The 56,267-nt window shown below is 66.5% G+C and carries 52 protein-coding genes, 2 tRNA genes and 1 pseudogene (2 of these 55 only partly in view); 17 read left to right on the top strand and 38 right to left on the bottom strand.

Annotated elements, in window-relative coordinates:
- Positions 1–388: the final stretch of an MFS transporter gene (locus tag ACVXZ4_RS03340; protein WP_461796821.1), read on the top strand. 887 nt of this gene lie to the left of the window's left edge; 388 of the gene's 1,275 nt are visible here — the last part of the coding sequence; its start codon lies beyond the left edge, outside the window; it ends in the stop codon at positions 386–388.
- A 149-nt stretch (positions 389–537) separates the two neighbouring features.
- A complete protein-coding gene (locus ACVXZ4_RS03335) occupies positions 538–1,926 on the top strand; it encodes an MFS transporter (RefSeq protein ID WP_461796820.1) in 1,389 nt (462 codons plus the stop codon).
- A gap of 101 nt (positions 1,927–2,027) precedes the next feature.
- On the opposite strand, the gene ACVXZ4_RS03330 is transcribed toward ACVXZ4_RS03335, so the two are convergent.
- The 3 genes from ACVXZ4_RS03330 to ACVXZ4_RS03320 are packed head-to-tail and all read right to left on the bottom strand — an operon-like array spanning position 2,028 to position 4,635.
- A complete protein-coding gene (locus ACVXZ4_RS03330; protein ID WP_461796819.1) occupies positions 2,028–2,867 on the bottom strand; it encodes an ABC transporter permease in 840 nt (279 codons plus the stop codon).
- Positions 2,864–3,712 (bottom strand): ABC transporter permease, encoded by an 849-nt coding sequence (locus tag ACVXZ4_RS03325; protein WP_461796818.1) that lies wholly within the window; start codon positions 3,710–3,712, stop codon positions 2,864–2,866. The genes ACVXZ4_RS03330 and ACVXZ4_RS03325 overlap by 4 nt, the downstream gene beginning before the upstream one ends.
- Positions 3,709–4,635 (bottom strand): ABC transporter ATP-binding protein, encoded by a 927-nt coding sequence (locus tag ACVXZ4_RS03320; protein WP_461796817.1) that lies wholly within the window; start codon positions 4,633–4,635, stop codon positions 3,709–3,711. Before ACVXZ4_RS03320 ends, ACVXZ4_RS03325 begins: the two co-directional genes overlap by 4 nt.
- A 126-nt stretch (positions 4,636–4,761) precedes the next feature.
- Here ACVXZ4_RS03320 and ACVXZ4_RS03315 point away from each other — a divergent pair, with 126 nt between their 5' ends.
- Together ACVXZ4_RS03315 and ACVXZ4_RS03310 are read left to right on the top strand one after the other, a co-directional pair.
- Positions 4,762–6,627, top strand: coding sequence for an ABC transporter ATP-binding protein (locus ACVXZ4_RS03315; RefSeq protein ID WP_461796816.1), 1,866 nt, complete (start codon positions 4,762–4,764; stop codon positions 6,625–6,627).
- A gap of 461 nt (positions 6,628–7,088) precedes the next feature.
- Positions 7,089–7,478: a DUF6855 family protein gene (locus ACVXZ4_RS03310; protein ID WP_461796815.1), complete on the top strand. Its 390-nt coding sequence runs from the start codon at positions 7,089–7,091 to the stop codon at positions 7,476–7,478.
- A 4-nt stretch (positions 7,479–7,482) separates the two neighbouring features.
- On the opposite strand, the gene ACVXZ4_RS03305 is transcribed toward ACVXZ4_RS03310, so the two are convergent.
- The 7 genes from ACVXZ4_RS03305 to ACVXZ4_RS03275 form a co-directional block, all read right to left on the bottom strand.
- Entirely contained in the window at positions 7,483–8,271 is a 789-nt protein-coding gene (locus ACVXZ4_RS03305) for a TrmH family RNA methyltransferase (RefSeq protein ID WP_461796814.1), read from the bottom strand.
- Positions 8,268–9,740 (bottom strand): NAD-dependent succinate-semialdehyde dehydrogenase, encoded by a 1,473-nt coding sequence (locus ACVXZ4_RS03300; RefSeq protein WP_461796813.1) that lies wholly within the window; start codon positions 9,738–9,740, stop codon positions 8,268–8,270. The genes ACVXZ4_RS03305 and ACVXZ4_RS03300 overlap by 4 nt, the downstream gene beginning before the upstream one ends.
- Positions 9,741–9,750: 10 nt before the next feature.
- Positions 9,751–10,353, bottom strand: a complete 603-nt coding sequence (locus ACVXZ4_RS03295) for an isochorismatase family protein (RefSeq protein ID WP_461796812.1) — start codon at positions 10,351–10,353, stop codon at positions 9,751–9,753.
- A gap of 4 nt (positions 10,354–10,357) precedes the next feature.
- Positions 10,358–12,139 (bottom strand): D-alanyl-D-alanine carboxypeptidase/D-alanyl-D-alanine endopeptidase, encoded by a 1,782-nt coding sequence (gene dacB, locus ACVXZ4_RS03290; protein ID WP_461796811.1) that lies wholly within the window; start codon positions 12,137–12,139, stop codon positions 10,358–10,360.
- Positions 12,140–12,158: 19 nt separating this feature from the next.
- Complete coding sequence (locus tag ACVXZ4_RS03285) at positions 12,159–13,166, bottom strand: Gfo/Idh/MocA family protein (RefSeq protein WP_461796810.1); 1,008 nt, start codon at positions 13,164–13,166, stop codon at positions 12,159–12,161.
- 22 nt (positions 13,167–13,188) lie between these two features.
- A complete protein-coding gene (locus ACVXZ4_RS03280; protein ID WP_461796809.1) occupies positions 13,189–14,106 on the bottom strand; it encodes a hypothetical protein in 918 nt (305 codons plus the stop codon).
- A gap of 380 nt (positions 14,107–14,486) precedes the next feature.
- Entirely contained in the window at positions 14,487–14,885 is a 399-nt protein-coding gene (locus tag ACVXZ4_RS03275; RefSeq protein WP_461796808.1) for a PPOX class F420-dependent oxidoreductase, read from the bottom strand.
- Between the two features lie 107 nt (positions 14,886–14,992).
- Between ACVXZ4_RS03275 and ACVXZ4_RS03270 the strand changes: the two genes are divergently transcribed.
- The gene (locus tag ACVXZ4_RS03270; protein ID WP_461796807.1) at positions 14,993–16,765 is read left to right on the top strand and encodes an MFS transporter; all 1,773 of its coding nucleotides are present in this window, start codon (positions 14,993–14,995) and stop codon (positions 16,763–16,765) included.
- Between the two features lie 83 nt (positions 16,766–16,848).
- Positions 16,849–17,229, top strand: a complete 381-nt coding sequence (locus ACVXZ4_RS03265; protein WP_461796806.1) for a MarR family winged helix-turn-helix transcriptional regulator — start codon at positions 16,849–16,851, stop codon at positions 17,227–17,229.
- A gap of 138 nt (positions 17,230–17,367) precedes the next feature.
- On the opposite strand, the gene ACVXZ4_RS03260 is transcribed toward ACVXZ4_RS03265, so the two are convergent.
- On the bottom strand, positions 17,368–17,853 hold the full coding sequence (locus ACVXZ4_RS03260; protein ID WP_461796805.1) for a pyridoxamine 5'-phosphate oxidase family protein: 486 nt from the start codon (positions 17,851–17,853) through the stop codon (positions 17,368–17,370).
- 119 nt (positions 17,854–17,972) lie between these two features.
- Positions 17,973–18,626, bottom strand: a complete 654-nt coding sequence (locus tag ACVXZ4_RS03255) for an HAD family hydrolase (RefSeq protein ID WP_461796804.1) — start codon at positions 18,624–18,626, stop codon at positions 17,973–17,975.
- 177 nt (positions 18,627–18,803) lie between these two features.
- Here ACVXZ4_RS03255 and ACVXZ4_RS03250 point away from each other — a divergent pair, with 177 nt between their 5' ends.
- From ACVXZ4_RS03250 to ACVXZ4_RS03230, 5 genes are all read left to right on the top strand, one after another.
- Entirely contained in the window at positions 18,804–19,979 is a 1,176-nt protein-coding gene (locus ACVXZ4_RS03250; protein WP_461796803.1) for a zinc-dependent alcohol dehydrogenase, read from the top strand.
- A 25-nt stretch (positions 19,980–20,004) separates the two neighbouring features.
- Positions 20,005–21,090 carry an acyl-CoA dehydrogenase gene (locus ACVXZ4_RS03245; protein WP_461796802.1) on the top strand — a complete coding sequence of 362 codons (1,086 nt, stop codon included), beginning with the start codon at positions 20,005–20,007 and terminating at the stop codon, positions 21,088–21,090.
- Positions 21,087–22,433: a PIG-L family deacetylase gene (locus ACVXZ4_RS03240; RefSeq protein WP_461796801.1), complete on the top strand. Its 1,347-nt coding sequence runs from the start codon at positions 21,087–21,089 to the stop codon at positions 22,431–22,433. The genes ACVXZ4_RS03245 and ACVXZ4_RS03240 overlap by 4 nt, the downstream gene beginning before the upstream one ends.
- The gene (locus tag ACVXZ4_RS03235) at positions 22,430–23,158 is read left to right on the top strand and encodes a glycosyltransferase family 2 protein (RefSeq protein ID WP_461796800.1); all 729 of its coding nucleotides are present in this window, start codon (positions 22,430–22,432) and stop codon (positions 23,156–23,158) included. Before ACVXZ4_RS03240 ends, ACVXZ4_RS03235 begins: the two co-directional genes overlap by 4 nt.
- 91 nt (positions 23,159–23,249) lie before the next feature.
- Positions 23,250–23,678, top strand: a complete 429-nt coding sequence (locus tag ACVXZ4_RS03230) for an Hsp20/alpha crystallin family protein (RefSeq protein WP_461796799.1) — start codon at positions 23,250–23,252, stop codon at positions 23,676–23,678.
- A gap of 400 nt (positions 23,679–24,078) precedes the next feature.
- On the opposite strand, the gene ku is transcribed toward ACVXZ4_RS03230, so the two are convergent.
- Entirely contained in the window at positions 24,079–24,939 is an 861-nt protein-coding gene (ku, locus tag ACVXZ4_RS03225) for a non-homologous end joining protein Ku (RefSeq protein WP_461796798.1), read from the bottom strand.
- 118 nt (positions 24,940–25,057) lie between these two features.
- Between ku and ACVXZ4_RS03220 the strand changes: the two genes are divergently transcribed.
- Positions 25,058–27,493: an ATP-dependent DNA ligase gene (locus ACVXZ4_RS03220; RefSeq protein WP_461796797.1), complete on the top strand. Its 2,436-nt coding sequence runs from the start codon at positions 25,058–25,060 to the stop codon at positions 27,491–27,493.
- A gap of 57 nt (positions 27,494–27,550) precedes the next feature.
- Here the strand turns inward: ACVXZ4_RS03220 and ACVXZ4_RS03215 are convergent, their stop codons facing one another.
- From ACVXZ4_RS03215 to ACVXZ4_RS03200, 4 genes are all read right to left on the bottom strand, one after another.
- On the bottom strand, positions 27,551–28,147 hold the full coding sequence (locus ACVXZ4_RS03215; protein ID WP_461796796.1) for a CGNR zinc finger domain-containing protein: 597 nt from the start codon (positions 28,145–28,147) through the stop codon (positions 27,551–27,553).
- Positions 28,148–28,231: 84 nt separating this feature from the next.
- Positions 28,232–28,999, bottom strand: a complete 768-nt coding sequence (locus ACVXZ4_RS03210; RefSeq protein ID WP_461797916.1) for an alpha/beta fold hydrolase — start codon at positions 28,997–28,999, stop codon at positions 28,232–28,234.
- A gap of 142 nt (positions 29,000–29,141) precedes the next feature.
- Positions 29,142–30,422 (bottom strand): RNA polymerase sigma factor, encoded by a 1,281-nt coding sequence (locus ACVXZ4_RS03205; protein ID WP_461796795.1) that lies wholly within the window; start codon positions 30,420–30,422, stop codon positions 29,142–29,144.
- Entirely contained in the window at positions 30,386–30,730 is a 345-nt protein-coding gene (locus ACVXZ4_RS03200; protein WP_461796794.1) for a YciI family protein, read from the bottom strand. Before ACVXZ4_RS03200 ends, ACVXZ4_RS03205 begins: the two co-directional genes overlap by 37 nt.
- Before the next feature lie 162 nt (positions 30,731–30,892).
- On the opposite strand from ACVXZ4_RS03200, the gene ACVXZ4_RS03195 reads away from it, so the two are divergent.
- Complete coding sequence (locus tag ACVXZ4_RS03195) at positions 30,893–31,555, top strand: dihydrofolate reductase family protein (protein WP_461796793.1); 663 nt, start codon at positions 30,893–30,895, stop codon at positions 31,553–31,555.
- Between the two features lie 4 nt (positions 31,556–31,559).
- On the opposite strand, the gene ACVXZ4_RS03190 is transcribed toward ACVXZ4_RS03195, so the two are convergent.
- The 12 genes from ACVXZ4_RS03190 to ACVXZ4_RS03135 form a co-directional block, all read right to left on the bottom strand.
- Positions 31,560–31,632 (bottom strand) — tRNA-Thr (locus tag ACVXZ4_RS03190).
- Positions 31,633–31,675: 43 nt separating this feature from the next.
- Positions 31,676–32,317, bottom strand: coding sequence for a TetR/AcrR family transcriptional regulator (locus ACVXZ4_RS03185; protein WP_461796792.1), 642 nt, complete (start codon positions 32,315–32,317; stop codon positions 31,676–31,678).
- Between the two features lie 49 nt (positions 32,318–32,366).
- A complete protein-coding gene (locus ACVXZ4_RS03180) occupies positions 32,367–33,899 on the bottom strand; it encodes an alpha/beta hydrolase (protein WP_461796791.1) in 1,533 nt (510 codons plus the stop codon).
- Entirely contained in the window at positions 33,893–35,437 is a 1,545-nt protein-coding gene (locus ACVXZ4_RS03175; RefSeq protein WP_461796790.1) for an alpha/beta hydrolase, read from the bottom strand. The genes ACVXZ4_RS03180 and ACVXZ4_RS03175 overlap by 7 nt, the downstream gene beginning before the upstream one ends.
- Positions 35,438–35,440: 3 nt before the next feature.
- Positions 35,441–36,616, bottom strand: coding sequence for a DNA polymerase III subunit delta' (locus ACVXZ4_RS03170; RefSeq protein WP_461796789.1), 1,176 nt, complete (start codon positions 36,614–36,616; stop codon positions 35,441–35,443).
- Between the two features lie 39 nt (positions 36,617–36,655).
- The gene (tmk, locus tag ACVXZ4_RS03165) at positions 36,656–37,282 is read right to left on the bottom strand and encodes a dTMP kinase (protein ID WP_461796788.1); all 627 of its coding nucleotides are present in this window, start codon (positions 37,280–37,282) and stop codon (positions 36,656–36,658) included.
- A 6-nt stretch (positions 37,283–37,288) separates the two neighbouring features.
- Positions 37,289–40,132 carry a type I DNA topoisomerase gene (topA, locus tag ACVXZ4_RS03160; RefSeq protein WP_461796787.1) on the bottom strand — a complete coding sequence of 948 codons (2,844 nt, stop codon included), beginning with the start codon at positions 40,130–40,132 and terminating at the stop codon, positions 37,289–37,291.
- Between the two features lie 164 nt (positions 40,133–40,296).
- Positions 40,297–40,683: an Rv3654c family TadE-like protein gene (locus tag ACVXZ4_RS03155; RefSeq protein ID WP_461796786.1), complete on the bottom strand. Its 387-nt coding sequence runs from the start codon at positions 40,681–40,683 to the stop codon at positions 40,297–40,299.
- On the bottom strand, positions 40,683–40,985 hold the full coding sequence (locus tag ACVXZ4_RS03150) for a TadE family type IV pilus minor pilin (RefSeq protein ID WP_461796785.1): 303 nt from the start codon (positions 40,983–40,985) through the stop codon (positions 40,683–40,685). Before ACVXZ4_RS03150 ends, ACVXZ4_RS03155 begins: the two co-directional genes overlap by 1 nt.
- Positions 40,986–41,022: 37 nt before the next feature.
- Complete coding sequence (locus ACVXZ4_RS03145; protein WP_461796784.1) at positions 41,023–41,199, bottom strand: DUF4244 domain-containing protein; 177 nt, start codon at positions 41,197–41,199, stop codon at positions 41,023–41,025.
- Positions 41,200–41,305: 106 nt separating this feature from the next.
- A complete protein-coding gene (locus ACVXZ4_RS03140) occupies positions 41,306–42,256 on the bottom strand; it encodes a type II secretion system F family protein (protein ID WP_461796783.1) in 951 nt (316 codons plus the stop codon).
- Positions 42,246–43,298, bottom strand: coding sequence for a TadA family conjugal transfer-associated ATPase (locus ACVXZ4_RS03135; protein ID WP_461796782.1), 1,053 nt, complete (start codon positions 43,296–43,298; stop codon positions 42,246–42,248). Before ACVXZ4_RS03135 ends, ACVXZ4_RS03140 begins: the two co-directional genes overlap by 11 nt.
- A gap of 389 nt (positions 43,299–43,687) precedes the next feature.
- Here ACVXZ4_RS03135 and acs point away from each other — a divergent pair, with 389 nt between their 5' ends.
- On the top strand, positions 43,688–45,646 hold the full coding sequence (gene acs, locus ACVXZ4_RS03130) for an acetate--CoA ligase (protein WP_461796781.1): 1,959 nt from the start codon (positions 43,688–43,690) through the stop codon (positions 45,644–45,646).
- 235 nt (positions 45,647–45,881) lie between these two features.
- On the opposite strand, the gene ACVXZ4_RS03125 is transcribed toward acs, so the two are convergent.
- Together ACVXZ4_RS03125 and ACVXZ4_RS03120 are read right to left on the bottom strand one after the other, a co-directional pair.
- Positions 45,882–46,343: a RidA family protein gene (locus ACVXZ4_RS03125; protein ID WP_461796780.1), complete on the bottom strand. Its 462-nt coding sequence runs from the start codon at positions 46,341–46,343 to the stop codon at positions 45,882–45,884.
- 17 nt (positions 46,344–46,360) lie between these two features.
- Positions 46,361–46,504, bottom strand: a pseudogene (locus ACVXZ4_RS03120) (DUF4177 domain-containing protein); the annotation flags it as partial.
- A gap of 50 nt (positions 46,505–46,554) precedes the next feature.
- Between ACVXZ4_RS03120 and ACVXZ4_RS03115 the strand changes: the two are divergent.
- The 3 genes from ACVXZ4_RS03115 to ACVXZ4_RS03105 all read left to right on the top strand — a co-directional run bounded on the left by ACVXZ4_RS03115 (position 46,555) and on the right by ACVXZ4_RS03105 (position 50,256).
- Positions 46,555–49,185, top strand: a complete 2,631-nt coding sequence (locus ACVXZ4_RS03115) for a transglycosylase domain-containing protein (RefSeq protein WP_461796779.1) — start codon at positions 46,555–46,557, stop codon at positions 49,183–49,185.
- Complete coding sequence (locus ACVXZ4_RS03110) at positions 49,182–50,144, top strand: metallophosphoesterase (protein WP_461796778.1); 963 nt, start codon at positions 49,182–49,184, stop codon at positions 50,142–50,144. Before ACVXZ4_RS03115 ends, ACVXZ4_RS03110 begins: the two co-directional genes overlap by 4 nt.
- 38 nt (positions 50,145–50,182) lie before the next feature.
- Positions 50,183–50,256, top strand: a tRNA-Pro gene (locus tag ACVXZ4_RS03105).
- Positions 50,257–50,392: 136 nt separating this feature from the next.
- Here ACVXZ4_RS03105 and ACVXZ4_RS03100 read toward each other — a convergent pair.
- From ACVXZ4_RS03100 to ACVXZ4_RS03070, 7 genes are all read right to left on the bottom strand, one after another.
- Positions 50,393–51,547, bottom strand: coding sequence for an aminotransferase class V-fold PLP-dependent enzyme (locus tag ACVXZ4_RS03100; RefSeq protein WP_461796777.1), 1,155 nt, complete (start codon positions 51,545–51,547; stop codon positions 50,393–50,395).
- A gap of 417 nt (positions 51,548–51,964) precedes the next feature.
- Positions 51,965–52,117 (bottom strand): hypothetical protein, encoded by a 153-nt coding sequence (locus tag ACVXZ4_RS03095; protein WP_461796776.1) that lies wholly within the window; start codon positions 52,115–52,117, stop codon positions 51,965–51,967.
- Positions 52,118–52,149: 32 nt separating this feature from the next.
- Positions 52,150–52,830, bottom strand: coding sequence for a thymidine kinase (locus ACVXZ4_RS03090; protein ID WP_461796775.1), 681 nt, complete (start codon positions 52,828–52,830; stop codon positions 52,150–52,152).
- Positions 52,830–53,504, bottom strand: coding sequence for a DNA-binding response regulator (locus ACVXZ4_RS03085; protein WP_461796774.1), 675 nt, complete (start codon positions 53,502–53,504; stop codon positions 52,830–52,832). The genes ACVXZ4_RS03090 and ACVXZ4_RS03085 overlap by 1 nt, the downstream gene beginning before the upstream one ends.
- Complete coding sequence (locus ACVXZ4_RS03080; RefSeq protein ID WP_461796773.1) at positions 53,491–54,654, bottom strand: hypothetical protein; 1,164 nt, start codon at positions 54,652–54,654, stop codon at positions 53,491–53,493. The genes ACVXZ4_RS03085 and ACVXZ4_RS03080 overlap by 14 nt, the downstream gene beginning before the upstream one ends.
- Complete coding sequence (locus ACVXZ4_RS03075; RefSeq protein WP_461796772.1) at positions 54,651–55,868, bottom strand: sensor histidine kinase; 1,218 nt, start codon at positions 55,866–55,868, stop codon at positions 54,651–54,653. Before ACVXZ4_RS03075 ends, ACVXZ4_RS03080 begins: the two co-directional genes overlap by 4 nt.
- A 149-nt stretch (positions 55,869–56,017) precedes the next feature.
- A protein-coding gene (locus tag ACVXZ4_RS03070) for an Rv2578c family radical SAM protein (RefSeq protein ID WP_461796771.1) crosses the window boundary here: on the bottom strand, positions 56,018–56,267 show its end. The gene runs 842 nt beyond the window's last position; 250 of the gene's 1,092 nt are visible here — the last part of the coding sequence; the start codon falls outside the window, past its right edge; it ends in the stop codon at positions 56,018–56,020.

The following is a 56,267-nucleotide window of genomic DNA, read 5'->3' as shown; positions in this document are numbered from 1 at the left end:
CGGCTTCGGCAAGCTCAGCGACCGCATCGGTCAGCGCAAGGTGTTCGTCTACGCCGCCGCCTACCTGCAGGCCCTCGCCGCACTGCTCCTGGCGTTCGTGCCCGCCCTTCCCGTCGCCATGGCCGCTGCCGGCCTCCTCGGACTGGGCTACGGATGCTTCATGGCCGTCGACCAGGCGCTCGCGACCCAGGTGCTGCCCGACTCGCACAGCCGGGGCAAGGACCTGGGGATCATGAACATCGCCACGGCGGTGCCGCAGGCATTCGCCCCTCTTCTCGGAGCCTTCGTCGTCGCTGCGATGGGCGGCTTCACGGCGCTCTTCATCTGCTCGGCGATCGCCGCGGTGCTCGGCGGGCTCGCGATCCTGCCGATCAAGGGCGTGCGCTAGCCTCCCCAGCATCCCCCTCCCGTTTTTGCGACCACCTCCGCGCTCGCACACCGTGGTGGTCGCAAAAACGGGAGATGGTCGGCGGGGTGGCCCCCGAGCGAGGGGTAGGGTCGGAGGCGGTCATCCTCGTCTCTAGGGAGCAATCGCTCATGTCATCAGCCTCCGCCGTCGCCGCCCCCGCGAATCCGCGCTCGCGCGTGATCCTCGCGAGCCTCATCGGCACCTCGATCGAGTTCTACGACTTCTACGTCTACGCCACGGCGGCGGTGCTCGTCTTCCCCGCACTGTTCTTCCCCACCCAGGACCGACCGACGGCGCTGCTCAGTTCCTTTGCGGTCTTCGGGGCCGCCTTCATCGGCCGGCCCCTCGGGTCCATCCTGTTCGGGCACTTCGGGGATCGGATCGGCCGCAAGGGCACCCTCATCGCGTCGCTCCTCACCATGGGCATCGCCACCTTCCTGATCGGATGCCTCCCCTCGGCCTCCACCCCCGGCTGGGCCGTGTTCGCCCCGCTTCTGCTCGTGGTGTTCCGGTTCGCCCAGGGCATCGGCCTCGGCGGAGAGTGGAGCGGAGCCGCGCTGCTCGCCACCGAGAACGCCCCCGCGGGCAAGCGCGCGATCTACGGCACCTTCCCGCAGCTCGGGGCGCCGATCGGGTTCATCGTGGCCAATGCGCTTTTCCTCGTGCTCAACCTCACGATGAGCCCGGAGGCCTTCGCGGCCTGGGGCTGGCGCATCCCGTTCCTCGCCAGTGCCCTGCTCGTCATCGTGGGCCTCTACGTGAGGTTCCGGCTCGTCGAGGCTCCGGCGTTCACGCAAGTCATCGAGAAGGGTGCAGTCGCCCGCGTACCGCTCGCACTCGTATTCCGCACCAGCTGGCGCCAGCTCATCCTCGGCACCTTCATCATGTTGGCCACTTACGTGCTCTTCTACCTGATGACCACCTTCACCCTCGCTTTCGGCACCGCGGCGAAGACGGTGGATGTGGCGGCGGCGGGCGCGAAGGCGGCCGGCAAGCCGTTCGACCCCTCCGCCTTCGTGCCCGGACTCGGCTACACCCGCAACGAATTCCTCATCATGCTCATCATCGGGGTGGTGTTCTTCGGCATCTTCACCCTCGTCTCCGGCCCGCTCGCCGAGCGATTCGGGCGACGCCGGATGCTCAGCGTCGTCACGATCGGGATCATCGTCTTCGGGCTGCTCTTCGTTCCCCTCTCGGGCGGCGGCATCGTCGGCGTGATGGCCTGGTTGATCCTCGGCTTCTCGCTCATGGGGCTCACGTTCGGGCCGATGGGGGCCCAGTTGCCGGAGCTGTTCGCGACCAACGTGCGCTACACCGGCTCGGGAATCAGCTACAACTTCTCGAGCATCCTCGGGGCGGCGGTCGCGCCGTATATCGCGCTCGCGCTCTGGGGGCTGGCCGGCGGCAGCACGATCCTCGTGGGTGTCTACCTCTCGCTGGCCGCCGTGATCACCCTCGTGGCTCTCCGCCTGAGCCGCGAGACCCGCGACAGCGACTTCGCCACGATCGTGGAGTGACTCTCCCGGGCATCCACCTCCCGTTTTTACGACCACCTCCGTGCTCGCACACCGTGGCGGTCGTAAAAACGGGAGATGGATGTTCGGAGAGCGAGAGGGCCTCAGTCGAGGAACAGCGCGCGCAGGCGACGGGTCGTGAAGACGAGTCCGACCACGATCATGACCACGAAGTACAGCACGTGGCCGAGCATCCCGAGGCTGAGCGCTCCGGTCGTGAGCCCCCGGATGAGCTCGACCCCGTGCCAGAGCGGCAGGGCCTGGATCACCCACTGGATGACCTGCGGGTAGACGCTCAGCGGGTAGAAGGTCGCCGAGAAGAGGAACATCGGCAGGAGGGCGAAGTTGATCCAGTCCATCTGCTGGAAGCTCTTCATGTAGCTGGTGATCGCCATGCCGAGGCTCGCAAAACCGAAGGCCACCAGCACCACGGCCGGGAGGGCAAGGATCGCGGTCCAGGCCAGGTTGAGTCCGAGCACCTGCATCACCAGCAGGAAGCCGGCCGCATAGACGACGCCGCGCAGCAGGGCGAGGAAGATCTCGCCCAGCGCGACATCCAGCGGCCCGAGGGAGGTCGCCAGCATTCCCTCGTACAGCCGAGCGAACTGCATCTTGAAGAAGACGTTCCAGGTGGAGTCGAAGATCGCCCCGTTCATCGCCGAGACGGCGAGCAGCGCGGGAGCGATGAACGCGGCGTACGGCACCTGCTGGCCCGTCGACGTGGTGACCGCCCCGACGAGCGCGCCGAGGCCGATGCCCAGCGAGAGCAGGTAGAAGATCGGCTCGAAGAACCCGCTGACCACGATGAGCCAGTTCGTGCTTCGGGTGGCCAGCAGTCCACGCTCGATCACCGAGCGTGAATTGCCGGCATACAGCGCGCGGATGCCGTTCCGCCGAGGCCGTGGCTCCGGACGCACCGGGACGAAGGTCGGTGTCGCGGTCATTTGTCCAGCCTCCTCGTGACCACCCGCTGGGTGCGCAACCAGCCGTAGACGCAGAGGGCGAGGGGGAACAGGATGTGCACGGCCACGAGCCAGCCCGGCTCCACGTTGCCGTAGCTCACGTCGCGCCCGAGCTGCGTTCCATGCCAGAGCGGCGAGATCCAGCCGATCCACTGCAGGTAGATGGGCATCTGGGTGAGCGGGAAGAAGGTGCCGGAGAACAGCAGGAGCGGGGCGATGATGAACCGGCGGATGAACGCGGGCTGGCCGGCATCCGTCTCGACGGTCGCCATGTAGCTGGCGATCACGAGCCCGAATGCCATCCCGGTGAGCAGCGAGATCGGCACGGTGAGGAAGCCCCAGAAGTCGGGCACTGCCCCGAAGGCCAGCATGATCAGGTAGTAGATGATGCCGGTGGGGAGCACCCGGGCGATCACGGAGATGAAGATGCCGTTCACGATCTGGTTGCCGGAGATCGGCGCCGCGTTCATGCCGAAGAAGATGGGGTTCCATTTGAACCCCATCAGGATGGGGTAAGTGCACTCCTCCGAGGCGGCCTCGACCGCCGCGGAGGCGATCAACGCCGGTGCGACGAAGGCGAGGTAGCCCACTCCCCCGAAGGCGTTGCCCTGGTTCTTGTCGACAAGGGTCGCGAGCCCCACGCCGAGCGCGAAGAGGTAGATGACAGGGCTGCCGATCGCCGTCGCGAGCAGCGTCTTGTAGTACGAATTGATGCCGCGGATGCGGTGTTCCGCGACATACCAGGATCCCCACCGCCGCGGCTTGACCCCGCCGGCGATGGCGATGGCGCGCGCCTCGGCCGTTGATGCCGTGTTTACCGCGCTCATTCGATCAGGCTCCGCCCGGTGAGTCGCAGGAAGACGTCCTCCAGACTGGAGCGACGCACCAGGCTCGTGATCGGATGCAGTCCCCGCCGCGTGATCTCGGCGAGCACCGCGTCACCGTCTTCGCTGTAGACCAGGATGCGGTCAGGCAGCACCTCGATCCGCTCCCCGACCCCGGCGATCAGCTGCGCCACCTCCGCATTGCGCTCCGACCCGAACCGCAGCTCGGCGACCTCCCGCGTGGAGTAGTGGCGGATGAGCTCGGCCGGGGCACCCTCCGCCATGATCGTGCCCTTGTCTACCACGATCAGCCGGTCGCAGAGCTGCTCGGCCTCGTCCATGTAGTGGGTGGTGAGCACGAGGGTGGTGCCCTGTTCCTTGAGTCGGAAGAGGCGGTCCCAGAGGATATGGCGGGCCTGCGGATCCAGCCCGGTGGTCGGCTCGTCGAGCAGCAGGATGCGCGGCTCATTCATGAGCGAACGCGCGATCGTGAGCCGACGTTTCATGCCCCCCGAGAGGTCGTCCACCTTCGACTTCTTGCGGTCGGAGAGCTGGGCGAACTCGAGCAGCTCGTCGGCGCGACGACCGCACTCCGCGATGCCGATGCCGAAGTAGCGCCCGTAGACGATGAGGTTGTCGCGCACCCGCAGTTCGGTGTCGAGGTTGTCCTGCTGCGGCACGACGCCGAGCTGGGACCGGATCTCCGGACCGTTCGCATCCGGATCGAGCCCGAGGATGCTCAGGTCGCCACTCGTGCGGGTGGAGACGGCCCCGACCATCCGCATCGTCGTGGACTTGCCGGCGCCGTTGGGGCCGAGCAGGCCGAACGACTCCCCGGGCGCGACCTCGAACGAGAGGCCGTCGACGGCGGCGAAGTCCTTGTACTTCTTGGTGAGCAGGCTGGCAGCGATGACAGGAGTAGGCACGGTATTCCACCCTAACCACTCCCTCCGACATAGTGCGAGCCCCGCTCATGCTCCCTGCGGAGTACTCCCTCCGATCTGCGTCGTGCCTAAGCTTGACTGTTCGCCTCTGCCACTGGAAAAGACATCATGAGCACAAGCACGCAGTCCCCCCGGTCCCGTTCGCCGTTCGCCCGCGCCAAGAAGGATGACGGACCCCGCGCGAGTTTCCGCCAGCTGCTGCCCTACTTGCTCGAGCACAAGAAGGTGCTCGGCATCGTCATCGCGCTGAGCGTGCTCGGCGCCGGCACCTCGCTCGCCCAGCCTGTGCTGGTGAGCCAGGTGATCGCCCGCGTTCAGAAGAACGAGCCGCTCGGCGCCCTCGTCTTCCTCCTCGTGGGCCTCGTCGTCGTGTCCGCGATCCTCTCGGGCGTGCAGCACTACCTGCTGCAGCGCACCGGCACGAGCGTCGTGCTCTCGGCCCGCCGACAGCTCGTGCGCCGGATGCTCCGGCTGCCGATCAGCGAATTCGACACCCGTCGCACCGGTGACCTGGTCTCCCGCGTCGGATCGGACACCACCTTGTTGTACGCCGTACTCACCCAGGGACTCGTCGACGCGATCGGCGGAGCGCTCATCTTCCTCGGTGCCCTGATCGCGATGCTGGTGATCGATCCGGTGCTCCTCGGACTCACCGTGCTGGTGATCGCCGTCTCCGTCGTCACCGTCGTGCTGCTCTCGGGCCGGGTGCGCGTGGCCAGCCGCAAGCAGCAGGAGAAGGTGGGGGATCTCGCCGCTTCCGTGGAACGCGCGCTCGGAGCCATCCGCACCGTTCGCGCCTCCAACGCCACGGACCGCGAGACGGCAGCGATCGAGAAGGATGCGAAGGGCGCCTGGGACATGGGCATCCAGGTGGCGAAGATCTCGGCTCTCGTGGTGCCGATCGCCGGCATCGCGCTTCAGGTCTCGCTGTTGGTGGTGCTCGGCGTCGGCGGATTCCGGGTCGCGAGCGGAGCCATCACCATCGCTAACCTCGTGGCCTTCATCTTCTTCCTCTTCATGCTGATCATGCCGCTCGGGCAGGCCTTCGGCGCCATCACCTCGGTGAACCAGGCACTCGGAGCACTCGGACGCATCCAGGAGATCGTCACGCTGCCGAGCGAGTCCGAGCTCGACGGTGCGATCGAGCCGGCGGCGCCACTCCCCTCTGACGCCGCGATCAGCTTCCACGACGTGGTCTTCACCTACCCGGCACCGCCGGTTCCCCCGGCCCCGGCCACCGACTCCGGCCTTGTGGAGCATTCCGAGCTCGTGGAGGATGCCGCTCCGAAGGACCTCACGGTGCTGCACGGGGTCTCCTTCGACGCCCCCCGCGGCCAGCGCACCGCGCTCGTCGGGCCCTCGGGCGCCGGCAAGAGCACGATCCTCGCCCTGATCGAGCGCTTCTACGACCCGACGGCCGGCCTGGTGCGACTGGGCGGGGTCGACATCCGCGGGCTGGATCGCGAGGCCTTGCGCGCGCAGATCGGCTATGTGGAGCAGGATGCCCCGGTGCTGGCCGGCACTCTGCGCGACAACCTCACCCTCGGTGCGCCGAACGCCACGGACGAGGAGTGCATCCGCGTGCTTCACGACGTGAACCTCACCGAGGTGCTCGAACGCAGCGACAAGGGACTGGATGCCGCCGTCGGTGAAGAGGGCGTGATGCTCTCCGGCGGCGAGCGCCAGCGCCTCGCGATCGCGCGCACCCTGCTGTCGGCCCCGCCTATCCTGCTGCTCGACGAGTCGACCTCGTCGCTCGACGGGCTCAACGAGCAGCTGCTGCGCGAAGCCATCGATGCCGTGGCGGAGAACCGCACGCTGATCGTCATCGCCCACCGGCTCTCCACCGTCGTCGACTCCGACCAGATCGTGGTGCTCGACCACGGACGGGTCGTCGGCACCGGCACCCACTCCGAACTCGTCAAGAGCACGCCCCTCTACCGCGACCTGGCGAAGCACCAACTCCTGGTCTGAGTCCACCCGATCGCGGGTGCTCGCATCGTTCAGGCACGCTCGCATCATTCAGGACGTTCTGAGACGGAGGGGACGGATGAGGCTGCCGAGGTCGACTCCCGCAGCATCCGCCTCACCGGCCCAGGGATTCCTGAATGATGATGGGCAGGTTTGCGTGACCACCCCGTTCGAAATGCAGGACTCCATGGGACGGATGTCCACCAGTGTGGCTCAGCCGTCACTCCAGTCACACGCGGTCCTGCATTCGGTGCGAGGGTGATCCGGTCGTGCGGACCGGTGGGGCGGATGGCACCGACTCTGGCACGACGGCGGATTTCCGTTTCCGCTACCCGGAGTGACACTCGCACCCAAAAGTCTCGGCGCGGGTGTCACTCCGCGGCGCAGAGGACGCGCTCACGCGAAAGAGGGTGTGTCACTCGCGGGCGCAGCGGACTAACCTGTGCTGAGAAGAGGAGCCGACGATGGCCGCAGGCACCAAGGACGACCCGTGGCAGTTGACCACGGCACCCGGATCATCCCAGTACACGATGTTCGTCGAGGGCGAAGAGCTCGTCTGCCAGGTGGGGTCGACAACCCTGAAGTACCAGTCCCGGGCGATCGACGACCTGCGCGCCTGGCTCACCGAACAGGGCGACTGGGTCGACCTCGGTGCCGCCGACGAGTCGAAGGCTCCCGCCGAGGGAACCGTTGAGGCCTGGGGGCGCTCAGAGGCGAACCCGGTCGGCGGCTGGTACGGCCTGCGCAAGGGCTACCGCGGCCGGTTCGGGATGTACCTCCCCCCGCTGCTCGAACAGCTCGGGCGCGCCGAGCTCACCCACGACCCGCGCAACAACCGCATGCGAGCGCTCTAACCGATCAGGCGAGCGCCCACATCGCCACGGCCGCCGTGGCCGCCACGTTGAGCGAGTCGATCCCGTGCGCCATCGGGATCTGCACGACCGTGTCCGCGGCCGCGAGCGCCTCGGCAGTCAGTCCCTCTCCTTCGGCGCCGAGCACGAGCGCCAGTCGCTCCGGCGCGACGAATTCCCGCAGACTCACCGCGTCTGCACTCAGCGCCAGCGCCGCGACCTGGAAGCCGGATGCGGCGAGCAGCTGTCGCGTGGATGGCCAGTCTCCGAGACGCGTCCACGGAACCTGAAGCACCGTGCCCATCGACACCCGGATGGCGCGCCGGTAGAACGGGTCGGAGCAGCGCGGGGTCACGAACACCGCGTCCGCTCCGATGGCGGCGACCGATCGGAAGATGGCCCCGACGTTGGTGGGATCCGCCACGTTCTCGAGGATGATCACCCGGCGGGCACCCTCCAGAAGGGATGCCGCACTCGGCAGTTCCGGTCGGTTCATCGCCGCGATGAGGCCACGGTGCAGCAGGTATCCGGTGAGTTCTTCGAGCAACTCGCCCGGGCCGGAGAAGACCGGCACGTCGTCGCCCACCAGCGCGAGCGCCTCGTCCACGGTATTGCCGAGGGCGAGGACCGAGCGCGGTCGATGCCCGGCAGCGAGCGCCCGCTGCAGCACGAGCGCGGACTCGGCGAGGTAGAGACCGTGCTCGGTGCCTCGGGCCTTCTTGAGCGCGACATCCGTCTGGTGCGAGTAGTCGGCGAGCCGCGGATCAGAGAGATCGGCGATCTCGACGACGGTCACGCGACGGTGTTCGGCGCGAGCACGTACTTCGTCTCGAGGTACTCGTCGATGCCGACGGTGCCACCCTCCCGCCCGAGTCCGGACTGCTTGACTCCGCCAAACGGGGCCGCCGCGTTCGAGACGACTCCCACGTTGAGACCCATCATGCCGGTCTGGATGCTGTCGATGAGCCGGAGTCCGCGGGCGAGGTCGCGCGTGAAGGCGTAGCTCACGAGGCCGTACTGGGTGTCGTTTGCTTGGGCTACGGCGTCGGCCTCGTCGGTGAAGGTGGTGATGGACAGCACCGGCCCGAAAATCTCTTCGTGCAGGATGTCGCTGCCGGGCGTCACGCCGGTGATCACCGTCGGGGCATAGAAGGTGCCGTCGCGGTCGACGGCGGTTCCGCCTGTCAGCACCCGCGCGCCGCGGGCAACCGCGTCCTTCACCAGGTCGTCGGCTTTAGTCACCGCGGCCGCATTGATGAGCGGCCCGACCGACACTCCGGCCTCGGTGCCTCGTCCGATTGTCAGGGCATTGACACGGGCGGTCACCCGAGCGGCGAAGTCCTCCGCAACGCTCTCGTGCACGATGAAACGATTCGCCGCCGTGCAGGCCTGGCCGATGTTACGGAACTTGGCGATCATCGCGCCGTCGACCGCGGCATCGAGATCGGCATCCTCGAACACCAGGAATGGCGCATTGCCGCCCAACTCCATCGACGTGCGCAACACGTTGTCGGCGGCCTGCTTGAGGAGGCGCACACCCACCGGAGTCGATCCCGTGAAGCTGAGCTTGCGCAGGCGGGGATCGGCGATGATCGGCGCGGAGACCTCACCGGAGGTGGAGGTAGTGATGATGTTGAGCACGCCCTTCGGCAGGCCGACCTCCTCGAGCAGTTTCGCGAAATAGAGGGTCGTGAGGGGAGTGAGTTCCGCGGGCTTCACGACGGCCGTACAACCGGCGGCGATCGCCGGGGCGATCTTGCGAGTCGCCATCGCCAGCGGGAAGTTCCACGGCGTGATGAGGAATGACGGCCCCACCGGAAACCGCGTGACGAACATACGGCCGGTGCCCTCGGGGTTCGCTCCGTAGTGTCCAGCAATGCGCACGGCCTCCTCGCTGAACCAGCGAAGGAACTCGCCGCCATAGGTCACCTCCCCGCGCGCCTCGGCGAGGGGCTTACCCATCTCGAGTGTCATCAGCAGCGCGAATTCGTCGGCCCGTTCCTGCAGCAGATCGAATGCTCCGCGCAGGATCTCCCCGCGCACCCGTGGCGCCGTCGTACCCCAGGATTCCTGGGCCGCGGCCGCGGCATCCATGGCAAGGGCGCCGTCCGCGACCGAGGCGTCCGCGATGGTCTTGATCACCAGACCCGTCGACGGATCCACCACCTCGATCGCGCGGCCCGAGGTGGATTCGACCCACTCTCCCCCGATGAAAAGCCGGTCGGGCACCTGGGCAAGCAGTTCGGATTCGGAGATCGCACTCATGCGACCCAGTCTAGTTTTGCGAGGAGCTTTCGACCCACACTCCGGCGGCGGCGAGACGTTCGAGAGCGAGGATGCTCGATGCCGCCGCAACCCCGGCGACCAGGTCGTCGAGCACCCGCACCGTGCGCCCGGTCGCCACCGCGTCGAGGGCGGATGCAAGCACGCAATAGTCCGTCGCGATGCCCACGACGTCGATCTCGTCGACCCCGAGTTCGTCCAGTTTCTGCGGCAGTGGCTCGCCATCATCCGTCACGCCCTCGAAGATCGAGTAGGCCGGACGACCCTGCCCCTTCCGCACGCCGACGGTCACCGCCGTGGTATCCAACGCCGGGTGGTAGTCGGCTCCGGTCGTACCGGCCACGCAGTGCACCGGCCAGGTGGTCACGAAGTCCGGGGCATCCGCTGCGCCCGAGTGTCCCCGCGCGAAATGACCGCCGTTGTCACCCTCGGCGTCGTGCCAGTCGCGAGAGGCGAACACCTGGTCGTAGCGATGCGGATGCCGCGCAAGGTAGGCCGTGATGCCCGCGGCGACAGCGGCACCCCCGTCGACACCGAGCGCACCGCCCTCGGTGAAGTCGTTCTGTACGTCGATGATGAACAGGGCGCGGCTCATGGCATCAGTTGTTCGACAGGTTGTTGCCGCACTTGAATACGGCTGTGGTGATGGTGTCGAGCGCCGGGATCGTGCGGCTGTTGATGGCCCCGAGGGCATAGAAGGCGAACGAGAGCGTCGTGCCGTCCGAGGCGTGCACCACCCCCGCGAGGGCGTACTCGGTCTTGATCCAGCCGGTCTTCGCATTGACGGCCCCGCGCGCGACGGCGTTCGCTCCGGTGAACCGACTCGCGAGCGTGCCGGACTTGCCGGAGATCGGCAGCGCGTCGTAGATGATGTTGAGGTTCTGCTGCCCCGCGGCGACCTTCGCCATGAGCTGCGCGACGAAGGTGGCGGGAACGGCGTTGTTGTTGCTGAGGCCCGACCCGTCGCGGATGGCGACGCCGGTGGTCGTGAGCCCGTATTTGGTGAGAGCCGCCGGGATCACCTGCGCGAGCGAAGCCGATGACCCGTTGTTGCCGGCCACCTTCGAGGTCTGGCGCGCGAGGTACTCGCCGAGGGTGTTGTCCGACACCGGCAGCATGTACGACACCAGAGCACGCACCGGTTGTGACTTCACCTCTCCGAGCAGCGCAGCGCCGCTCGGTGCGGTGCCGGTGGTGATGTGCTCGGCCCCGGAGATTCCGAGGTCCGCGGCGAAGGCGGCTCCCGCATCCGCGATCGGATCGCTGCTGCGGGGGCTGTCCTGCGCCTTCGGATTGGCCCGGCCGCCGTCGACGGTGAGGGCAGTCACCTCGGGCTGGTAGCCCTCGGACTGCTCGCTTCGCTCCCAGCTGGGGTCCCAGTTGTCGTTGGGATCCCAGTAGCTCGAATCGAGCACGATGTCCGTGATGGGCACGGAGCTCTTCGCCTGCGCCTGGGCGGCGAGATCGCTGAGCTTCGGTGCGCCCCGATACACGCTCTCCTGGCCTGACGGCAGGGCGCTCAGCGTTGGGTCCCCGCCACCGACGAGCACGACAGTGCCAGGCGTCGCGCCCGCATAGACCTTCGTGGAGATCTGATAGTCGGGACCGAGCACGTTGAGCGCCGCCGCGGCGGTGAGCGTCTTCAGCACGCTCGCCGTGCGCGAGGGCGTCGCGCCGTTGCGATCGAACAGCACCTCGCCGGTAGTGGTGTTGATCACGCTGGCCTGGAAGGTGAGCAGGTTGGGATCGGACGCCGGCGCGGTGACGGAGCAGGTACGCAGGCGGGTCGCGGCGGCGATCACTGCGGGCACCGGCCGGGTCGGGGTGGGGGTGGGCGTCGCACTCGGGCCCGCCGCAGTACCCGGCGCGGACGCATCCGCCGTCGACGATCCGACGGCGACACCCGCGACGATCGATCCGGTGGCGAGCAGGGCGAAGACGACGCCGAGGGCGGAGAACAACCAGGCATTCGGATGCTTCGCGATCAAGGCGAAGATACCCCCGCGAGCCGCGGCCGACGTGCTGGCACCGGCGGCGACCGGGCTCGTCGCGAGCACCGTGGTCTCCTCCGCCGCGAGCGGGAAGAAGGGTGCCGACGGCAGCGCCACGGTGGGCTCCGAGGACGACAGCACCGTCGTGGGCTCGGAAGAGGGGAGCACCGTCGTGGGCTCCGAGGACGACAACACCGTGGTGGACTCGGCAGGCGGCGCCGCGGCCGGGACCTCCGGTATCTCCCCGGATTGCGCCCGTTCGCGCGCCTCGCGCCGGGTGAGGGGCTGGGTGGGCGGCGCCGATGGGAGCGGGCTCGGCGGCATCGCCGGAGACGGGTTCAGGGGCTCGATCGGGGGCTCTGCGGCCTGCGGATCCTGCGGGTCACTCACTCCCCCATGATAACCGCGCCTATTCGCCGGGGTACGAAAGGCCGATCTGGGCCCGAACGGCGTCGAGGGTTTCCATAATCCGAAGGCTCTCGCGAGCCGGGAGGATGGCCGGGGCGGAGTCGCCCTCCCGGATGCGGCGCTCGAACTCCCAGGACTGGAACTGCATGCCTCGGTGAGACACGGTGTTCTCGAATCGCTCGACGACCGTGTCGTTCTCGTCGAACACGGTGAAGGTGGTGGGCGAGTACCAGACGGCGTCCACCTGGATGCGTCCGGCCGTACCGAGGATCGCCGCGGTGTTCGGCCCCTTGGTGTCGAGAGCCGAATGGAGCACGGCCTGGCGGCCACCTTCGAATCCGAGCAGGATCGCGGTCTGCCGGTCGACCCCGGTTGCCGTCTTCGCGGCGATCGCCCGCACCGTCTCCGGCGTGCCGAACAGGTCGAACGCGAAGGACACCGGGTAGATGCCGAGGTCGAGAAGCGCCCCGCCGCCGAGCGCCGGGTTGTTGAGGCGATGCTCCGGGTCCTTCGGAAGGTTCTGGTTGTGGTCGGCGATAAGGGTGCGCGCGTCGCCGATCGTGCCTGCTGCGATGATCTCGCGGATGCGCAGCATGTGCGGAAGGAAGCGGGTCCACATCGCTTCCATGACGACGAGTCCGGCGGCTTCGCCGGCTTCCACCACCTCGAGAGCCTGGGCAGCGGTGAGGGTGAACGCCTTCTCGATGAGCACGTGCTTGCCCGCCCGGAGTGCGAGCAGCGCGTTCTCGGCATGGAACGGATGCGGCGTCGAGATGTAGATCGCATCCACCGCCGGATCGGCCACGAGGGCCTCGTAGCTGCCATGGGCCGTGGGGATGCCGAACTCGGCCGCGAAGGCATCCGCTGTTCGCTGGGACCGGGAACCGACCGCCGCCACCGTGAACCCGCAGGCCACGAGATCGGCGGCCTGGGTGTGGGCGATGAAGCCGGTGCCGAGGATGCCCCAGCGCACAGGGGTGGTCTGGTCAGTCGTCTCAGCGGAGCTCATGAGACGAGAATCTAGCAGGGCTTCAGCATCCGCCCCAGCGAGCCGCGGCCCGGGTGAATCCGGAACTCTCACCCGGCACCCCGCCATGGGTCATCGCGAAGTAGATGCAGACGCCGGCGGTGCTGCCGACCGAGGGGCGGTAGAGCGAGGCACGGTGGGCAAGCGAGTCCCACCACTTCTGGGCGACGGTCGCGCCGCTGTTGCCCGAACCGCCCGCGAGGTTGCCGTCGCAGCCCTTGGCCGGCACGGCATCCGAGTAGTAGACGCCGTTTGCATCGGGAGCGAGGCTCCTCACCCCGGAGTGGCCCCAGGTGTTGCCGGGGTTGGTGCTCGGGTCTTCCGCCATCCAGTACAGCCTCTGCTCCATGCAGGAGTCGTAGCGGAAGTTACCCGCGGCGATGGGCTGGAGGCAGTTGGCCGCACGGATCGCATTGAGCGTGGCCGAGAACGACTGGATGTCGCCGCTCGTCGTTCCCCCGATGCCCGACTCGCTGCCACCGGGGGCGCTTCCGCCGCCACCGCCGGCGGCGGGGCACGATACCCCGGCTGCCGCGGCCGCTGCGCGACGGGTGGCGGTGCTCACGCCGGCACCGCCCGAGCCACCGCTGCGGTGGCCGGCAGCAGAGGGCGCTGCCGCCGGTGGTGCGACGACCACGGGGATCGGAACGGGTTTCTGGCCGAGGTGTTCGGTGTCGGAGGCGAGGTAGGCGGCGGTCGCGGCCTTGGACTTCGCGAGCAGCACCTCGTTGACGATGGTGGTCGGCGCGGGGATGGATGCGACGGGAGCGACGAGGGAAGAGGCGAAGACCGGCGCAGTGGAACCGGCCGCTGACGCTGAGGTGACGCTGCCGGTGAGCGAGGGTCCGCCACCGCCGACGAAAGGAAGCACGAGTGTGAGCACGGCGGTGAGAACCGTCGTGAGAAGTGCGAACCGCTTCATTACAGATTCCCCCGAACCCCTGTGAGGCCGACATCCCGTTGCCGTACCTAACGCCAACGGTAGGCCCCGCATCGGAGCATCACAAGCGAATACGGGAGTCGTGCTCGAAATTCGCCCCCGAAGTGGGGGCGTTTCGCTCCTTACATTTCCCCGCGTCGAGGGGACAGAATGCCCGTTTCTCCCCCTGTCCGGGGGATGTCTCCGTCGTCGTGCCGGCGACGGAAACCTTTGAAAATGCTCAAAGAAATCCGGAGACCGACCAGCGGGCGTACTTTTCAGTGAGGCGCCCCGACCCTGATCCGTCGGGCTTCGCCGGGGTCCGGCATCGTGTGGTTACTGTGCCGGACCCCCCTTTTTTGTCTCGACCCGGTGATGGCGACTCAGGCCGGGGTGATTCGCAGCTGCACGCGATCCTTCGTGCCGTGCTTGCCCAGGCGCTCGATGAACATGAAGATGCGGTATTCGGCCCTGAATTTGGCCAGGAAGATGTCGTTCAGCCTCGCGGTCACGTCGTCGCCCGACTCGATCACCGCGTGTCCGGCGACCAGCGGGGCGCCCTCCTTCACCTTGCCCATGCGATCGCAGGGACGCAGCTCCACACGCGGACTGTTTCGAAGGCGCTTGACCTTTCCGCTCATCTCGGGCGTCGTCACCACCAGGTCGTCGCCGTCTCGCGCGATCCACACCGGCGTCGACACCGCTTCACCCGACTTGCGGAACGTCGTGAGCGAGACGAAGTGTTCGTCTCCGATCGCGGAGAAGGCGCTGGGGGATGTCATCCCGCCAGCGTATCGATCCGAGACCCGTGTCGACGGGCGTATAGTTAGTTTACAACAAGTAACTAAGTAGTGGAAAGCGGAGTGGCGCTCAACGACGAGGCCCGAGCATGGAGGCAATCGTGGAGCAGAAGACCGTAAAGACCCGATCCGGGATGTTCAATAAGGATCACCCGCACTACAAGTGGATCGCGCTGAGCAACACGACGCTCGGCATCCTGATGGCCACAATCAACGGGTCGATCGTGCTGATCTCGCTCCCCGCCATCTTCACCGGCATCAAGCTCAACCCGCTCGAGCCCGGCAACGTGAGTTACCTGCTCTGGATGCTCACCGGCTACATCCTCGTGACCGCCGTCCTCGTCGTGAGCTTCGGGCGCCTCGGCGATCTGTACGGCCGGGTGAAGATCTACAACCTAGGCTTCGTCATCTTCACCATCTCGGCGATCTTCCTCGTCTTCGACCCCTTCACCGGCGGGCAGGGCGCGCTCTGGCTGATCGGATGGCGCGTGGTGCAGGCCGTCGGGGGCTCGATGCTCTTCGCCAACTCCACCGCGATCCTCACCGACGCCTTCCCGATCGAACGCCGCGGCTTCGCGCTCGGCATCAACCAGGTCGCCGGCATCGCTGGCACCTTCCTCGGGCTCATCGTCGGCGGGGTGCTCGCCGAGCTGGACTGGCATGCGGTCTTCATCGTGAGCGTGCCCTTCGGCATCCTCGGCACGATCTGGTCGTACAAGTCGCTGCACGAGGTTGGTACCCGCGCCACTGGCACAGTCGACTGGCCGGGCAATATCGTCTTCGCCATCGGTCTCATCTCGCTGCTCACGGGGATCACCTACGGCATCCAGCCGTACGGCGACTCGTCCACCGGGTGGCTCAACCCGTGGGTGCTCACCGGCATCATCGGCGGCATCGCGTTCCTCGTGGGGTTCGTCTTCCTCGAGCTGCACACCAAGGACCCGATGTTCAACATGCGGCTGTTCCGCATCCGTGCCTTCGCCTGGGGCAACTTCGCCGGCCTGCTCGCCTCGATCAGCCGCGGTGGCCTTCAATTCATGCTGATCATCTGGCTGCAGGGCATCTGGCTGCCGCTCCACGGCTATTCCTACGAGAGCACGCCCCTGTGGGCAGGCATCTACCTGTTGCCGCTCACCATCGGGTTCCTCGTCTCCGGCCCGGTCTCCGGCTCACTGTCCGACCGCTTCGGTGCCCGCGCCTTCGCGACCGGTGGGCTGTTGCTCGTCGCTGCCACCTTCATCGCGCTGCTGCTGATCCCGGTGAACTTCCCGTACTGGCTGTTCGCCGTCATCACCTTCCTGAACGGCGTGGGATCCGGCCTGTTCGCCGCCCCGAATCGCACCGCGATCATGAACAGCGTGCCGGCGAACCAGCGCGGCGCGGCATCCGGTATGACCGGCACTTTCCAGAACGCCGGCAACTCGCTCTCGATCGGCATCTTCTTCTCGCTGATGATCGCCGGGCTCGCCACGACGCTCCCGAACGCCCTCCGCTCGGGCCTGACCGCCCACGGGGTCGGCGCGACCGTCGCCAACCAGGTGGCGGCGACTCCGCCGGTCGGCAGCCTCTTCGCGGCCTTCCTCGGCTACAACCCGATCGAGTCGATCCTCGGGCCGACCGGCGTGCTCAAGTCGCTGTCGTCCTCCAACGCCGCAGCGCTCACCGGCAAGACCTTCTTCCCGCAGTTGATCGCTGATCCGTTCCACGCCGGGCTCGTGATCGTCTTCATCGCCGCCGCCGCGATGTCAGTCATCGGGGCGATCGCGTCGCTCACCGCCGGGGGCAAGTACATCCACGTCGAGGAGGAGCCGGTTCGTGAAGAGCTCCCGCAGGGAGCCGCCGCTACGATGAGCAACGTCTAGCGCACTACGCGCCTGCCGGTCGCGAAAGGGAGAGTGGCACCATCGATCGACTACTCACCGACTCCGCGGGGCGACTCGCTTTCGTGATCGGCCAGCTCACGCGTCGCCTCCGGGTGGCGCGCGGCGGACTCAGTCACAGCCTGCTGTCGGCCCTGGTGACCGTGGCCAAACAAGGACCCCTGCGCCTCGCCGACCTGGCCCAGATCGAGCTCGTCTCGGCTCCGAGCATCACGCGCCTCGTGGCGGAGCTCGAGGCGAAGAAGCTCGTCTCTCGCACCACCGATCCCGCCGATGGCCGCGCCTCGCTCATCCAGGTGACGGATGCCGGACTCGAAGCCGTGCAGGGCGCGCGCCGGGTGCGCCAGGAGATCGTGGCCGAGCTGCTCGAGCCCCTCACGCCCGCCGAGGTCGCCGCCATCGAGGCAGCGCTCCCGGCTCTCGAGCGGCTGATCGAACCGCGCTGACCGAGTCTCCCCGCGACTCCGCTGCCATTCGTGCACTCCGCGGCCGATCACCCGCCCGCGCAGACGACTTTCGGGCGCAGAGTTCCCCGGCCGCACGACTTTCGGGCGCACAATGCCTGAGCCGGGCATCCACCCGCCCTACAGCTCGACCTTCGCGTTCTCGCCACCGTCATAGCTCTCTCCGGTCACTTTCGACTTGATCAGGCTGATGATGGTCGCGACCCGGCCGCCGGGGGTGTCCCAGTATTCGGCGCTGTCGCTCGTGAGCTTGATGAGCACGACGTTCGGATCGTCGGGACCCTCCGGGAACCAGGCCTCGACCCAGGGGTTCCAGAACTCCTTCACCTTCGCGGAATCATCCACCATCTCCCCCGTGCCCGCGACCGAGATCCAGGTGTCGCCGGAGGACAACGTCACTCCGGCGCTCGGGTTGACGCCGAGCTGGGCCACCGCCGTTGACTCGCGGGAGGCAAGGAACCACAGGTCGCCGTTGGCTTCGGTGCGCTGCAGGGTCATCGGCCGGGCCACCAGTTTGCCCAGATCATCGACCGTCGTGAGCATGGAAAAACGGATGCCTTCGATGAGTTCCGTCAGTTTTGATACGTCAGCGGGTGCGTCGGTCATTGTTCGTCCTTTCCGTTCATCTGTTAAGCCTGCGCGCAGCGGAGACCTGTTTCTAGGGCTTGCGGACTCCGGGGGGACGGCCTAGCGACGTGCGTCCGACGGGTGGCCGGACGGGTACATCACTCGAAGGTCTCGCTGTAGTGCGCGAGGAGCTCGGCAGGGTCGTCCCAGACGAAGAAGGCCCCGGCATTGAACAGTTCGAGTGCACCGGTGCCGCCAGATCTGAGCCCCACGCATCTCACCGCGGCTCGCGCCGCGGCCTCGACGTCCCAGCGGGAGTCACCGACGAAGACGGCCTCGCCGGCGTCCACTCCGGCCCTCTCCAGGGCGACACGCACGATGTCCGGTTCGGGTTTCGCGACCTCGACATCTTCCGATGACGTCGCCGTCGAAATGAACTCCTCGACCTGCAACACTCTGCGCAGGGTCGCCAGTTCGTCTTCCGGCGCCGAGGTGGCGAGAACCGCGATGTGTCCGCGGCGAGCGACCTCCGCGATGAGCTCCCGCGCCCCACTGAGGGGTCGGAGCTCTCGCGCCGTCTCAGCGTAGAAGGTGCTGTGCAGCTTCTGTGCGCGATCGCTCGATTCGCCGCCATCGTCCCCGAGGAACTGGGTCAATAACAGAGAGGAATCCATGCCCATCGCCGCGTGAATCCGCCAGGCATCGACCGGGTGCCCGAGTTGCGCGAACGCTCGTGACCATGCTTCGACGTGCAGGTAATTCGAGTCGACCAGGGTGCCATCGACGTCGAACAGAACAGCGCGAGTAGTCATGCGATCTCCTTCATCACACCGCACGGTAGGCCCTCCGGTTGGGGCACGCCAGCAGTAGACAGAGCAATTGCGGGGTGTAGGTCCCGAAACGCGGCCCGAGGTCAACCCCCTGTGCGAGATCGATTCACCGCGTACTTTTCGTGGCACGAGAGTGAGCGGAATCCGGGAGGACGATTCATGAAAGCGTTGACCTATCAGGGCAAGCGATCGGTGTCGGTGGAAGAAGTTCCCGACCCCGTCATCGAACACCCGACGGACGCGATAGTCCGCATCACCTCGACGGCGATCTGCGGATCCGACCTGCACCTCTACGAACTGTTCGGACCCTTTCTCGACGCGGGAGATATCCTCGGCCACGAGTCGATGGGGATCGTCGAAGAAGTGGGAAGCGGCGTTACGACGCTTGCGGTGGGTGATCGAGTGGTCGTCACATTCACGATCGCCTGCGGCCGGTGCTTCATGTGCCTGAGGGGCATGCAGTCCCAGTGCGAAACGACTCAGGTGAGAGAGCAGGGATCCGGGGCGGCCCTCTTCGGCTATACCAAGCTCTACGGGCAGGTTCCCGGCGGTCAGGCGGAATTTCTGCGAGTACCACTCGCCGACTACAACGCGGTGAAGGTCGGCCATGAACTCCCCGACGAGCGGTATCTCTTCCTCAGCGACATCCTGCCGACGGCCTGGCAGGGCGTGAAGTATGCCGACGTGCCGGACGGCGGGACCCTCGCCGTCTTCGGGCTCGGCCCGGTCGGGCAGTTCGCCACTCGTGTCGGGGCCCACCTCGGCTATGAGGTGATGGCGATCGATCCCGTCCCGGAGCGTCGCGCGATGGCCGAAAGGCACGGCATTGCGACCTTCGACCTCACCGACGATGTGCTCGCCGAGGTGAGGGAACTCACCTCTGGTCGCGGACCGGACTCTGTCGTGGATGCCGTCGGCATGGAAGCCCATGGCGCCGGAACGACCGCGTTCGCGCAGGCCGTCACCGGCATCCTTCCCGGGCCGATCGCACGGGCCGCGATGAACACCATCGGCGTCGACCGGCTCACCGCCCTTCACCCCGCCCTCGACCTCGTGCGGCGGGGAGGCACCGTTTCATTGAGCGGAGTCTACGGAGGGGAGGCGGATCCGTTGCCGATGAAATCGATGTTCGACAAGAACCTGACACTGCGCATGGGCCAGTGCAATGTGCGTAATTGGATCGATGACCTCGTGCCCCTGGTCGAAGACCCGTCCGATCCGCTCGGCGTGACCGATCTCGTCACTCACTCCGTGCCTCTCGACCGCGCGCCTGAAATGTACGAGACCTTTCAGAAGAAAGAAGACGGCTGCATCAAGGTCGTGCTCAGGCCATGACCCGGACTCCAGGGAAGACTTGCTGATGCGTTCCGACTCCGCCATCGACCCCGGTGATCGTGAGCCGATCGGCGTTCTCGAGCGCGTCTCCATTCGCCGCGTCTCGTTCGGCGCACTCCCCGGCGACGGCCTGATCGATGCTCCGGTGACGGTGGCCGCGGCCCTCGACTTCGCCCGGTCGCACGGATCCCCAGTCACTCCGGCAGGGAGCCACGGCACTCGCGAACGCTGGGAATTGCTTGCGACGCTCGCCTGCGCGGATCTCGGAGCGGCCAGAGCCGTCGAGCCCCACCTTGACGCCCTGTCGATCCTCGAGGACGCGAAGCAGAGCGGGTTCGATATCCCCTTCGAGTGCGCCGCGACCTGGGGCGTGTTCGCAGCCGAGGGGGCGCCAGACCCACTCCGATCGACTCCCACCGACTTCGGCTGGTCGGTGCAGGGCACGAAGCCCTGGTGTTCACTGGCCGACAGGCTCGACCGGGCGCTCGTCACCGCTTCGAGCCCGGACGGCTCGCGCCGGCTGTTCGCGGTCGATCTCCATCACCCGGGAGTGAGGGTGGAACCCGGAGCGTGGCATGCGCGTGGACTTTCGGAGATCCCCAGCGGACCGGTGCACTTCTCCGCGGTCGCGGCCGAACCGGTTGGGCCCGCCGGGTGGTACCTCGAGCGCGTCGGGTTCTCCTGGGGAGGCATCGGAGTCGCAGCCTGTTGGTTCGGTGGCGCCGTCGGTGTCGCACGGTCGCTGTTCGATGCCCTTGCCGGCCGCAATCCCAGTCCGCTCCAACTAGCCCACCTCGGCGCCGTGGATGAAGTGCTGCAGAGCGCTCGCCTGGCCCTGAACGACGCCGCCCTGATTGTGGATGACCCGGCCATACCGTCGCGGGAAACCGCATCCGTCGTCGCCAAACGCGTGCGCGCGACGGTTGCTCGGGCCTGCGAAGAGATCCTGACGCGATCCGGCCACGCGCTCGGTCCCGCCCCCCTCGCGCTCGACCCGGTACACGCGAAGCGGGTCGCGGACCTGCAGCTGTACGTGAGACAGCACCACGCCGAACGGGATCAGGCCTCCCTCGGCTCCGCGCTTCTCGCCGACGGCACAGCGCCGTGGTGACCTTCGACGCGGCCGTGTCCGGAACCGATGCGGCGACCTGGAGCAGCGATGAACGCCTTCGGTCGCTCGGCTTCCTCGAGCTCTCGGGCGTGCCGGCCATCGTCGTGGTCGCCGCGCACCCCGACGACGAGACTCTTGGCGTCGGCGGACTCATCGCACTGGCGGGCGAACAGCACATTCCGGTCACCGTGATCGTCGCCACCGACGGGGCCGCCTCGCATCCGGGATCGTCTCTCGAGGAATCCGCCGGCCTCCGCCAGACCCGCGCGACGGAGCTTCGGCGCGCGCTCCACATTCTCAATCCCTCGGCGACCATCGTGCTGCTCGAGCTTGCCGACGGGAAGACCCGCGAAAGCCGTGAGCGGCTTCTCGACCTTCTCCACCCTCACCTGGACAGCGCGCCCGCCGGGGCCATTGCTGTCGTGCCGTGGCGAGGGGACGGGCATCGGGATCACCGGATCGTGGGAGAGACCGCGGCGGAGATCGCCTCAGCGGTCGGCCTGGATTTCGTCGAGTATCCGATCTGGATGTGGCATTGGGGAACGCCCGAATCACAGGCCATCCCCTGGCAGTGGATGGTGGGGGTAGAACTTTCTGCCGACGCGCACTCTCGAAAGCTCCGCGCCATCGCGGAATTCCGCTCCCAGATCGAGCCGACCGCCGACCGGGATCCCGTGCTCCGCCCGGACTTCCTTCCGCATTTCCGGCGCACCACCGAGTTCTTCTTCGACTCGCGGCGGCTCTCCATCGATGCTGCGTATTTCGACGCGCTCTACGCCGGGAACGCCGACCCGTGGCGCCTCGCCTCCCGCTGGTACGAAACGCGCAAGCGGTCCATCACCGTTTCCTCTCTCCCGTCTTCCCGCTATCAGCGCGGCCTGGAGATCGGATGCTCGGTCGGCATGCTCACTCTCGAGCTGGCGCCCCGGTGTGATGCGCTTCTCGCCGTGGATCTCGCCGCCGGGGCGCTCGCCACCGCTCGCGAACGACTTCACCACAAAGCGAACGTGACCTTCGCAGAGCTCGACGTGACCACCGACTTCCCCCCGGGAGAATTCGACCTCATTGTGGTCAGCGAAGTGGGGTACTACCTGTCCCGGCGAGACCTCACCACCCTGCTCGACCGCATCGCGTCCCGTCTCGAGCCGGGAGGCACTGTGGTGCTCTGCCACTGGCGTCATCCCGTGTCGGACTATCCGCTGCTCGGCGACGAAGTGCACGAGATCATGCAGAACGGTACGACGCTGTCGCGAACGGTGCGGCACGAGGAAGCCGACTTCCTTCTCGAGATCTACAGCGACGAGTCGATCTCGGTCGCGCAGCAGGAAGGTCTCACCCCGTGACTATCGGGGCCGTCGTTGTCGTCATTCCGGCTCGGGACGAGTCTGCCCTTATCGGGCGCTGCCTTCGCTCGGTCAGCAGTGCAATCGACCACCTTCAGAGCGCCGACGGTGCGCCCTCTGTTCGCGTCGTCGTCGTGCTCGACAGATGCAGTGACGACACCGCTGAGCTCGTGTCATCCTTCACCTTCGTCGAGGCTGTCGAGATCGATGCCGGATCCGTGGGGGTGGCACGCTCTGCCGGCATAGACCATGCGCTCGCGCGAGAGCGCGTCGCCCCGACCCGAATCTGGATTGCAAATACCGACGCGGATTCCGTGGTCCCTTCAGAGTGGCTGGTCGAGCAGGTGCGCCTCGCCGACGCGGGAGCGGATGTCGTGATCGGGTCCGTATCACCGGTGATGACCGACCTCGCCGAGAACCTGGCCGAGGCGTGGAAGAAACTCCGTTCGCGCCGGAGCCCCGCCGGGAACGTCCACGGTGCGAACCTCGGTTTTCGAGCGAGCAGCTACCGGCTCGCGGGCGGCTTCGGTTCGGAACCGTTGCACGAAGACGTCGGACTCGTCGCACGATTCTCCGGGATATCGGCCACGCTGTGCAGCTCGCTCGATATCGATGTCGAGACCTCGGGACGGAAGGCGAACAGGGTGCCGGGGGGCTACGGCTCGTACCTGCACGATGGCTCTCTGCTCCATCGCGCACAGGCGGCGATTCCCAGCGAATTTTGAGCGGAATGACTATTGAACCCTCGAAATCGAGGTGGTAAAAAATTGCTATCGAGTCACACGGACTCATCGATACGAAAGGGGAATCCTCATTATGGCTATGTCTTTTGATCCTTTCAGCGAAATGGATCGACTCACGGGAATGCTGGTGGGAGGGCGAACCGGCCCCAAGTTCATGCCCGTCGACCTGTACCGGGAGGGCGATCGGTACATCCTGAGTGCGGACCTTCCGGGTATCGATCCGGGTTCGGTAGACGTGGATGTCGACGGCCAGTTGCTCACCCTCCGCGCGCAGCGCACCGCGGGATCGGCGGACGGCGCCAAGTGGCTGGCACACGAACGCCCGTCGGGGTCGTACCTACGACAGTTCAGCCTCGGTGAAGGTGTCGATCCGGAAAAGATCAGCGCCCACTACGACAACGGCGTGCTGAGCGTGATCCTGCCGGTGAGCGAGAAGGTGAAACCGCGCAAGATCCAGGTCATGTCGGGTGCGGAGGCCGCACAGAAGTCGGTCTCGGCCTAGTCGAGCGGCGCCGGGCAGGGCAGACGAGATGACGGACACCGTCGCTTCGGTGGAGGAATCAGTCGATGAGCGATTCCTCTGGATCATCCTCGCCGATCCGGAGTTAGTCGACCTCGAGTTCGAAAGACTCATTCGGGAGGTTCGGCCGCCAGTAGTGAAAACTGATGCTCCCCCGCGGGAACCGCTGCCACCGCATCCGATGCCCCAGCCGATGGCGAGTGAAACGAACATCGCGCCCTTGTGGGGCGAATGGGCCACTCCCTGGCCTTCGGAACGTTCTCCGCCTTCGGTGGCAGCTCACCTCTGAATGACCTCTCAACGACAACGACACTGCGGAGGCGGCCCGGTTCTTCCGGGCCGCCTCTGTTCGTTCAGGGCTCGCGCGTCCGAATGCGAGCAACTACGCGCTTCGCTTGCGGGTAGGCGTTCGGGACCGCTTCTTCGCGCTGGTCTTGGCTTGCGGATGCCCGGACTCGGCACGATTCTTTGCGACACTCTGCCTCAGCGCGGTCATCAGGTCGAGCACTTCCGCTCCCTCGTCCGCTGGCTCCGATTCGCCGAATGTGTCCTCGGTGCTCATCGAGTCGCCCGCCCGCAACTTCGCCTCGATCAATTGGCGCAGCTGCGCCTGGTAGTCATCGGTGAACTTCTCCGGGGAGAAATCCGCAGCGAATGAGTCCACCAGCGCGGAGGACATCTCGAGCTCCTTGGCCGACACCCGCACCGAGCCGTCCAACGCCGGAAAGCTGGCCTCTCGTACCTCGTCGTCCCACAACAGGGACTGGAGCATCAGCACATCGCCGCGGACCCGCAGGGCGCCGAGCCGCGTCTTCTGCCGAAGGGCGAAGTGCACGATCGCCGTGCGCTCGGTCGCCTCGAGGGTGCGACGCAGCAGGACGTAGGCCTTGATCGACGCACCGTCGGGCTCGAGGAAATAGCTGCGATCGAACATGATCGGATCGAGTTGATCTGAGGGCACGAACTCGACGACGGAGATCTCACGGCTCTTCTCCTCGGGCAGTTCCTGCAGGTCCGCCTCTGTGAGCACGACGGTCGTCCCGTCCTCGTCGAAGGCCTTGTCGATGTGCTCGAAGTCGACGATCTTGCCGCAGATCTCGCATCGGCGCTGGTATTTGATCCGACCTCCGTCTTTGTCGTGCACCTGGTGCAGATGCACGTCGTGGTCTTCGGTCGCGCTGTAGACCTTGACCGGCACATTCACGAGCCCGAATGCGATCGCGCCCTTCCAAATAGATCTCATACGGTCATGATCCCCGTGGTCTCGTGGCAACGTAAGCCCCGGCCCGAAGTCAAGCACTGGATGCCATCCGCTGTTCGATGCACGATGGGTAGACGAGAATCTTGCGGAAGAGGGCGCGATGCCGCAGAAGGCAGTGGTGGAAGTCGACGGCCATCGAATCACCCTCACCAATCTCGACAAGATCCTCTATCCCGAGACGCAGACGACGAAGAGTGATGTGCTCTCTTACTACGCGGCGGTCGGGCAGTTCCTGATCGCCCATGCGGCGGACCGCCCCGCCACCCGCAAGCGCTGGGTCGACGGCGTCGGCACCACCGCGCATCCCGGCGAGATGTTCTTCCAGAAGAATCTCGACGAGTCGACGCCGTCCTGGGTCAGACGGCGCACCATCGAGCACACCGGGCACGCGAACGAGTATCCCCTCGTGAACGATCTCGCGACCCTGACCTGGCTCGGCCAGATCGCCGCGCTGGAGATCCATGTGCCGCAGTGGCGATTCGGACGCACCGGGCATCCGCTGATGCCGGACCGCCTTGTGCTCGACCTCGATCCGGGCGACGGCGTCGGGCTCAGGGAGTGCGCGGAGGTCGCGCGTTTCGCCAAGGCGATCCTCGACGACATGAGCCTCCGCTCGATTCCGGTGACCAGCGGCAGCACAGGCATCCACCTCTATGCCCCGCTCGACGGCTCCCAGGATGCGGATGCGGTCAGCGCGGTTGCCAGGGAGCTCGCGCGCGCGCTGGAGGCCGACCATCCGAGCCTGGTCGTCAGCGACATGAAGAAGGCCCTGCGACGGGGCAGGGTGCTCGTGGATTGGAGTCAGAACAACGGGGCAAAGACGACGATCACCCCGTATTCGCTGCGTGGCCGAGATCGGCCGACAGTCGCAGCGCCGCGAACGTGGCGGGAACTCGAGGCGGAGGGCCTCCGACAGCTCGAATACCCGGAGGTGCTTTCGCGGCTGAAACGGCGCGGGGACCTCCTGGCGCCCCTGACGGCGGCGCACCTCGATTCGCTGGAGCCCACGCCCGAGCATCAGGCTCGATTCGCGGCATCCGAGTCCAGTCGTGATCGCTTAGCCGAGTATCGCCGCAAGCGCGACGCGGCGAAGACCCCGGAGCCGGTTCCGACCGGGCACGCGCCCGCGACGATCGGCGACAGCTTCGTCATCCAGGAGCATCATGCCCGTCGGCTGCACTGGGACTTCCGGCTCGAACACGAGGGAGTGCTCGTCAGTTGGGCTCTGCCGAAGGGCGTTCCGACGGATTCCACCCACAACCATCTCGCCGTGCAGACCGAGGACCATCCCCTCGAGTACGGCACCTTCGAGGGCAGCATTCCGGCCGGAGAATACGGTGGTGGTGAGGTGTCGATCTGGGATTCCGGCACCTTCGAGCTGGAGAAATGGCGCGAAGGCGCGGAGGTGATCGCGACTCTGCACGGCGTCAACCACGGCTCGCACCGGTATGCGCTCATCCATACCGGTGGAAGCGGGCGGGCCGAGAACAACTGGCTCATCCACCTGATGTCGGATGCATCGACAGACACCGCGAGAGAGCGACGGGCGCGCACGGTGGTCGGATCGGGTCGAACTTCGGTGGGCGCGATCCGACCGATGCTCGCAACGGCCGGTGCGGCCGGCCGGCTCACCTCCGAGGACGAGTGGGCCTTCGAGATGAAGTGGGATGGCATCCGCGCCATCGCAACGGTCGAAGACGGAGCCGTGACCCTCACCAGCCGCAATGGAGTCGACGTGACTGCGAGCTATCCCGAACTGGGAATGCTCGCGAGCGCCGTCGATGCCGACGTGGTGATCGACGGCGAGATAGTCGCGCTGTCGAGCTCGGGCCGTCCCGATTTCGGGCTGCTGCAGAGCCGGATGGGGCTCACGAAGGCAGCCGAGGTGGCCGCCGCCAGCAAGAGGGTGCCGGTGCAGTTCATGGCTTTCGACATCCTCTCCGCTGCCGGGAAGTCACTCGTCAAGAAGTCCTACGACGAACGTCGGAGGTCGCTCGAGCGACACCTGGCCCCGCAGGGACCGATCCAGGTGCCGCCCGCTTTCGAGGGAGACGAGGCCGCCGCCATCGCGAGCAGCATCGCCCTTCAGCTGGAAGGAGTCGTGGCCAAGCGACGGGACAGTGCCTACCTGCCGGGCAGGCGATCCAGAAGCTGGGTGAAGATCAAGCACCATCGGACGCAGGAGGTGGTGATCGGCGGCTGGACAGCCGGGCGGGGCAATCGGGCTGGCCGGGTTGGAGCGCTACTCCTCGGAGTGCCGAGAGTGGGAGGACTCTCCTATGTGGGCAAAGTCGGCACCGGGTTCAGTGATGCCGAGCTGGACGGCGTTCTTACACGCCTCCAGCATCTGGCGCGGAAGACCAGCCCGTTCGATGACCTCGCCGCCGGCGAATCCGTCGGCGCACGCTGGGTCACTCCTCGGCTTGTCGGCGAGGTCGAGTTCGCCGAGTGGACCGCCACCGGTCGCCTCCGGCATCCCTCCTGGCGCGGCATTCGCGCGGACAAGAAACCCGAGGAAGTGACGCTCGAGCAGTAGAGCGGATGATCGGAGGCTCCGGTCAGGACCTGCCGAGCGGCGTATCGCCGGCAACCGCTAGGCCGATGCGGCGGCCCGAGCGTGCCGAGCGACCCGTTCCCGGTTGCCGCAGCCTTCGGGGGTGCACCACTGGCGCTTGGCATTCAACGCCACGAAGAACATGCTGCAGGTGGGCGAGGCACACCGGCGGAGGCGATCCGCATCAGCCCCGGTCAGGACGGTGATCGCGGATCGTGCCGTGGCCGCCAACGAGAGTGCGCCGGGGGTCTCGGCTGTCCACCTCACGCGGGAGACCGCGGTGGCGCCGACCGTCGACAACTCCGGGTGCGCGACAGCGGAGGCCGCAAGTCCATTGACCAACTCGAGTGCGTCGTCATCGAAGGGGGTGCCGTCCACCTTCGCATCGAATAGCCGCCGGATAGCGGCGCGGAGCCGCTGGGTGGCGCGAAGGTCGGGCACGCCGGCACCCTCGGGAAGCTGACTCTGTTCGATTCCCCAGAAGTGTCCATTGCGCGCTGCATCAGGGATGAGATCGATCTGCGGCTCCACGGCAAGCTTGATGGTATCGGCGAGATCGACCGCAAGGGGCTCCCCTGCGACGACAAGGCCCGCTTCGCGAGCGGCGTCCCTGGGAACTGGTGACGGGGTACGCATATCTCTACTCTACCGCCACATAACGGATACTTTGCTTTCTACACATTAGCCCTGGAGGGAGCCGCCCTGCCGACGAGTCTCGGCTCACCCGATCGCTGCAGCCACGACCCGGGCGAGCCTCTTGCCGATGAGGTGGTCGCTGGCCTCGACGCGGTGCATGGTGACGCCGGTCATCCGCGAGACGATCTTGAGCCCGCCTTCGGAGCGGAACTGGTCGAGGCTGCCGTAGACCACTTCGATCGGGGCGCGTACGTCGGCAAGATCGCTGATGGTCGTCTGGGATTCGATCGAGTTCTCCAGTGACTTGACGAAGGGGGTCCAGCGCGACTCCCCGAGCTCGACGGCGCTCGGGATCGGCAGAAGGCGCTTCAGGACGTTCGCGTTGCGCAGTGTGAACTGTTTGTTGAGCCTGAGGTATTCGTACGCCCGGAGGTGGAAATCCATCATCCCGCGATCGATCGCGTTGGCCAGTTCCGTCGGAGCGAGGTAGATCGGTGGGCTCACGAGCACGAGCTTTGCAACCTGCCGCGGCAGTCGAGAGGCGTAGCGCGCGGCTATCAGCGCCCCCATCGAATGGCCGACGAGCGTGAACGGCTCGCGCAGACGCAGGGAGCGGATGGTGCGCTCGATGGCCGCGACATGGTCCGCGACCGTGTACTCGCAGTCTTCGGGGATCGGGGAGCCGCCGAATCCGAGCAGGTCGATCGCGATGCAACGATGTCGGCCCTCGATGAGCGGAAACACGTTCTGGAAGGTCACCGACGAGGAGGCGATTCCGTGAAGCAGCACGACGGTGGGTCCCTCCCCATGCTGCTGGGCGATATGAAGCAGCGGCTCACGCCGCGGCCACATCACCTGCATCGCTCCACCGGTGCATCCCTGCGGTCACCAGGGCGGCAGCGCTCCGAAGTTGGTCTTCGATGAGCGATGCGCATGAGGTCAAGATAGCGCCGATACCCCACCGGCCTCACAGGAAGCGGGCGCCTGCGCGAGGTCAAAGGTCGTCGGCAGGCCGCATCCGGTCACGACGACGAGCCAGGGCGGATGCCTCGGCGGGGCTGCCCGCGAGGGCGATCGCCGCGTCGTACGACGCGTGAGCCTCGTGGGTGCGTCCGAGCCTTCGCTGGAGGTCGGCGCGGGCGGCGTGGAAGGGGTGATAGCCGATCAGCGCGCTCTCGAGGCGCTCGACGACCGCCAGCGCCACTGCCGGCCCATCGACCTCGGCCACCGCGATCGCCCGGTTGAGAGCCACGACCGGCGAGGGGTCGATCTGCGCGAGCTGGTCGTAGAGGGCGACGATCTGCGACCAGTCCGTGTCGCGGATGTCGCGGGCAGAGGTGTGCACCGCGTTGATCGCTGCGAGCAATTGGTAACGCCCGGGAGCCACCCCGCTGGCCAGGCGCTCGCGCACCAGCCGCTGGCCCTCGGTGACGAGAGTCGGGCTCCAGCCCTCGCGATCCTGCTCGTCGAGGGTCACCAGTTCCCCCGTTGGCGAGATCCGGGCCGGGCGACGCGCCTCGGTGAGCAGCATCAGCGCCAGCAGCCCGGCCACCTCGCCGTCCTCGGGCAGCAGGGAATGCAGCAGTCGGGTGAGCCGGATCGCTTCGCCCGTGAGGTCGAGCCGCACGGGGTCGGTGTGCCGGCCGGTCGCCAGGTATCCCTCGTTGAACACCAGGTAGAGCACCACGAGCACGCCGGAGACCCGCGCGGGGAGGTCGGCGGCAGTCGGCACCCGATACGGGATGCCCGCCGCCGAGATTTTTGCCTTTGCCCGGGTGATCCGCTGCCCGACAGTGCTCTCGGGTACGAGGAAGGCGCGTGCGATCTCCGCGACGGTGAGCCCGCCGAGCAGGCGCAGGGTCAGGGCGACACGGGATTCGAGCGCGAGTGCCGGGTGGCAGCAGATGAAGATCAGCCGGAGCCGCTCATCGTCGATGACTCCGAGGCTCTCGGGCGGCAGGTGGTCCGACACCCGCTGTGCCTCCCGATGCTTTTCGTCGCGCTTGTTCTCCTGGCGAAGCCGGTCGATCGCCTTGTGATTGGCCGTGGTGGTGAGCCAGCCGCCAGGATTAGGCGGCACGCCGTCGGTCGGCCAGCGCTCGACCGCGATCGCGAACGCGTCGCTGGCGGCTTCCTCGGCGACGTCGAGATCACCGAACCGCCTGGCGAGGGAGGCGAACACCCGGGCCCACTCGTCTTGGTACGCCCGGGCGATCGCCTCTGCGGCGTCGCTCGGTCCTAGTGGAACGGCCGAACCTCGATCTTGCGATTGCACGCCTTCGACCCCTCGGCCGCGAGCGCGAGCGCCGCGTCCAGGTCGGGCGCCTCGATGATCCAGAACCCGGCGAGAAACTCCTTCGACTCTACGAATGGGCCGTCGGTGATCACCGGCTCTGCACCCCGGTTGTCGATGACGGTGGCCGCACTCGGGGATCCGAGCCCGCCGGCGAACACCCAGTAGCCTTCCGCCCTGAGCCGATCGTTGAACACGTCGATGGCCACTTCTTCGGATCGTGAGGCGGAGTCGGACCTGTTGGCGGCGAGAGCCTGCCCGTCATCGATCACGGAAACCAGATACTGCATCGCGAATCATCTCCTGCGGTTTGGGGCGCCCCTCGTGAGCGGCCTCTCACCTGTACGACGAACAACTCTGCCCCGATCCGACAGAGCTTGCAGAATTATTTGGAGATTCGGGCGGAGGTCGCCATAGGGTGAGTGCGAACCACGAGCACACCAGGAGAACACATGTCCCTCGTCCGCGTGCACAATCTCTCGATCTCCCTCGACGGCTTCGGTGCCGGCGAGGGCCAGAAACTCGAGGCGCCGTTCGGTCACGCCGGCTCACGGCTGGTGCAGTGGGCCATGGGTACCCGCACCTTCCGCGCGATGGGCATCCCCGGGGAGTCGGAGGGATCCTTCGGCGTCGACGAGGCGTTCGCCAGCGCCTGGGCGCCCAGGATCGGTGTAGAGATCATGGGACGCAATAAATTCGGCGCCGATCGCGGACCCTGGAAGGACGAAGAGTGGAAGGGCTGGTGGGGCGATGACCCGGTCTTCCACACTCCTGTCATCGTGCTGACACACCATCCTCGGCCGGTGCTCGAGATGGACGGGGGCACGACCTTCCATTTCGTCGACGCCGACCCCGCCGCTGCGCTCGAGCAGGCTCGCGCCCTCGCTGGCGACCTCGACGTGCGCATCGGCGGCGGCGTCAGTACCGTCCGTCAATTCCTCGAAGCAGACCTGATCGACCATCTGCATGTGGCCCTCGTGCCGATCATCCTCGGTCGAGGCGAACGCCTCTGGGATGGCCTCGAAGGACTCGAGCAGCGCTTCGATATCGAAGCGACCGATTCCCCCAGCGGAGTCGTGCACCTGGTCTTCACCCGGCGCACCGCGAGTTCCTGAACGGAGCCGCCTATCAGAATCGAACTGATGACCTTCTCATTACGAGTGAGATGCTCTACCGACTGAGCTAAGGCGGCGTGCACGCGATTTCTCGCGGGCAACGCCTGAAAGCTTAGCCGATCAGACGGCGGGCACCGGCGCGAGGATGCGACCCAGTTCGTCGAAGGAATCCTTCAGCCGGGCGCGCAGCGGAACTCCGCCCTCGTTGTCTGCCCAGCAGGCCCAGGCGTGCTTCATCGCGCCGAACGCCACGTTGGTGATGAGACGGGAGCGGCTGAGAAGCAGCTCCGGATCGTCGGCGAGGGCCGGGTCATCCGCCACCAGCCGCTGCGCCACGATCTCCCGCAGCCGATCCTCGAATTCTCGCATCGCGGTCATGCGCATCGCGAAGAGCTGGGGGTGTTCCCTCAGCAGGCTTCGCCGCTTGAGCATCAGCTCGGTGTCGCTGGTCTTGCCCTCGGCGGCGATGGCAAGGAGAGCGCCGAGGCCGTCGAACACCGTGCCGGTCGGAGCATTCACATAGGCGACGACGGCGTCACCGGACGGAGGCTCCGGCGCTTCGCCGACGAGCGCGGACTCTTTCGAGGCGAAGTAGTTGAAGAAGGTGCGCGGCGAGATATCGGCGATGCGACTGATCTCGTCCACCGTCACCCGGTCGAGTCCCTTCTCGGCCACCAGGTCGATGGCCGCCATCTCGATCGCCCGGGCCGTGGCCAGACGCTTGCGCTCGCGAAGGCCTGCCGTCGCGTGATCGAGTGTCATGTCAATATTCTTGCATTCTCTGCAATTATGCACAAACCCTCGCGCCCGCTCATCCGGTGCAGTCGGGGTCTTTCTTCGGCACGGTACCCGAGACGAAGTACCGGTCGACGGTGTTGTCGATGCACGGGATGCCGCGGTTGTAGGCCGTGTGACCCTCCCCGTGACGCGTCACGAGGTGCGCGCTCTCCAGCTGCTTGGAGAGCGCGACCCCCCACTGGTAGGGCGTCGCCGGGTCTCCGGTGGAAGAGAGGATGAGGATCGGCGCGGCCCCGGCACCCTTCACTACGGGCGGCGCCGCCCGGTTGTGGAACGGCCAGTTCTCGCAGGTCACGTCGCCGATCACCGATGGGCGGGTGAGGGTGGGGGCCGCCTTCACGAGCTGGACGTTCTGGCTCGCGATCACCGCCGGATCCGTCTCGGTCGGATAGTCGAGGCATCCGATCGCGATGAAGGCTTCGAGCGAGTTGTCCTTGTAGGTGCCGTCGGCGTTGCGGCCGTTGTAGGAGTCCGCGAGCAGGAATGCCGTGTCGGTGGTGCCCTTCCTGATCTCGGTGAACATATCGCTGAGATACGGCCACGACGACTTGTCGTAGAGGCCGGAGTTGATGGCCGTATCCAGCACATTCTGGTCGAGCACCCGCCCGTCGGGCGCATCGATCGGCGTGACCGTGAGCTTGTCGTAGAGCGCAGAGATCTTCGCGAGGCTGTCGTCGACCGAGCCGGGGAACGGGCAGTTCTTGGTAGACGGACAGTCGGCGAGGTAGGCCTTGAGGGCGTCTTCGAAGCCGGTGGACTGCGTGAGGTTGACGTCGAACAGCGAGAGCGTCGAGTCCGTGGATCCGTCGAGCACCACGTGCCCGACCTTCTTCGCGAAGCGGTCGGTGTAGTACATGCCGATGTCGCTGCCATAGGAGTACCCGAGGTAATTGAGCTTCTTGTCCCCGACGACCGCCCGAAGCATGTCGAGGTCGTGCACCGTGCTCTGCGTGTCGACGAATTCGAGCGCCGGACCGGTGTTCTTCAGGCAGGATGCGGCGAAGTCCTTCGCCTGACCGGCCACCTCGGCGACCCAGGCCGGACTGTTCACCGGATTCTTCGCCACGCCGTAGATGAATTCATCGAGCTTCTTGTCGTCGTAGCAGGTGACCGGAGTCGACCGGCCGACCCCGCGCGGGTCCCAGCCGATCACGTCGTAGCTGCGCCGCAGGGTCTTCGACGCCGCATAGTCCAGGTCGTCGTGCACCAGGTCGTAGCCGGACGCCCCTGGCCCTCCGGGGTTCACGAACAACGACCCGAGCCGGGTGCCGGTGGCGGATGCCCGGGTGAGGGCGAGCGAGATATCCGTCGCCTTGGAGGGGTGGTCCCAGTCCATCGGCGCGGTGGCCGTCGCGCACTGCTGGTTCTTTCCGCAGTCTTTCCAGGTGAGCGTCTGGTGGTAGTACGGAGCCACCGCGGGTGGAACGCTCTCACCGGTGGGCGTCGACGTGTGATCGACGCTCGGGAAAAGCGTGGTGGTGCACCCGCTGAGGAGCAGCACTCCCACGATGGCGAGCACGGACAGTCGTCTCGGCGAGGTCAGCACTTCGGGTCTTTCGTCGGCACGGTTCCCCCGACGAAGAAGTCGTCGACGGCGTTGTTCACGCAGGAATTTGACTTGTTATAGGCGGTGTGGCCTTCGCCCATGTACGTGATGAGATGGCCGTTCTGCAGCTCATTCGCGAGCGCCTTCGCCCAGACGTAGGGCGTCGCCGGGTCGTTCGTGGTGCCGACGACCAGGATGGGCGCCGAGCCATCCGCGGCGATCGGTCCCCGCGTGCGCGTGGGCTGGAAGGGCCAGGAGGCACACGAGGTGTCGTAGGAGAGCTGGGGGCCGAGGGTCGGCGCGAGGGAGGCGAGCTTCGCTGCATCCGTCCTCAGGCTCGCATCGGTGGTCGACTCGGCGGCATAGTCGAGGCAGTTGATGGCGATGAACGCTTCGGTGGAGTTGTCCTTGTAGGTTCCGTCGGCCTTGCGGCCGAAGTAACTGTCCGCGAGTTGGAAAGCCACCGACGGGTCGCCCTGCATCACGCTGCTGAACAGCTGGGTGAGATACGACCAGTTGGACTTGTTGTAGAGCGGGAAGATGATCGCGTTGAACATCACGCTACTCGAGAGCTCGCGCCCGTCATCGTTGCGCAACGGGCTGGCATTGAGGCCGTCGAGCAGGGATCGGATCTCCGTCATCGCGCCGGAGACGGATCCCGTGAATGGACAGTCCTTGCCGGTCTCGCAATCCTTGATGTACGCGCGCAGCGCACTCTCGAACCCCTGCGCCTGGGTCGCGCCCACCTCGAAGCTGGTGGTCGCCGGGTCGAGGGCGCCGTCCAGCACGAGGTGCCCGGTCTTCTTGGGGTAGAGCTCCGCGTAGGTCGCGCCGAGCAGCGTTCCGTACGAGTACCCGAGGTAGTTGAGCTTCTTGTCGCCGAGGGTCGCGCGCAGCAGGTCGAGATCCCGCGCGGCGCTGTCGGTGTCGACGAAACCGAGCAGGTCACCCGTGTACTTGAGGCAGGCCGCGCCGAACGCGGTGTTGCTCACACGCTGGTCGGCGATCCAGGCATCGGATCCGAACGGATTGGGCGAGACGTCGAAGAGGTACTTGTCCATATCGGCCGGATCCTGGTAGCACTTCACCGCCGACGACTTGTTCACCCCGCGCGGGTCGAAGCCCACGATGTCATAGTTCTGCTGGAGTTTCGCGTCTACCGCGTAGTCGAGGCTGTCGCGGATGAAGTCGTAGCCCGATCCGCCGGGACCGCCCGGGTTGACCAGAAGCGAGCCGAGCGCGGTGCCGGTCGCCGGCTTGCGGATGAGCGCGAGATCGATCGACTTGGTCGCGGGATTCTTCCAGTCCATCGGGGCCCTGGCGGTAGCGCACTGGAAGTCGCCGCCCTCGCAGGACTTCCATTTCAGCACCTGGCTGTAGAACGGCTCGAGGTCTGCGCTCACCCTCTCGGTCGTCGGGGTCGACCTCGTGCTCGGCGCCTTCGGTAGGAACGACGCGACACAGCCGGTGAGCGGCAGGATGATCGCGAGCGCCGCCGCGACGAGCACGGTGCGGGTGGTTCGAGTGGTCACTGTCATCCCTCAGCGAGCGGTCGAGATCAGCATCGCCTCGAGGGCGAGGGCCGGAGCCACGTTGCCGTCGATGCGCTTGCGGGCGGTGGCGATGGCATCCATCGTGGCGAGGGTCTCGGCGGCGGTCGAGGCCGCGCTCGCCGTCGTCAGCTGGGAGAAGATCGCGAGGTTGATCGGCTCTGTGTCGACGCCAAGCTGCAGAAGAAGGATGTCGCGGTACAGCGAGAGCAGGTCCACCATGATTCGATCGATGCCGTCGCGCAGGCTGCGGGTGGCCCGTCGCTTCTGGTCTTCCTCCAAAGTACGCAACTGGGCGCGGAGGGCCGGAGGGATGGTGCCGCCCGGCTCGACCCCCAGCGACCGAAGTGCACTCTCTCGCTCCTCGGCGTCGCGTTCCTCGGTGATCGCCTTTGCATCCTCCCCCGCGAGCTCGAGCAGTCTCGCCGCGGCGATGACCGCTCCCGAGACGGTATGGATGCCGAGCGCGATCTCGATGGTCTGCTGGCGGCGGCGGCGCGCATCCTCGTTCGTCGCGAGGCGGTGGGCCATGCCGATGTGGCTCTGCGACTCGCGGGCGGCCCGGGTGGCGGTGGCGAGGTCCACGTCGTCGCGCTTGGCGATGAGCTCGGCCACCTCCGCCACATCCGGAACCCGCAGTCTCACGCTGCGCACGCGGGAACGGATGGTGGGAAGCAAGTCCGCCTCGCTCGGCGCGCAGAGGATCCAGACCGTGCGCGGCGGCGGTTCCTCGAGAGCCTTCAGTAGCACGTTGGAGGTGCGCTCCTGCATGCGGTCGGCGTCTTCGATCACGATCACGCGGTAACGGCTCACCGATGGCGAGAAGTTCGAGCTGGCGACCAGGCGGCGCACATCCTCCATCTTGATGATGACGCCCTCGGTGCTGAGCACGGCCAGGTCGGGATGGGTGCGGGCGGCGACCTGGCGACGCGTGGCTTCGTCGCCCTCGGGGTTGCCCACACCGCCGGTGGCGGCGGGACTGAGAAGAGCCGTCGCGAAGGCGTAGGCGAGATTCGACCGACCGGACCCGGGCGGGCCGGTGATGAGCCAGGAGTGGGTCATCGCCGAGTCGCCGATCGGAGAATCACCGAGCGTCGAGTCGGCTGCGGCCGCACGGAAGATCGCGATCGCCTCCGACTGGCCGGTCAATTCGTCCCACACGGTCATGCGCCAAGCCTAAGCGGAGCGGCTGACCGGGCTGTGCGCTCAGAGAAGGGATGCGACCCGCACGCGGATCGCGGCCGCGATCGACTCGATCGAGTCGGTGGCCGGCAGCACGAGGAAGCGCTCGGGTTCCGCCGCCGCGAGAGTGAGGAAGCCGGCGCGCACCCGGGAGTGGAAGTCGCTCTTCTCGGCCTCGAGGCGGTCGTATTTGGTGCGTGCCTCATCCAGCCGCTCCCGCCCGATCGTCTCGTCGAGGTCGAGCAGGATCGTCAGGTGCGGAAGGAACCCCTCGGTCGCCCAGAGCGAGATATTCCGCACCTCGGTGGGGTCGAGCACCCGCCCGGCACCCTGGTAGGCGACTGAGGAATCGAGGTAGCGATCCTGGATCACGATGTCGCCGCGGTCGATTGCCGGCCGGACCTTCGTCGCGATGTTGTGGGCGCGGTCGGCGGCGTAGATCAGAGCCTCGGCGCGCGGCGCGATGTGACCGCGCCGGTGCAAGACCATCTCGCGCAACTCGAGCCCGAGCTCGGTGCCGCCGGGCTCGCGCGAGCGCTCCACCGTGTGACCGGATGCCGTGAGCCAGTCCGCGAGCAGGCTCGCCTGCGTCGATTTACCCGACCCGTCACCGCCTTCGAAAGTGATGAACAGGCCGGTTCCACCGCTCACGGGGGCCTACTGTGCCGGCTCGGACGTCGTGGCCGACTTCGCCGCATTTGCGACCGGCTTCTTCGCGGCGGGCTTCTTCGCGGCGGGCTTCTTCACGGCAGGCTTCTTCACGGCGGGCTTCTTCGCCGCCGTCTTCTTCACCACGGGACCTTTCGCGCGCTTGTCGGCGAGCATCTGCACCGCGCGTTCGAAGTCGATCTCCTCGATCGTCTCTCCGCGCGGGATCGTGACATTGGTCACGCCGTCGGTGACATAGGCGCCGAAGCGACCGTCCTTGATGCGGATCGGCTTGCCGCTCTCGGGGTCGGCATCGAACTCCTTGAGAGCACTGGATGCCCGGCGCGCGCCGTACTTCGGCTGGGCATAGAGCTCGATCGCACCCGCAAGGTCGATCTCGAAGATCTGGTCTTCTTCGGTGAGCGAGCGGGTGTCGGCGCCCTTCTTGAGGTAGGGGCCGAACTTGCCGTTCTGGGCCGTGATCTCCTCGCCGCTCTCCGGATCCTGGCCGACGACTCGCGGCAGCGCCAGCAAGCGAAGGGCGGTGTCCAGATCGACGGTCGCGAGGTCCATCGACTTGAAGATGGATGCCGTGCGCGGTTTCACAGCGGCGGCCTTCTTGGGCGCGGCCCGCTTCTTCTTCGGCTCGATGATCTCGCCGGTTGCGGCATCCACGATGGGTTCGGCGACCGGGGGCTCGACAGTCTCGACGGCCTCGGGTTCGGGATCAACTTCCGTGATGTATGGCCCGAAACGACCGTCTTTCGCGACGACATTCTTACCGTTCTCGGGGTTGACCCCGATCACACGGTCCACGACGACCGGGGCATCGATCAGCTCGTGCGCCTTCGCGACGGTGAGTTCGTCGGGGGCGAGCTCCGGCGGGATGTTCACGCGGCGCGGGGTCGCCTCGGGCGCAGCATCCTCGTCAACGACCTCGAGGTATGGTCCGTACTTGCCGATTCGGAGAGTGACCTCGTCATCGAGCTTGATCGAGTTGATGCTCTTCGCATCGATCTCACCGAGATTGTCGATGACGCTGCGGAGGCCCCGGTGCTTCTCGCTGCCGAAGTAGAAGCTGTTGAGCCAGTCGACGCGATCTTCCTTGCCGTCGGCGATGCGGTCGAGGTCGTCTTCCATCCCCGCGGTGAAGTCGTACTCCACCAGGTCGGAGAAGAAGTCCTCGAGCAGTCGCACCACCGAGAAGGCGATCCAGTTGGGCACGAGCGCGGTGCCGCGAGGGGTCACATACCCCCGATCGATGATGGTCGAGATGATCGACGCATAGGTCGACGGGCGACCGATCCCCAGCTCTTCGAGGGTCTTGACCAGGCTCGCTTCCGTGTAGCGGGGCGGGGCGCTGGTCTCGTGTCCCTTGGCCTCGACATCGGCCACCGTCAGCGCCTGTCCGACGGTGAGCGGCGGCAGCTTGGCCTCTGCGGGCTCTGCGGCGTCATTGCGCTCCTCGTCGCGGCTCTCCTCATAGGCCTGCAGGAATCCGCGGAAGGTGATGACCGTGCCGCTCGCGGCGAACTCGGCCATCGTCGTGCCCTGCACCGGGCCCGCGGTGATGACGACGGAGGCCGTCATGCCCTTGGCGTCTGCCATCTGCGAGGCGATGGTGCGCTTCCAGATGAGGTCGTAGAGCTTCCAATCGTTGCCGCGCAGGGTGCCCTCGAGCTGGCCGGGCGTGCGGAAAGTGTCACCCGCCGGACGGATCGCCTCGTGGGCCTCCTGCGCATTCTTGCTCTTGCTGGCATAGGTTCGCGGCTTCTCGGAGACGCTCTCGGCACCGTAGAGGGACGCCGCCTGGCTGCGGGCAGCGGTCATCGCCTGCTGCGAGAGGTTGAGCGAGTCGGTACGCATATAGGTGATGTACCCGTTTTCGTACAGGCCCTGCGCCACGCTCATGGTCTGGCGAGCGGAGAAGCGCAGCTTGCGCGCGGCCTCCTGCTGCAGCGTCGAGGTGCTGAAGGGCGCCGCGGGACGGCGGGTGTACGGCTTCGAGTCGACCGAAGACACGACGACGTTGACGGCGGGATCGCGCAGCGCCTCGGCGAGGGCGGTCGCGGCCTGCTCGTCGAGTGCTACGGCATCCGCCTTTCCGTTGGTGGAGGCCTTGAGCTGGCCTTTGTCGTCGAAGTCGCGGCCGGTGGCCACGCGCACGCCGTCGAGTCGGGCGAGGCGGGACTCGAACGGCGTTGAGCCTTCCGAGGCCGCGAGAAGTGCGGAGAGGTCCCAATAGCCGGCGGCGACGAAAGCAAGTCGCTCGCGCTCGCGGTCGACGACGAGCCGGGTGGCGGCGGACTGCACGCGTCCGGCAGAGAGGCCAGGGCCGATCTTGCGCCAGAGCACCGGGGAGATCTCGTAGCCGTAGAGGCGGTCGAGGATGCGGCGGGTCTCCTGCGCGTCGACGAGGGCGGTATCGATGTCCCGGGTGTTGTCGCGGGCCCGCTCGATCGCCTCCTTGGTGATCTCGTGGAACACCATCCGCTTCACGGGGACCTTGGGCTTCAGCTCATCGAGGAGGTGCCAGGCGATGGCCTCACCCTCGCGGTCCTCATCAGTTGCGAGATAGAGCTCATCGGCGCCCTTGAGCGCGCGCTTGAGGTCGGCGACCGTCTTCTTCTTCTGGTCGGAGACGACGTAATAGGGGAGGAACCCGTTCTCCACGTCGATGGAGAACTTGCCGAGCGAGCCCTTCTTGAGCTCCGGCGGCAGGTTTTTAGGCTCGATCAGGTCGCGGATGTGACCGACCGAAGCCAGCACCTCGTATCCGTCGCCCAGGTACTGGGCAATCGTCTTCGCCTTTGCGGGCGACTCGACTATGACCAGCTTCTTCGTGCCAGGCACTTGACTCCTCGACTACTGCGGCTCCCGCCGCCTCTATGGGTCTCCGGGTGAAACGAAACCTCGCCCAGCCTAGGGCGGCGCCGCTGATGCTACGCACCGCGATTCGGAGATATCGGTTGTGGTCCCGACACGCACACCATACACACAGATGCCTGACAGCGGCTTCATCCGCTTCCCCCAGTGGGCCCGGTCGCGCCCGCCACGTCGCCGACCGGACGGCCCGCAGTGGCGCGCGCCGACACGGCGAACCCGAGCACCGAGGTGGTGACCCGCACCGTCGCGGTGGTGCCGTCGATGAGGCATCCGTCCAGTCGCGCGGCGTTCGCGGCGGTGACGGTCGCCGCCACCGGGCACGGGCTTCCGGGCAGGATGCCGACCGCGACATCCGCCGCCGCGATCGCCGCAGCATCGGCCGCGCCCGCTGCCCGCTGCTGCGCCGACACCACCGTCGTGATCGGCAGCACAAGCGAGAACAGCAGAAGCATCGCGGCGACTACGGCCACCGCGAGCACAGAGCCCGACCCCTGTTCACCACCCTGCCGGGAGCACATCACCGGCCTCCGTCCAGCGCGCAGCTCGATGCGCTCACCGTCACCGCTCCGATCCACGAACCGACCGTCGACCCGCGAGCGGAGGCCGTGACGCAGGCCAGGTCGCCCCGATGCTCTACCCGCAGTGTGGATCCGGGCACGAGCGTGGATGTCCCCACCGCTTCGCCCCGTGCGACGCTGCGCGCCGCCATGGCCGCAACCTGCTGCAGCCGCACTTGTTGGGTGGCGACCTGCAGTCCGGCGAGACACGCGGCGAGCACGAGAAGCACCGCCGGAATCACCGTGGCGAACTCCGCCGTCACGCTCCCCCGGTCGGGCCGGGACCGGAGTGGGGGCGGCTCAGCCCGCGAAGGTGAGCGCACGATGCACGAGCTCGGTGAGCATTCCGCGCACCTCGTCGCTGCGCAGTATCGCGACGAGCAGCCCGGCGAATCCGACCGCTGCCATTGTGGCGATCGCATATTCGGCGGTCGCAGCGCCGTCTTCCCGTCTCAGTATCGAACGCAGTCGCTTCATGGTGACCCGTTCCTTTCTCTCTGTGGCCGGCGCGGTGCCGGACACGTCGATAGTGCTCGCCCCGACAGCGGCGACGTATCCTCCGCCCCGCACCCGTGCACTTCCCTCACAACCCGGAGACTGTGGACGAGACGACGGCGATCAGCAGCGGAGCGACCCCGAGGAGCATGAAGGCGGGCAGGATGCACAACCCGAGGGGCAGCATCAACGTCACCGCGAGCGTCGCAGCCGTGCGCTCGCCGGCGCTGCGCGCTGCACGCCGGGCCTCGGTCGCCTCGCTGCGCAGCAGCGCCGCCGCCGGGATTCCAGCTCGACGGCTGAGCGCGAGAACCTCGGCGATCGCGGAATCGCTGCCGTCGCTGGCCACGCTGCCGTCGCTCGCGATCCCGCAGGTCTCCCGGGCATCCGCCACCGCCCGTTCTGCGCGGGACAGCGACGCTCCCCCGGAGACGGCGATCGCCATCAGATCGAGCGCGAGACCGGGAGTGAGGTCTGTCGGGCGCGCCCGTCGAAGAAGGCGGCGATTCCACAACTGGGCGAGCAGCATCAGCAGCAGTCCGAGAGCGAGGCAGGCCAGACCGGGTGGGGTCGTGAACAGCACCCGGATCGAGTCGAATCCGAGGGCCATGCCGAACAGGATTCCGACGACGGGAAGCACCATCACCATTCGAGCGGTCGCCACTGGTCCGGCGAGCGCCGTGGCGAGATCCCGTTGGTTCTGAGCGAGCGACCGTAGCGAGGCCGCGAGTTCGCTGAGCGTGGTGGCGAGTGGAGCACCGGCGTCGGTTGCGACTAGCCACGCGGCGGCGAGTCCGCGCCAGGCCGTCGCATCCGACCGGCGGGATCGGGCGACATCGACGACGGCATCGGCGATCGATCCGCCCCGTGCCGCACTCGCGGCGATATCGCGCGCCGACTCCGCGCAACTTCCCCGTGCCGCTTCGGCGACATAGGCCCACGCCGAGGCGGGCGGGACCCCGGCCGCGAGAAGCACTCCCAGTCGCTGCACCACCGAGGCGAGCGGCTCGAGATCGGCGGTGCGCTCGCTACGCGACATGCGACTCGACCATCCGAAGCCGATCCCGGTGATCCAGTTCGAAGTGCCCGATCTGAGCCAGTCGCCGGCTGTCGCGATCCCGTTCGAGATGGAGCACCGTGCCGATTGCACTCACGGTCTGGCGCGCGATGGCCGTCGGGCTCATTCCGGCGAGCGCTCCGAGGGCTTCGATCCGCGCGGGCACATCCTCGAGCGAATTGGCGTGCAGTGTGCCGGCCCCGCCGTCGTGGCCGGTGTTGAGCGCGGAGAGCAGTTCGCGGATCTCGGCCCCGCGACACTCGCCGAGCACAAGCCGGTCGGGGCGCATCCGCAGGGCCTCACGTACCAGTCGCTCGAGGCCGAGTTGGCCGGCACCCTCGAGATTGGCCTGTCGCGCCTCGAGCGAGATGAACTGCGGATGCGCCACCCGCAGTTCGCCCACATCCTCGATCGCGATGATGCGGTCGCCGGGTGCCGCACTCGACAGCAGCGCGGCGAGCAGCGTGGTCTTGCCGCTGCCGCCGGCCCCGGTGATGAGCAGGTTCTGCCGCCGGGCGACGAGATCCGCCACGGTCGCGAGATCGAGCGCCGAGAAGAAGCCGGCGGCCGCCAGGTCGCCGAGGCCGAGCGTCTCGACTCGCGGCAGGCGGATAGAGAGGAGCGTACCGACGGGCGAAATCGGGGGAAGCACCGCATGCACCCGGATGCCGTCGTGCAACCGCACGTCGACGCACGGTGTTGCCTCGTCGATGTGACGCCCGCCGAGTCCCACCAGCCGCACGGCGAGAGTGCGCAGGGTCTGTTCGTCGAGAGCGATACCCTGCCGAAGCACCGTGCCTTCACCGCGGTCTACCCACACCTGCCCCGGACCGTTGACGAAGACATCCGTCACCGCGGGATCCGCGACGAAGGAGGCGAGCGGGCCGAATTCGTCGAGCTCGAGACCGGCGCCCGAGAGCCGGCGCGTGACGGCAATCGCCACTGAACCGGCACGCCGGGCGACGAAGCGGTCCGTGCCCGAGGCGATCGAGAGGGACGGGTCGAACGGATCGGCGGGTGGCATTCGACGACGGTATTCGCTCTCGGCATCCCGCCGACCCTCCACGGAGGCGAGCTGTGGAGAACCAGACCCAAGGGCACCGACGAGGGAGGGGAGCCGCCCGAACGCCCCAGTGAAAATACGGTCCGTTAACAGAGAGGGGCGGCGCCTGTTGGGGGGAACCGGCGCCGCCACAGCAACGCTGGATTGGGGGGAATCACTGCGCGTTGCTTATCGAATTTGCATTCAACGACCCCAGTGTACTCCGGCACAACACCGGCGCAAGAGACAAACACCCGCGATCAGGGGACACTCTCAGAATGGGCGCAATCGGGCGCAACCCGAGGTCGGTTTAGGATCGGAGGACTACTCAGCGCGGGCATCGACGCCCGCTGCCGTCGCGAGGGATTCCAATGTCCAACACTTCCATTGACAGCCTGCAGCATGAGGAACGACGCTTTCCGCCGAGCCCGGAATTTCGAGCCACGGCGGTGGCCACCGCCGTGCTCTATGACGAGGCCACGGCCGATCGCCTCGGGTTCTGGGCGAGACAGTCCCGCGAACTCCTCCACTGGAACACGCCCTTCACCAAGGATCTCGACTGGTCGAACGCACCCTTCGCCACCTGGTTCGAAGACGGCGAACTCAATGTCGCCTACAACTGCCTCGATCGCCATGTGCTCGCGGGCAACGGCGATCGCATTGCGCTGCACTGGGAAGGCGAGCCCGGCGACAGCCGCGACATCAGCTACGCCGAGCTCACCGCAGAGGTCAAGCGCGCGGCCAACCTGCTCACCTCCCTCGGTATCGAGAAGGGGGACCGGGTGGCCGTCTATCTCCCGATGATCCCCGAGGCGGTGATCGCCATGCTCGCCGTCGCCCGCATCGGTGCGGTGCACTCGGTGATCTTCGGCGGCTTCAGCGCCGACAGCATCCGGTCCCGTGTCGATGACGCGAGCGCCAAACTCGTGATCACCGCGGACGGCGGATGGCGCAAAGGCAAGGTCAGCGCCCTCAAACCCGCGGTGGATGCGGCTCTTGCGAAAGAGGGCGAGCACACCGTCGAGAACGTGCTGGTCGTGAAGCGTGGCGACAACGAGATCGACTGGGTCGAGGACCGCGATCTCTGGTGGCATGAGGCGATGGCGGGGGTGGAAGCCGAACACGAAGCGCAGCCCTTCCCCGCGGAGACGCCGCTGTTCATCCTCTATACCTCCGGCACCACCGGCAAGCCGAAGGGAATCCTGCACACGAGTGGTGGCTACCTCACCCAGGCAGCCTTCACCCACAAGAATGTCTTCGATCTGAAGCCCGAGTCGGATGTCTACTGGTGCACCGCCGACGTGGGATGGATCACCGGGCACAGCTATGTCGTCTACGGGCCGCTCGCGAACGGCGCGACCCAGGTGCTCTACGAGGGCACCCCGGATGCGCCCCACGGTGGACGCTGGTGGGAGATCATCCAGAAGTACGGCGTGACAATCTTTTACACGGCCCCCACGGCCATCCGTTCGTTCATGAAGCTCGGACGACAGGTTCCGGATGACTTCGACCTGACGTCCCTGCGCCTGCTCGGCAGCGTCGGCGAGCCCATCAATCCGGAAGCCTGGGTCTGGTACCGCGACGTCATCGGTGGCGGGACGACGCCCATCGTCGACACCTGGTGGCAGACGGAGACCGGCGCGATCATGGTGTCGGCGCTGCCCGGCGTGACGATCCTGAAGCCCGGTTCAGCCCAGGTCGCGGTGCCCGGGATCTCAATCGACGTGCTCGACGAAGCAGGCAACGGCGTGCCGCCCGGCGGCGGGGGCCTTCTGGTCGTGACCGAGCCCTGGCCGTCGATGCTGCGCGGCATCTGGGGCGACCCGGATCGATTCGTCGAGACCTACTGGTCGAAGTTCGCGGGCCCCCTCTACTTCGCCGGCGACGGCGCCAGGCTCGATGAGGACGGCGACATCTGGCTGCTCGGTCGCGTCGACGATGTGATGAACGTCTCCGGCCATCGACTCTCGACCGCAGAGATCGAGTCGGCGCTGGTGTCGCATCCGATCGTCGCTGAGTCGGCGGTCGTCGGCGCAGCGGACGAGGCCACCGGCCAGGCCGTCGTCGCCTTCGTGATCCTGCGAAGCGAGCACGCCGACACCCACAGCCCGGATGACGCGAGCGCGCTCTTGCGGATGCATGTCGCCGAGCAGATCGGCGCGATCGCGCGTCCGCGCCAGATCTTCATCGTCGCGGAACTGCCGAAGACGCGCTCGGGCAAGATCATGCGCCGACTACTGCAGGATGTCGCGGAGGGACGGGACATCGGCGATACGACCACGCTGGCCGACACTTCGGTGATGCAGATCATCAGCGACCGGTTGAAGTGATCTCGACACGGGCGCTGGGCGCCCTACTCGATCGGCAGAACCTGCTGGTCGAGTAGCGCCATCTTCGGCGCGTATCGAGACCCTCAGAACCTGCTGGTCGAGTAGCGAGCGCCAGCGAGCGTGTCGAGACCCTCAGAACCTGCTGGTCGAGTAGCGAGCGCCAGCGAGCGTGTCGAGACCCGCGGAACCTGCTGGTCGAGTAGCGAGCGCCAGCGAGCGTGTCGAGACCCGCGGATCAGGCGAACTCGACGACGAGTTCCACCTCGACCGGCGAGTCCAGGGGCAGGACGGCGACACCCACGGCGCTGCGGGCATGCACCCCGGCGTCGCCGAAGATCTCGCCGAGCAGCTCGGAGGCCCCGTTGATCACTCCCGGCTGGCCGGTGAAGGAGGGGTCGGATGACACGAATCCGACGACCTTCACCACGCGGGTCACCCGATCCAGCGATCCGATCGCGGACTGCACCGCGGCGAGCGCGTTCAAGACGCACGTGGCGGCGTAGGTCTTGGCATCCTCCGCCGAAACGGAGCCGCCGACCTTGCCGGTGGCGGGAAGCGAGCCGGCGACGAACGGAAGCTGCCCGGAGGTGAAGACGAGGTTGCCGCTGACGACGGCCGGGATGTAGGCGCCGGCGGGCGTTGCAAGGGAGGGGAGTTCGAGCCCGAGCTCGATGAGTCGGTCGGCGATGACAGGCATCAGTTCTCTTCCTTCTTGGGGCGCTTGAAGTAGGCGACGAGTCCGCCCTCTGGTCCGGTCACGACCTGCACGAGCTCCCAGCCCTCCGAACCCCAGTTGTTGAGAATCGCGGCGGTATTGTGCACGATCAGCGGTGTGGTGACATATTCCCACGAGGTCATCCCGGCATCCCTTCAGGTTCGACAGGGTGATCATCCCTTACCCTGATTCTATGTCTGCCCAAAAATTGAAGCCGTCCGGCGTGCTCGGAGGCGTGCTCGGCCTCCTCGGTTTCAGCGTTCTCGCGGGCGTCCTGGTCACCGCGATGGTCACCCCGGCCATCGCCGTCACCAGCATGACGGCACAGGGCTCGATCGATATCTTCGAGAACCTCCCCGACTCGATCAAGATCGACTCTCCCTCCCAGCAGAACCAGATCCTCGCGATGCGCGGCGGACAGCCCGAGAAGATCGCCACCATCTACAAGCAGAACCGCCAGGTCGTGGGCTGGGATGCCGTGTCCCCCTTCCTCAAGCAGGGAGCGGTCGACGGCGAAGACCGCCGCTTCTATTCGCACGGCGGGGTCGACATCCCCTCCATCGCGCGCGCCGCGGTGAAGAACACCACCCAGTCGTCCAACGGAACGAGCGGAAGCTCGACCCTCGACATGCAGTTGGTGAAGAACATCCTCGTGCAGGATGCGTTCACCACGAAGACCGGCAAGGAACGCGACGCCGCAATCGCGGCCGCGAGCGGATACTCCATCGACCGCAAGCTCAAGGAGATGAAGCTCGCGATCGGACTCGACAAGGTCTATACGAAGAAGGAAATCCTTCTCGGGTACCTCAACATCGTGGGAATGGGATCGAACACGTACGGAGTGGAGTCCGCAGCACAGCTCTACTTCGGGGTCTCCGCCAAAGACGTGACGCTTCCCCAGGCCGCGAGCCTCATCGCCATCGTGCAGCAGCCCACCTCGCAGAACCTGCTCGACCCCAAGCGCTACCCGGCCAACAAGCTTCGCCGGGACCAGATCCTGAACTCCATGCTCTCGGCGAAGCACATCACCCAGAAGCAGCACGATGATGCGATCGCCACCCCGATCGAGTCCTACGTGAAGATCACACCCCAGTACAACGGGTGTCGCAACGCGATAGTGGACTACGCCAAATGGCCGTGCGACTACGTGACGAAACTCATCACCTCGACCGTCGACCCGGGCAAGTTCCCGGGTGCGGCTCCGGTGGTGAATTCGCTCGGGGACACTCCGGCAGAGCGCCAAGCCAACTGGGACAAGGGCGGCTACAAGGTCTACACCTCGATCGACCTCGACCTCCAGAAAGCAGCGCACGACAGTCTCGCCCAACAGGCTCCCCCGACCGAGGCGAGATTCCCGCTCGGCGCGGCAGCAGACACCGTGGAGGGCGGCACGGGCCGGATCCTGGTCATGGACCAGAACAAACTCTTCGACGACGCTCCCGGTGCCGACGCCCAGACCACCACTGCGGTGAACTTCAGTACTGACTTTCCCTACGGCGGCTCGGGAGGATTCCCCACCGGCTCGACATTCAAGGTCTTCGACCTCGCGAACTGGCTCCAAAATGGTCATGGCCTCAATGACCTTGTCGATGGAACGGGCCCGCAGTACTACAACAACAACGCATTCAAATGCGATGGGGTTCCGCTTGGTGGCACCGCTCCGCAGAAGCTTCAGAACGATGGAAACTCCCGCGGTGGATTCATGACCGTGAAGGCAGCCCTGATCGGATCGGTCAACAACGCCTTCATGCACATGGCCGAGAGGCAGGACCTCTGTTCCATCCGGGATACCGCGATGACCCTTGGGGCCCATCGAGCCGACGGACGAGCTCTCGAGACGATCCCTAACTTCATCCTCGGTTCCAACGAGCAGGCTCCCCTGACGATTGCGGCCGCAGCAGCGGGAGTCGGCTTCGGCGGTCTGCACTGTGAGCCGATCGTCATTGACAGTCTGGTCGATGCGTCCGGAAAGAAGCTCCCGGGCCAGGCGCAGACGTGCAACCAGGCACTCACAGCCGATGTGTCCGCGGGCACTTTGAACGCGATGGCGGGCAGCATGCAGAGCGGTACCAGCTCGCCCGGGAATCCGCGTGACGGCATTGCGATCGGCGGAAAGACCGGAACAGGAAACACTGCGGACCACGTCTGGATCATGGGTACAACGACCAAGATTGCGACAGCCGTGTGGACCGGGAACGTCGTCGGCCACGCCAGTCTCCGCAAGGTGACGAACCCGATCACCCGCGGCAACTATGCGTCGACGTCGCGCTTCAACATCTTCAAAGCGATCATGAAGCCTGCCAATGCGAAGTATCCCGGCGCGAAGAGCTTCCCCGCAGCATCCGCCGCAATGCTCGGTGGCTCCTCCGCCACGGTTCCGAACGTCGTCGGGCAGACCTCGGCCCAGGCGCAGGCGGTGCTCAGCAGCCTCCAGTTCGAATTCAAGGACGGCGGGCCAGAGGCCTCCGGCCTGCCCGCCGGGCGCGTCACCCGAACGGATCCCGCGGCCGGATCGAAGGTGCCCTCTGGCGCGGGCATCACCGTATACACGAGTGACGGGAGCCTCGCGACGACGATGCCGGCCGTCACCGGGCTCACCCGCCAGGTCGCGGATGCGGCGATCGCGAGTGCCGGCTTCGATCCGGGCAACATCAGCTACCAGTGGGCGAAGGGCAATCCGTTGCCCGGCCAAAGCGACAGTATGTGCATCGTGCAGGCCTCCAATCCGTCCTCCGGCTCTGCGGCCACGAAGACAGATCCGGTGACCCTCACTGTTTACGGCAAGCCGGATGGAAGCGACCCAGGCGGGGCCTGCCCCAAGTGAGCAGGGCATCCGAACGGGCGGGGTCGGCTGCGGTAGCCCTCGCCGCGCTCGGCCTCGGGGCCCTCGCGTGGGGCACCCTTGTCGAGCGGAATCGCTTCACAGTGCGCACCCACACGGTGCCCGTGCTCCAGCCGGGAGCGCGACCACTGACGGTCCTGCACCTCGCCGACCTGCACATGGCCCCCTGGCAGAGGGCGAAGCAGGAGTGGATCCGCGGACTGGCGGTCTATGAGCCGGACCTGGTGGTGGATACCGGCGACAATCTCGGCCACGAACGCGGGATCGAGGGTGTCGAGTATGCGCTGGAGCCGTTCCGCGGCATCCCCGGAGTCTTCGTGCACGGGTCCAACGACTATTTCGGTCCCGTCGCCAAGAACCCCTTCACCTACTTCACCGCGCCGTCGGAGGTGGAGCACGCCCAGCCGCGACTGGACACGCCCCGACTCACCTCCTACCTGGAGGGGCTCGGCTGGCTCGACCTCAACAACACCGCCCGGGCCATGAGCATCAAGGGATCCCGCCTCGAATTCCTCGGGGTGAACGACGCCCACGTCGGGTGGGACAAGCTCGCGAAGCTGCCCGGAGCACTGGACGAGATGCGTGAGAACGTGGGCTGGCAGGATGAAGAGGGCGGGCCGAACCCCATCACCATCGGCCTTACCCACTCGCCCTACCAGCGCGTGCTCGACTCCCTCGTCACCTACGGCTCCGAGCTGATCCTCGCCGGACACACGCACGGCGGCCAGGTCTGCGTGCCCGGATACGGCGCTCTGGTGACCAATTGCGACATCCCCCGCGACCAGGTGAAGGGCCTCAGCCTGTGGACTCACGCGCGCCGCACGGCCTATCTCAACGTGTCGGCGGGGCTCGGGACATCCATCTACGCACCGGTTCGATTCGCGTGCCCGCCCGAGGCGACACTGTTGACACTCACGGCCCGAGATATCAGCTATTCTTGACAAGGCCCGTTTTGCGGGTCAGCTCGAGTGTTGGGCATCGGGGTGTGGCGCAGTTTGGTAGCGCGCTTCGTTCGGGACGAAGAGGTCGCAGGTTCAAATCCTGTTACCCCGACAGAGGGAAAATCCGGAATTCGATCGAAAGTTTTCCGGGAGTAGATTAATGACGGACTGGGATGGCCTCAAAGCCCTCCCGGTCCTTCATTGTTTCAATTGCCGCGCGGCGTTTGCTTGCCGCTATGGCTCTAACATCAATTCAATCCGCCCCGAAGAACGTTACACGCGGCCTCGAAGTCTTCGGCCGTGGAATAGAAGTGCGGTGCGAATCGAAGCCCATTCCGCAATGAGCAGCGCACCCCGGCCGCCAAGAGACGGCGGTGCAATATCGCGTCGCCCTTACCGCTGGTGGCGATCAAAATGCCGGACCAATGTGCTCGGTCGCTGTCACGGGCGATAGTCAAGCCGACGCCCGAAAGCGCAACAGCCAATTCAGCTGTGCGGTCCAAAACCACCTCTTCGACCTTGGCTCGTCCGATCTCCGCGACAAGGTCAGCCGCTGCGGAAAGTCCAGCAATGTTGGCCACAACTTCGGTGCCGGATTCGAAGCGTCGGGCATCACTCGCGAAGACCGGTTCGTGCGTGAAGGCATAGGGATCCGCGACGCTCAGCCAACCAACTACGGAAGGCTGTACGCGATCCATCGCGCGTTCAGAGAAATGTGCGAAACCTACCCCGAGCGGACCGAGCATCCACTTGTGAGCGCTGACGGCGAGAACGTCGACCCCGTCCCTGTCCGCGTGAACCCAGAGCGCGCCAACGGCCTGGGTTCCATCGACGACCAGCAGCGCGTCGCGCTTCCTGCACAGCGCAGCGATTCGCGCCAAATCGTAGCGGTAGCCCGACGAGTACTGCACGGCACTGATCGCGACAACCCGTGTCCTGTCATCGATCATCCGATCGAGCTCGACAAGGTCACCGTGGCCTTCGACCATGGGCACTTCCCGGATGTGGACACCCTTGCTGCGAAGCTGTAACCACGGATAGAAGTTGGACGGAAATTCCCCCGAAGGCACGACCACGTTGTCGCCGTCTCGCCACGTGAGGCCGTTCACCACCAGCGCAAGGGCGGTAGAGGTGTTCTGAGTGAAGGCCAGGCGCTCCGCGGACCCGCCAATCATTTCGGCAAGACTCCGACGCGCCCCCTCGATCATCTCGCCCCACGCTGCTGTGGCAACAATCCCGTAGTCGGCGTGCGATTGTGCGATTTCCCCCATCGCGTGCACGCTCCGGCGTGACATGATGCCCACTGCCGCCGCATCCAAGTAGGTCAGATTTCGTGTGGCGGGAAAGAGAGCCCGAACGGACTCGAGATCGAACCCTCCACCTACGTCCTGTGCAGTCACCATCGAACTACTCTCGCAGGTTCTCACGGCGAGGGTCGCGCGTTCGGAACAGGGTCCGCGGCCCCCGGAACCCACAAAGGGGCACCGAAAAAACGCTCTTGGAAAGTTTCACGGAACTCGTCGCAGTGCTCGTCTCGGTCGGTGACAGCTGCCGGGCTGATGCGACTCTCACAGATTTCGCAGCAGCAGAAGTTAGCTTGCAGGTTCTTGGGCCGTCCCGGAATTGCCACTCCCTGCTTCCGAAAGTGGCCACTGTTTCCGGCGCAATCTGGAATCCCCGAACCCTCGCAGAATTGCCGGAACAGCGTCACAGTGTGCGGCCGTTTTTTGATCCTTTGGGCCTTTCTTCCCGTCGACATGGTTCGAAATGCAGGACGGGGTGTGACGGATGTTACGGGTGAAGCCCATGCGCCACATCTGTCACGCGGACTCCTGCATTTCGAGCGCGCAGCCGACCAGGCGCGCATGGATGCAGCCGCGCAGCCGCACCGCCGCGCGCGAACGCAGCCGCACCGCCGCGCGCGCACGCAGCCGCACCGCCGCGCGCGCGCAGCCGCACCGCCGCGCGAGCACGCCGGCATGCCGCCTTCGCGAGAGGCCAGCGCCTACTCGAAGTCGGCGTCGGGCGCCGAGCCGTAGGCCGTGTCGGGTTGGTCCACGAGCACCCGACGCCGAACGCTGCCGAGCATTCCGTGACTCTCCTCGAGATAGCACGCGCCACAGAGGGACTCGTAGGTGACCTCGAGCGCGCCGTCGATGGCCACCTGGTCGCCATCGAAGATGAAACGGCCGTCGATCTTGCGTGCGTTGAAGACGGCCTTGCGCCCGCAGCGGCAGATTGTCTTGAGCTCCTCGAGGGAATGGGCTATCTCGAGCAGGCGACGACTGCCGGGGAAGGCGACGGTCTGGAAATCGGTGCGGATGCCGTAGGCGAGCACCGGCACCCCCTCGAGGATCGCGATGCGCAGCAGGTCGTCCACCTGCGTCTCGCTGAGGAACTGCGCTTCGTCCACCAACAGGCAGCTCACGTCGACGCCGGTGGCGGTGCGCACGCGGGCCCGTTCGAGTTCGAAAAGCGTGTAGACGTCGTCATCCGGAGTGATCACGAAGTCGACCGGGCGGGTCACGCCGAGCCGGGAGACTATCGCGCCGTCTCCGCGGGTGTCGACCGAGGGCTTCGCCAACAGCACCTGCTGCCCGCGTTCTTCGTAGTTGTAGGCGGCCTGGAGCATCGCGGTGCTCTTGCCACTGTTCATCGCGCCGTAGCGAAAATAAAGCTTTGCCACTACTGGAGGTATCCGTCCTCGGCGGCCCGGCGGATGAGATCCGCCTTCTTGCTCGCCGGTCTGTTTGCTTTGGCGTATTTCTCCCGCACCCGACGCAGGTAGGTCTTGGCGGTCTCGTACTGCACGTTCATCTGGCTGGCGACCTCGGTGGTGCTGAAGCCGACGACATAGAGTTTAAAGGCCTCTTCCTCGCCGTGGCTCAGTTTGGGTCGCGACTGGTGCATCGCTCCGACGGGAAGGGGGCGCCAGTCCTTCTGCAGGTTCTGGCCGGTCTCGACTCCCATCACCTCCCGCGCACTGTCCATAACCTCGCGCATCGGGATGGCCTTCGACAGGAAGGCGGATGCCCCGGCATCGAGCGCCCGCTCGCGCGCCTCCCGCGTGTCGAGGCTCGACAGCACGATCACCTTGGCTCCGGCGGCGCGGCAGGTGCGCACGCGCGCCTCGATCGAGACCGACTCTTTCAGCTGGAAGTCGATGAAGACCAGTTCCGTGGGGAAGTTCTCGCTATGCACCAGCTGCAGCCAGGTACCTGCGCTCAGCACGAGGTCGAAGTCGGGAGCGTTCGCGCTGATCCAGCTGGACAGGCTGTCGAGCAGCACCTCATGGTCGTCGAGGATCGCCAGTCGCACGCGGCGACCGGTGCGACCGGACGCCGGGCTAGTCGTGGTCATACGAGAACCTTAGTGTGAGCTCGGATTGCACGAAGTCGACCTCCAGATTGATGAATACTGCACGCATGACGGCTAAGAACGGAGCAAAAGTAGAGCGCGCGACGGAGTCGGCGATGGGCAGGTGTGCCGTTATGACGGCATGACAGCGATTCCCGTAGTCCGAAAGCACGACTCGCAGGTGATCACGGGTCATGCCCGGGATGTCAGTGAACGCTACAAGGAGCGCGCGGATCGCGGTGCGCTGGGCCACCGTCATCGCCGGCGCGACGCGGTGCGGGTCGTCCACCACCAGTCTGGCGGCGCCTGGACGGTTCTCGCGCTCCACCCCCGTCAGCTCCACCAGGGCCTCGAGCCAGGACCGATCCACCTCCTCCACCATCACCTGGCGGATCGAGTCGGCGATCGAGCGCGCCCGCTCCCGATCCGCGTCGGTGATCGACTCGCGCGCAAGGACCTCGGTGAAGAACGGCAGTACGTCGCGGTTGAGGATGGTGACGCGGTCCTGCTGCACCGATCGGGCTATGCCCTCCCGTAACTCCCGCACCAGGCTTACGGACGCCGCCTGCGCGCGCTTCTGCCAGCGCTCGATCGAGGCCACGACCCCGTTCGAGAACATCGCCGCCGACAGGCACAGGGCGAACATGGGCGTGACGGCGACCGCGACGAAGGCGAGAGGCGGACCGGGTGTCACGAGGGACGGCACCTCCAAGAAGGTGATGATGCTGATGGAGACCACGGAGCAGATGCCGCCGAAGACGATCTCCCGCCCCGGCCGGTAAGGCCCGAGAGCCACCAGCAAGATGCCGAGCGTCGCGGGGCCCCAGTCGTCGCGGATGTAAGCGTTCGATCCCCACTGCCCGAGGGCCTCGAAGAGGATGGCCAGCACGGCGACGAAGTGCACTGCCGCATGGGTCCGCGCGGTGAGAGGGGCGCGGTCGGGACTCGACGCGGAGATGATGATGAGCCCGGCGATGGCGAGCATGGCGAGAGCGAGACTCGCGAAGATGGGATTCGAGATCTCCGCCTGGCCCCTCACCGTCATGAACACGGCGTACCCGAAGGCGCCGATGGCGAGGAAGATCGCGACGGGAGCGACTCCGGTGCTGCCCGCGGGATCGAGCTGCTGCCGCGTACGTTCGACGGTGGTCATGAGGCATCCACCCCCGCGGATCGCTGCGAGGACCGGGAGGGCACCCGGATCATGATCGAAGTGCCGCGCCCGGGGGTGGACCAGATCTGCACGGCTCCTCCCACCTGCTCGATGCGATCGCGGATGGAATGACGGATGCCGAGCCGGTCGGGCGCGGTCTCCGCTTCGGTGAAGCCCCGGCCGGCGTCGATCACCATGACCGAGACATCCGTCTCCGACTCGAACACCGCCACTTCCGCCCGGGCGAGCCCCGAATGGCGGAGCACGTTGACGAGGCATTGCTTTACCGCGAGACCGAGCGAGCGGGCCGTCTCCGCGTCGAGACGCGACACCGCCTCGAAGTCCCCGGTGGAGTCGATCTCGAGGCCGAGTAGCTGCGATTCGGCGATAGCGGCGAAGAGGGGCGTCTGCTCCCAGCGCTGCCGGAGGGCCGGGTCGATCTCCGGCTCGGCCTCGGTGAGCCACTCCTCCCCGATCAGGATCTCGAGGTCCCGCTCGACCTGGGCGCGCAACTGGGGGTCCAGGGCGTCGTCCACCGAATCGGCGATCGCCGCGAGGTGGCTGAGCACGGTGTCGTGCAACAGCGATGCGGCCTTGACCTCGATGCGGTGGCGCATGGCGGCGAGCTGTTCGTCGCGGGCGGCTCGATGCAGCTTCGGCTGGGTGCGCCGGGAACTGCGTCGACTGAGGCTGCCGGCAATGAAGATGATCGAGGTGACCGCGTAAGCGAGGAAGGTCGTGACGTCGAACTCCCAGCGTTGCCCGGTGACGAAGATCGCGGCACCCGCCGAGACCTCGGCGGCCAGATAGCCGGCGGTGCACCAGGCGATCCGGGGCACGATGTGCGGCGCGGATCCGCCCACCATGATCAGTGCGATCTTGGGAAGGGCGAGGGAGAGGGCGTCACTCTCGAGGATCGCGGGGCTCTGGGAGTAGAAGGTGAGCACGAACCAGTACGTGCAGGCGGCTCCGACCACCAGGTATGCGATCGAATAGAGGGTGTCCCGCGTGCGAGCGCTCAGGTAGAGCAGCACGAGCATCGGTCCGATCGCCAACAATGCGGGCCAAAGCACGGCGGCCGGAAGCGAGAGCTGAAAGGCGATCGTCGTCACGAGCGCGGCGGCCAGGCAGGTATAGGCGACCGCATTGAGGGAACGACCGAACGAGCGACTCACCGTGCGCGGCGCCCGGTGGGACGGCAAACCCAGGGACATGCAGTTCCCTCCGTCGGCCGCGTGGGATTCAGTATCTCATCGGCTCTTGCGCATTTGTACCCCATTGCACGGTGGATTCTTGCAAATTCTGGCTATTTTGGGCTTAAACGTCCCCTTCTACCCCCATCAAGCGATGAAAGTCCTCAGTTTCAGAACAGCGTGGGCGGGCCGGGGGCCGCAGGCGCCGACGGCCGGTCGAGCAGTGAGTCGACACCGCTGGCCCGACCGAGGGCAGCGGTGCGCACAGTCGCGCTCGAACGGATGGCGCCAGTCACCGAATCCACGCGGCCCCTCTCGAGACCGTGGGCTCGGATCAGCGGGGAGATCGTGTCCTCCAGGTGACGCCGATAGCCCGCCGAAGCGTAGGCACCGGTCCCGTAGAGCTGCCGATACCGCGAG

Source organism: Lacisediminihabitans sp. FW035 (genome assembly GCF_054880895.1).
This window is presented reverse-complemented; position numbering and strand designations above follow the sequence as displayed.

What these genes read in the sequence shown, in the direction of transcription:
- ACVXZ4_RS03335 (WP_461796820.1), top strand. Translation starts at nt 538, where the DNA reads ATGTCATCAGCCTCCGCCGTCGCCGCCCCCGCGAATCCGCGCTCGCGC.
- ACVXZ4_RS03330 (WP_461796819.1), bottom strand. Translation starts at nt 2,867, where the DNA reads ATGACCGCGACACCGACCTTCGTCCCGGTGCGTCCGGAGCCACGGCCT.
- ACVXZ4_RS03325 (WP_461796818.1), bottom strand. Translation starts at nt 3,712, where the DNA reads ATGAGCGCGGTAAACACGGCATCAACGGCCGAGGCGCGCGCCATCGCC.
- ACVXZ4_RS03315 (WP_461796816.1), top strand. Translation starts at nt 4,762, where the DNA reads ATGAGCACAAGCACGCAGTCCCCCCGGTCCCGTTCGCCGTTCGCCCGC.
- ACVXZ4_RS03310 (WP_461796815.1), top strand. Translation starts at nt 7,089, where the DNA reads ATGGCCGCAGGCACCAAGGACGACCCGTGGCAGTTGACCACGGCACCC.
- ACVXZ4_RS03300 (WP_461796813.1), bottom strand. Translation starts at nt 9,740, where the DNA reads ATGAGTGCGATCTCCGAATCCGAACTGCTTGCCCAGGTGCCCGACCGG.
- ACVXZ4_RS03295 (WP_461796812.1), bottom strand. Translation starts at nt 10,353, where the DNA reads ATGAGCCGCGCCCTGTTCATCATCGACGTACAGAACGACTTCACCGAG.
- ACVXZ4_RS03285 (WP_461796810.1), bottom strand. Translation starts at nt 13,166, where the DNA reads ATGAGCTCCGCTGAGACGACTGACCAGACCACCCCTGTGCGCTGGGGC.
- ACVXZ4_RS03280 (WP_461796809.1), bottom strand. Translation starts at nt 14,106, where the DNA reads ATGAAGCGGTTCGCACTTCTCACGACGGTTCTCACCGCCGTGCTCACA.
- ACVXZ4_RS03275 (WP_461796808.1), bottom strand. Translation starts at nt 14,885, where the DNA reads ATGACATCCCCCAGCGCCTTCTCCGCGATCGGAGACGAACACTTCGTC.
- ACVXZ4_RS03270 (WP_461796807.1), top strand. Translation starts at nt 14,993, where the DNA reads ATGGAGGCAATCGTGGAGCAGAAGACCGTAAAGACCCGATCCGGGATG.
- ACVXZ4_RS03260 (WP_461796805.1), bottom strand. Translation starts at nt 17,853, where the DNA reads ATGACCGACGCACCCGCTGACGTATCAAAACTGACGGAACTCATCGAA.
- ACVXZ4_RS03255 (WP_461796804.1), bottom strand. Translation starts at nt 18,626, where the DNA reads ATGACTACTCGCGCTGTTCTGTTCGACGTCGATGGCACCCTGGTCGAC.
- ACVXZ4_RS03250 (WP_461796803.1), top strand. Translation starts at nt 18,804, where the DNA reads ATGAAAGCGTTGACCTATCAGGGCAAGCGATCGGTGTCGGTGGAAGAA.
- ACVXZ4_RS03245 (WP_461796802.1), top strand. Translation starts at nt 20,005, where the DNA reads ATGCGTTCCGACTCCGCCATCGACCCCGGTGATCGTGAGCCGATCGGC.
- ACVXZ4_RS03230 (WP_461796799.1), top strand. Translation starts at nt 23,250, where the DNA reads ATGGCTATGTCTTTTGATCCTTTCAGCGAAATGGATCGACTCACGGGA.
- ku (WP_461796798.1), bottom strand. Translation starts at nt 24,939, where the DNA reads ATGAGATCTATTTGGAAGGGCGCGATCGCATTCGGGCTCGTGAATGTG.
- ACVXZ4_RS03220 (WP_461796797.1), top strand. Translation starts at nt 25,058, where the DNA reads ATGCCGCAGAAGGCAGTGGTGGAAGTCGACGGCCATCGAATCACCCTC.
- ACVXZ4_RS03215 (WP_461796796.1), bottom strand. Translation starts at nt 28,147, where the DNA reads ATGCGTACCCCGTCACCAGTTCCCAGGGACGCCGCTCGCGAAGCGGGC.
- ACVXZ4_RS03210 (WP_461797916.1), bottom strand. Translation starts at nt 28,999, where the DNA reads ATGTGGCCGCGGCGTGAGCCGCTGCTTCATATCGCCCAGCAGCATGGG.
- ACVXZ4_RS03200 (WP_461796794.1), bottom strand. Translation starts at nt 30,730, where the DNA reads ATGCAGTATCTGGTTTCCGTGATCGATGACGGGCAGGCTCTCGCCGCC.
- ACVXZ4_RS03195 (WP_461796793.1), top strand. Translation starts at nt 30,893, where the DNA reads ATGTCCCTCGTCCGCGTGCACAATCTCTCGATCTCCCTCGACGGCTTC.
- ACVXZ4_RS03185 (WP_461796792.1), bottom strand. Translation starts at nt 32,317, where the DNA reads ATGACACTCGATCACGCGACGGCAGGCCTTCGCGAGCGCAAGCGTCTG.
- ACVXZ4_RS03175 (WP_461796790.1), bottom strand. Translation starts at nt 35,437, where the DNA reads ATGACAGTGACCACTCGAACCACCCGCACCGTGCTCGTCGCGGCGGCG.
- ACVXZ4_RS03170 (WP_461796789.1), bottom strand. Translation starts at nt 36,616, where the DNA reads ATGACCGTGTGGGACGAATTGACCGGCCAGTCGGAGGCGATCGCGATC.
- ACVXZ4_RS03155 (WP_461796786.1), bottom strand. Translation starts at nt 40,683, where the DNA reads ATGTGCTCCCGGCAGGGTGGTGAACAGGGGTCGGGCTCTGTGCTCGCG.
- ACVXZ4_RS03145 (WP_461796784.1), bottom strand. Translation starts at nt 41,199, where the DNA reads ATGAAGCGACTGCGTTCGATACTGAGACGGGAAGACGGCGCTGCGACC.
- ACVXZ4_RS03140 (WP_461796783.1), bottom strand. Translation starts at nt 42,256, where the DNA reads ATGTCGCGTAGCGAGCGCACCGCCGATCTCGAGCCGCTCGCCTCGGTG.
- ACVXZ4_RS03135 (WP_461796782.1), bottom strand. Translation starts at nt 43,298, where the DNA reads ATGCCACCCGCCGATCCGTTCGACCCGTCCCTCTCGATCGCCTCGGGC.
- acs (WP_461796781.1), top strand. Translation starts at nt 43,688, where the DNA reads ATGTCCAACACTTCCATTGACAGCCTGCAGCATGAGGAACGACGCTTT.
- ACVXZ4_RS03125 (WP_461796780.1), bottom strand. Translation starts at nt 46,343, where the DNA reads ATGCCTGTCATCGCCGACCGACTCATCGAGCTCGGGCTCGAACTCCCC.
- ACVXZ4_RS03115 (WP_461796779.1), top strand. Translation starts at nt 46,555, where the DNA reads ATGTCTGCCCAAAAATTGAAGCCGTCCGGCGTGCTCGGAGGCGTGCTC.
- ACVXZ4_RS03100 (WP_461796777.1), bottom strand. Translation starts at nt 51,547, where the DNA reads ATGGTGACTGCACAGGACGTAGGTGGAGGGTTCGATCTCGAGTCCGTT.
- ACVXZ4_RS03085 (WP_461796774.1), bottom strand. Translation starts at nt 53,504, where the DNA reads ATGACCACGACTAGCCCGGCGTCCGGTCGCACCGGTCGCCGCGTGCGA.
- ACVXZ4_RS03080 (WP_461796773.1), bottom strand. Translation starts at nt 54,654, where the DNA reads ATGACCACCGTCGAACGTACGCGGCAGCAGCTCGATCCCGCGGGCAGC.
- ACVXZ4_RS03075 (WP_461796772.1), bottom strand. Translation starts at nt 55,868, where the DNA reads ATGTCCCTGGGTTTGCCGTCCCACCGGGCGCCGCGCACGGTGAGTCGC.